54 protein-coding genes (2 of these 54 only partly in view) are annotated in these 56,385 nt (G+C 62.0%); 19 read left to right on the top strand and 35 right to left on the bottom strand.

Features of this window, described 5'->3' with window-relative positions:
- The 3 genes in view from R3C98_RS14570 to R3C98_RS14560 are tightly spaced (at most 46 nt apart) and all read right to left on the bottom strand, a layout consistent with a single transcriptional unit that may run on beyond the window.
- Positions 1-96, bottom strand: partial view of a VOC family protein gene (locus R3C98_RS14570; RefSeq protein ID WP_371314792.1) — the start only. Its footprint begins 270 nt before the window's first position; 96 of the gene's 366 nt are visible here — the first part of the coding sequence; the start codon lies at positions 94-96; the stop codon falls past the left edge of the window.
- Complete coding sequence (locus R3C98_RS14565; protein WP_371314790.1) at positions 93-458, bottom strand: hypothetical protein; 366 nt, start codon at positions 456-458, stop codon at positions 93-95. Before R3C98_RS14565 ends, R3C98_RS14570 begins: the two co-directional genes overlap by 4 nt.
- A 46-nt stretch (positions 459-504) precedes the next feature.
- Positions 505-1,059 (bottom strand): LemA family protein, encoded by a 555-nt coding sequence (locus R3C98_RS14560; protein ID WP_371314789.1) that lies wholly within the window; start codon positions 1,057-1,059, stop codon positions 505-507.
- Between the two features lie 156 nt (positions 1,060-1,215).
- Here R3C98_RS14560 and R3C98_RS14555 point away from each other — a divergent pair, with 156 nt between their 5' ends.
- The 4 genes from R3C98_RS14555 to R3C98_RS14540 are packed head-to-tail and all read left to right on the top strand — an operon-like array spanning position 1,216 to position 4,454.
- Positions 1,216-1,938 (top strand): VIT family protein, encoded by a 723-nt coding sequence (locus tag R3C98_RS14555; protein WP_371314788.1) that lies wholly within the window; start codon positions 1,216-1,218, stop codon positions 1,936-1,938.
- Positions 1,939-1,976: 38 nt separating this feature from the next.
- A complete protein-coding gene (locus R3C98_RS14550) occupies positions 1,977-3,182 on the top strand; it encodes a hypothetical protein (protein WP_371314787.1) in 1,206 nt (401 codons plus the stop codon).
- Between the two features lie 43 nt (positions 3,183-3,225).
- The gene (locus R3C98_RS14545; protein WP_371314786.1) at positions 3,226-3,672 is read left to right on the top strand and encodes an SRPBCC family protein; all 447 of its coding nucleotides are present in this window, start codon (positions 3,226-3,228) and stop codon (positions 3,670-3,672) included.
- Between the two features lie 32 nt (positions 3,673-3,704).
- The gene (locus R3C98_RS14540) at positions 3,705-4,454 is read left to right on the top strand and encodes an NAD-dependent deacetylase (RefSeq protein ID WP_371314785.1); all 750 of its coding nucleotides are present in this window, start codon (positions 3,705-3,707) and stop codon (positions 4,452-4,454) included.
- A gap of 42 nt (positions 4,455-4,496) precedes the next feature.
- Here the strand turns inward: R3C98_RS14540 and parC are convergent, their stop codons facing one another.
- Positions 4,497-6,731, bottom strand: coding sequence for a DNA topoisomerase IV subunit A (gene parC, locus R3C98_RS14535; RefSeq protein WP_371314784.1), 2,235 nt, complete (start codon positions 6,729-6,731; stop codon positions 4,497-4,499).
- A 130-nt stretch (positions 6,732-6,861) separates the two neighbouring features.
- On the opposite strand from parC, the gene R3C98_RS14530 reads away from it, so the two are divergent.
- On the top strand, positions 6,862-7,545 hold the full coding sequence (locus R3C98_RS14530; protein WP_371314783.1) for an extensin family protein: 684 nt from the start codon (positions 6,862-6,864) through the stop codon (positions 7,543-7,545).
- A gap of 3 nt (positions 7,546-7,548) precedes the next feature.
- On the opposite strand, the gene R3C98_RS14525 is transcribed toward R3C98_RS14530, so the two are convergent.
- Positions 7,549-7,737, bottom strand: a complete 189-nt coding sequence (locus R3C98_RS14525; RefSeq protein WP_371314782.1) for a hypothetical protein — start codon at positions 7,735-7,737, stop codon at positions 7,549-7,551.
- Between the two features lie 124 nt (positions 7,738-7,861).
- On the opposite strand from R3C98_RS14525, the gene R3C98_RS14520 reads away from it, so the two are divergent.
- A complete protein-coding gene (locus R3C98_RS14520) occupies positions 7,862-8,473 on the top strand; it encodes a glutathione S-transferase family protein (RefSeq protein ID WP_371314781.1) in 612 nt (203 codons plus the stop codon).
- A 3-nt stretch (positions 8,474-8,476) separates the two neighbouring features.
- On the opposite strand, the gene recO is transcribed toward R3C98_RS14520, so the two are convergent.
- From recO to rpoZ, 8 genes are read right to left on the bottom strand one after another with little or no spacing between them, the layout of a single operon-like run.
- Positions 8,477-9,202 (bottom strand): DNA repair protein RecO, encoded by a 726-nt coding sequence (gene recO / locus R3C98_RS14515; protein WP_371314780.1) that lies wholly within the window; start codon positions 9,200-9,202, stop codon positions 8,477-8,479.
- A 6-nt stretch (positions 9,203-9,208) separates the two neighbouring features.
- Positions 9,209-10,156 carry a GTPase Era gene (era, locus tag R3C98_RS14510; RefSeq protein WP_371314779.1) on the bottom strand — a complete coding sequence of 316 codons (948 nt, stop codon included), beginning with the start codon at positions 10,154-10,156 and terminating at the stop codon, positions 9,209-9,211.
- 2 nt (positions 10,157-10,158) lie between these two features.
- Positions 10,159-10,908 carry a ribonuclease III gene (gene rnc / locus R3C98_RS14505; RefSeq protein ID WP_371314778.1) on the bottom strand — a complete coding sequence of 250 codons (750 nt, stop codon included), beginning with the start codon at positions 10,906-10,908 and terminating at the stop codon, positions 10,159-10,161.
- The gene (gene acpS / locus R3C98_RS14500; protein ID WP_371314777.1) at positions 10,905-11,315 is read right to left on the bottom strand and encodes a holo-ACP synthase; all 411 of its coding nucleotides are present in this window, start codon (positions 11,313-11,315) and stop codon (positions 10,905-10,907) included. Before acpS ends, rnc begins: the two co-directional genes overlap by 4 nt.
- Positions 11,312-12,055: a pyridoxine 5'-phosphate synthase gene (locus R3C98_RS14495; RefSeq protein WP_371314776.1), complete on the bottom strand. Its 744-nt coding sequence runs from the start codon at positions 12,053-12,055 to the stop codon at positions 11,312-11,314. The genes acpS and R3C98_RS14495 overlap by 4 nt, the downstream gene beginning before the upstream one ends.
- Positions 12,055-12,636, bottom strand: a complete 582-nt coding sequence (gene pyrE, locus R3C98_RS14490; RefSeq protein ID WP_371314775.1) for an orotate phosphoribosyltransferase — start codon at positions 12,634-12,636, stop codon at positions 12,055-12,057. Before pyrE ends, R3C98_RS14495 begins: the two co-directional genes overlap by 1 nt.
- Positions 12,626-14,881, bottom strand: a complete 2,256-nt coding sequence (locus tag R3C98_RS14485; RefSeq protein ID WP_371314774.1) for a bifunctional (p)ppGpp synthetase/guanosine-3',5'-bis(diphosphate) 3'-pyrophosphohydrolase — start codon at positions 14,879-14,881, stop codon at positions 12,626-12,628. The genes pyrE and R3C98_RS14485 overlap by 11 nt, the downstream gene beginning before the upstream one ends.
- An 8-nt stretch (positions 14,882-14,889) precedes the next feature.
- Positions 14,890-15,240 (bottom strand): DNA-directed RNA polymerase subunit omega, encoded by a 351-nt coding sequence (gene rpoZ, locus R3C98_RS14480; RefSeq protein ID WP_034766242.1) that lies wholly within the window; start codon positions 15,238-15,240, stop codon positions 14,890-14,892.
- A gap of 158 nt (positions 15,241-15,398) precedes the next feature.
- Here rpoZ and R3C98_RS14475 point away from each other — a divergent pair, with 158 nt between their 5' ends.
- From R3C98_RS14475 to R3C98_RS14445, 7 genes are all read left to right on the top strand, one after another.
- A complete protein-coding gene (locus tag R3C98_RS14475) occupies positions 15,399-15,968 on the top strand; it encodes an NYN domain-containing protein (protein ID WP_371314773.1) in 570 nt (189 codons plus the stop codon).
- A gap of 251 nt (positions 15,969-16,219) precedes the next feature.
- Positions 16,220-17,518, top strand: coding sequence for an amidohydrolase (locus R3C98_RS14470; RefSeq protein WP_371314885.1), 1,299 nt, complete (start codon positions 16,220-16,222; stop codon positions 17,516-17,518).
- Between the two features lie 213 nt (positions 17,519-17,731).
- Positions 17,732-18,874: a quinolinate synthase NadA gene (gene nadA, locus R3C98_RS14465; protein ID WP_371314772.1), complete on the top strand. Its 1,143-nt coding sequence runs from the start codon at positions 17,732-17,734 to the stop codon at positions 18,872-18,874.
- Positions 18,875-18,945: 71 nt separating this feature from the next.
- Positions 18,946-19,410, top strand: a complete 465-nt coding sequence (locus R3C98_RS14460) for a hypothetical protein (RefSeq protein ID WP_371314771.1) — start codon at positions 18,946-18,948, stop codon at positions 19,408-19,410.
- 1 nt (position 19,411) lies between these two features.
- Positions 19,412-20,953 carry an L-aspartate oxidase gene (locus tag R3C98_RS14455; protein ID WP_371314770.1) on the top strand — a complete coding sequence of 514 codons (1,542 nt, stop codon included), beginning with the start codon at positions 19,412-19,414 and terminating at the stop codon, positions 20,951-20,953.
- On the top strand, positions 20,950-21,804 hold the full coding sequence (gene nadC, locus R3C98_RS14450; RefSeq protein WP_371314769.1) for a carboxylating nicotinate-nucleotide diphosphorylase: 855 nt from the start codon (positions 20,950-20,952) through the stop codon (positions 21,802-21,804). The genes R3C98_RS14455 and nadC overlap by 4 nt, the downstream gene beginning before the upstream one ends.
- Before the next feature lie 45 nt (positions 21,805-21,849).
- Positions 21,850-22,659: an SDR family oxidoreductase gene (locus tag R3C98_RS14445; protein WP_371314768.1), complete on the top strand. Its 810-nt coding sequence runs from the start codon at positions 21,850-21,852 to the stop codon at positions 22,657-22,659.
- Positions 22,660-22,737: 78 nt separating this feature from the next.
- Here the strand turns inward: R3C98_RS14445 and R3C98_RS14440 are convergent, their stop codons facing one another.
- From R3C98_RS14440 to R3C98_RS14390, 11 genes are all read right to left on the bottom strand, one after another.
- Positions 22,738-23,820 (bottom strand): cell wall hydrolase, encoded by a 1,083-nt coding sequence (locus tag R3C98_RS14440; RefSeq protein WP_371314767.1) that lies wholly within the window; start codon positions 23,818-23,820, stop codon positions 22,738-22,740.
- Positions 23,821-24,249: 429 nt separating this feature from the next.
- Complete coding sequence (gene ppdK / locus R3C98_RS14435) at positions 24,250-26,943, bottom strand: pyruvate, phosphate dikinase (RefSeq protein ID WP_371314766.1); 2,694 nt, start codon at positions 26,941-26,943, stop codon at positions 24,250-24,252.
- A 217-nt stretch (positions 26,944-27,160) separates the two neighbouring features.
- Positions 27,161-29,305, bottom strand: coding sequence for a glycine--tRNA ligase subunit beta (gene glyS / locus R3C98_RS14430; RefSeq protein WP_371314765.1), 2,145 nt, complete (start codon positions 29,303-29,305; stop codon positions 27,161-27,163).
- 94 nt (positions 29,306-29,399) lie between these two features.
- A complete protein-coding gene (locus tag R3C98_RS14425) occupies positions 29,400-31,298 on the bottom strand; it encodes a caspase family protein (protein ID WP_371314764.1) in 1,899 nt (632 codons plus the stop codon).
- A gap of 52 nt (positions 31,299-31,350) precedes the next feature.
- Positions 31,351-31,593, bottom strand: coding sequence for a CDGSH iron-sulfur domain-containing protein (locus R3C98_RS14420; RefSeq protein ID WP_371314763.1), 243 nt, complete (start codon positions 31,591-31,593; stop codon positions 31,351-31,353).
- Between the two features lie 33 nt (positions 31,594-31,626).
- The gene (locus R3C98_RS14415; protein ID WP_371314762.1) at positions 31,627-32,112 is read right to left on the bottom strand and encodes a DUF2314 domain-containing protein; all 486 of its coding nucleotides are present in this window, start codon (positions 32,110-32,112) and stop codon (positions 31,627-31,629) included.
- Positions 32,109-33,023, bottom strand: coding sequence for a glycine--tRNA ligase subunit alpha (locus R3C98_RS14410; RefSeq protein ID WP_371314761.1), 915 nt, complete (start codon positions 33,021-33,023; stop codon positions 32,109-32,111). Before R3C98_RS14410 ends, R3C98_RS14415 begins: the two co-directional genes overlap by 4 nt.
- Before the next feature lie 73 nt (positions 33,024-33,096).
- Complete coding sequence (locus R3C98_RS14405) at positions 33,097-33,234, bottom strand: hypothetical protein (RefSeq protein WP_371314760.1); 138 nt, start codon at positions 33,232-33,234, stop codon at positions 33,097-33,099.
- Positions 33,235-33,427: 193 nt separating this feature from the next.
- Positions 33,428-34,150 (bottom strand): tRNA1(Val) (adenine(37)-N6)-methyltransferase, encoded by a 723-nt coding sequence (locus tag R3C98_RS14400; RefSeq protein WP_371314759.1) that lies wholly within the window; start codon positions 34,148-34,150, stop codon positions 33,428-33,430.
- Complete coding sequence (locus tag R3C98_RS14395) at positions 34,147-34,353, bottom strand: DUF2007 domain-containing protein (RefSeq protein ID WP_371314758.1); 207 nt, start codon at positions 34,351-34,353, stop codon at positions 34,147-34,149. The genes R3C98_RS14400 and R3C98_RS14395 overlap by 4 nt, the downstream gene beginning before the upstream one ends.
- A complete protein-coding gene (locus R3C98_RS14390) occupies positions 34,353-34,847 on the bottom strand; it encodes a hypothetical protein (protein WP_371314757.1) in 495 nt (164 codons plus the stop codon). The genes R3C98_RS14395 and R3C98_RS14390 overlap by 1 nt, the downstream gene beginning before the upstream one ends.
- A 214-nt stretch (positions 34,848-35,061) precedes the next feature.
- Between R3C98_RS14390 and R3C98_RS14385 the strand changes: the two genes are divergently transcribed.
- On the top strand, positions 35,062-36,018 hold the full coding sequence (locus R3C98_RS14385) for a polyprenyl synthetase family protein (RefSeq protein ID WP_371314884.1): 957 nt from the start codon (positions 35,062-35,064) through the stop codon (positions 36,016-36,018).
- 8 nt (positions 36,019-36,026) lie between these two features.
- Here the strand turns inward: R3C98_RS14385 and R3C98_RS14380 are convergent, their stop codons facing one another.
- Together R3C98_RS14380 and R3C98_RS14375 are read right to left on the bottom strand one after the other, a co-directional pair.
- Complete coding sequence (locus tag R3C98_RS14380; RefSeq protein ID WP_371314756.1) at positions 36,027-36,869, bottom strand: phytanoyl-CoA dioxygenase family protein; 843 nt, start codon at positions 36,867-36,869, stop codon at positions 36,027-36,029.
- 218 nt (positions 36,870-37,087) lie between these two features.
- Entirely contained in the window at positions 37,088-39,010 is a 1,923-nt protein-coding gene (locus tag R3C98_RS14375) for a CocE/NonD family hydrolase (RefSeq protein ID WP_371314755.1), read from the bottom strand.
- 169 nt (positions 39,011-39,179) lie between these two features.
- Between R3C98_RS14375 and R3C98_RS14370 the strand changes: the two genes are divergently transcribed.
- A complete protein-coding gene (locus R3C98_RS14370; protein WP_371314754.1) occupies positions 39,180-39,947 on the top strand; it encodes a transglutaminase family protein in 768 nt (255 codons plus the stop codon).
- Between the two features lie 19 nt (positions 39,948-39,966).
- On the opposite strand, the gene R3C98_RS14365 is transcribed toward R3C98_RS14370, so the two are convergent.
- Positions 39,967-40,854: a LysR family transcriptional regulator gene (locus tag R3C98_RS14365; protein WP_371314753.1), complete on the bottom strand. Its 888-nt coding sequence runs from the start codon at positions 40,852-40,854 to the stop codon at positions 39,967-39,969.
- Between the two features lie 171 nt (positions 40,855-41,025).
- Here R3C98_RS14365 and R3C98_RS14360 point away from each other — a divergent pair, with 171 nt between their 5' ends.
- Positions 41,026-41,394: a group 1 truncated hemoglobin gene (locus tag R3C98_RS14360; protein WP_371314752.1), complete on the top strand. Its 369-nt coding sequence runs from the start codon at positions 41,026-41,028 to the stop codon at positions 41,392-41,394.
- Positions 41,395-41,439: 45 nt separating this feature from the next.
- On the top strand, positions 41,440-41,946 hold the full coding sequence (locus R3C98_RS14355) for a GFA family protein (protein WP_371314751.1): 507 nt from the start codon (positions 41,440-41,442) through the stop codon (positions 41,944-41,946).
- Between the two features lie 57 nt (positions 41,947-42,003).
- Here R3C98_RS14355 and R3C98_RS14350 read toward each other — a convergent pair whose 3' ends face one another.
- A complete protein-coding gene (locus R3C98_RS14350; RefSeq protein ID WP_371314750.1) occupies positions 42,004-43,251 on the bottom strand; it encodes an acyl-CoA dehydrogenase family protein in 1,248 nt (415 codons plus the stop codon).
- Positions 43,252-43,576: 325 nt separating this feature from the next.
- On the opposite strand from R3C98_RS14350, the gene R3C98_RS14345 reads away from it, so the two are divergent.
- Complete coding sequence (locus R3C98_RS14345; RefSeq protein WP_371314749.1) at positions 43,577-44,254, top strand: hypothetical protein; 678 nt, start codon at positions 43,577-43,579, stop codon at positions 44,252-44,254.
- Here the strand turns inward: R3C98_RS14345 and R3C98_RS14340 are convergent.
- From R3C98_RS14340 to R3C98_RS14320, 5 genes are all read right to left on the bottom strand, one after another.
- Positions 44,230-45,368 (bottom strand): IS3 family transposase gene (locus R3C98_RS14340; protein WP_371312552.1). Its coding sequence is split into 2 segments (ribosomal slippage): positions 44,230-45,110 and positions 45,110-45,368, totalling 1,140 coding nucleotides; the frame shifts between segments, so codons are not numbered across the junction. The two genes, R3C98_RS14345 and R3C98_RS14340, sit on opposite strands and share 25 nt — an antisense overlap.
- 196 nt (positions 45,369-45,564) lie before the next feature.
- Positions 45,565-46,599, bottom strand: coding sequence for a glycosyltransferase family 4 protein (locus tag R3C98_RS14335; RefSeq protein ID WP_371314748.1), 1,035 nt, complete (start codon positions 46,597-46,599; stop codon positions 45,565-45,567).
- Positions 46,596-47,489 (bottom strand): 4-(cytidine 5'-diphospho)-2-C-methyl-D-erythritol kinase, encoded by an 894-nt coding sequence (locus R3C98_RS14330; RefSeq protein ID WP_371314747.1) that lies wholly within the window; start codon positions 47,487-47,489, stop codon positions 46,596-46,598. Before R3C98_RS14330 ends, R3C98_RS14335 begins: the two co-directional genes overlap by 4 nt.
- Before the next feature lie 5 nt (positions 47,490-47,494).
- Positions 47,495-49,249, bottom strand: a complete 1,755-nt coding sequence (locus R3C98_RS14325; protein WP_371314746.1) for a tetratricopeptide repeat protein — start codon at positions 49,247-49,249, stop codon at positions 47,495-47,497.
- A 50-nt stretch (positions 49,250-49,299) separates the two neighbouring features.
- Positions 49,300-50,484 carry an N-acetylmuramoyl-L-alanine amidase gene (locus tag R3C98_RS14320; RefSeq protein ID WP_371314745.1) on the bottom strand — a complete coding sequence of 395 codons (1,185 nt, stop codon included), beginning with the start codon at positions 50,482-50,484 and terminating at the stop codon, positions 49,300-49,302.
- 431 nt (positions 50,485-50,915) lie between these two features.
- Between R3C98_RS14320 and R3C98_RS14315 the strand changes: the two genes are divergently transcribed.
- A complete protein-coding gene (locus tag R3C98_RS14315; RefSeq protein WP_371314744.1) occupies positions 50,916-53,675 on the top strand; it encodes a ribonuclease E/G in 2,760 nt (919 codons plus the stop codon).
- A gap of 78 nt (positions 53,676-53,753) precedes the next feature.
- Here the strand turns inward: R3C98_RS14315 and R3C98_RS14310 are convergent, their stop codons facing one another.
- Both R3C98_RS14310 and R3C98_RS14305 read right to left on the bottom strand, forming a co-directional pair.
- The gene (locus R3C98_RS14310; RefSeq protein ID WP_371314743.1) at positions 53,754-55,985 is read right to left on the bottom strand and encodes a 3-hydroxyacyl-CoA dehydrogenase NAD-binding domain-containing protein; all 2,232 of its coding nucleotides are present in this window, start codon (positions 55,983-55,985) and stop codon (positions 53,754-53,756) included.
- A 31-nt stretch (positions 55,986-56,016) separates the two neighbouring features.
- Positions 56,017-56,385 carry the final stretch of an acetyl-CoA C-acetyltransferase gene (locus tag R3C98_RS14305; protein WP_371314742.1) on the bottom strand. 837 nt of this gene lie beyond the right edge of the window, so only the last 369 of its 1,206 coding nucleotides appear in the window; its start codon lies beyond the right edge, outside the window — the gene reads right to left on this strand; its stop codon occupies positions 56,017-56,019.

Here is a 56,385-nt window from a genome sequence, read left to right as displayed (position 1 = left end):
GCTGGACTCACTCTCCGGAAACACGTCCGTATAGAGCGCAAGCGCGTCGGCCGCCTGACCTGTGAACATCAGGTAGGTTGAGACCTTGCGGATCATTCCGCCGCCTCGCCGCAATCATAGTCGGCCACCGCGCCGCCATCCGGCGTGCGTTCGATAGAGGCGAGCGTGCAGCCTTCCGGCGCGGCGGCCTCGGCAGCGGCTTCAAGATCGGCCTCGGCGGGTGGGCCGGCGCTGGCGATGTTGAAATTGCCGTCGGTCTTCACGGTGAATTTCAGCTTGAAGCCCTGGCCCTCGGCGGGCGCGGCGAAGAACTGGTAATTGCCGCCATAGACATTCTGCGGTGCAAGCCCGTTCCAACTCGACGCGCTCCAGCTGCCGCTGCTGGCACCGCCGGCTGTACAGCCGGATACAAAGGCGGCGGCAATCAGGATCGCCGCCGCTCCGATAGATCTCTTCATGGTCACCTCCCGTGTTCAGCAGGAGGCTAGCACATTCAGGCGCCGCCTAGAACTTGACTTCTGGCGGTGTGCTGAGCGCTTCGCGGCCTTCGACGCCGACATCGAAGAAGTCGCGGCCTTCGAAGTTGAACATGCCGGCAATGATGGAGCCCGGGAACTGTTCGCGGGATGTGTTGTAGTCCTGAACGGCCGAGTTGTAGAAGCGGCGCGCGGCGGCCAGCTTGTCCTCGATGGCGGAGAGTTCGTTCTGCAGCTGGATGAAGTTCTGGTTGGCCTTCAGGTCCGGATAGGCTTCGGCAAGGGCGAACAGCTTGCCGAGCGAGGCGGTCAGCATGCCTTCGGCCTGGCTCATTTCGGCGGGCGTGCCTGCGCTCTGCGCTGCGTTGCGGGCGGCGATCACCTGCTGGAAGGTTTCCTGCTCGTGCTTGGCATAGCCTTTCACCGTCTCCACGAGGTTCGGGATCAGGTTCTGGCGCTGCTTCAGTTGAACATCCACATCGGCAAAGGCCTGATTGACCCGCTGCCGCTTCATCACCAGCCCGTTATAGATCAGGATAATGAAGCCAATGACCGCAACGATAATGCCAAGCGCAATAAGCATGTGTGTCCCTCCGGAAATCCTAGCTTTCAACGCCTAAACGCCGCCGCCCGATCACGCAAGGAAAAGCGGGCCAGACATGCCCGCAGCGGGGCGATTTGCGCGCTTGACCATCGGCCCGGGCTTGGCCACGCATAATTTATTGCGCAGGATGGGCTCATGGCAGAATCTCCACCACATTCCGACGACACCTATATCCACGTCGAACACCACTATTTCCAGCGGGTCGGCTGGCTGCGCGCCTCGGTGCTCGGGGCGAATGACGGCATCCTGTCGACCGCAGGTCTCGTGATCGGTGTCGCCTCGGCAGAGGCTTCGACCGGCGCGATCCTGACCGCAGGGCTTGCCGGTCTTGTGGCAGGTGCGATGTCCATGGCAGCGGGCGAATATGTTTCCGTCTCGTCGCAGGCTGATCTTGAGAAGGCAGACCTGGAAGTCGAACGGGCAGCGCTTGAAAGCCATCCGGAGGCAGAACTCCAGGAGCTGACGGACATCTACATGCAACGAGGGCTGACCCCCGAAACGGCCCGCGAAGTCGCCCGTCAGCTGACCGAGCATGATGCGCTCGAAGCCCATGCGCGTGATGAACTCGGCATGAGCGACGCGGTCGCGGCCCGGCCGGTACAGGCAGCCTTCAGCTCTGCCGCCAGCTTCACCATCGGTGCTGCCCTGCCGATCGCCGCCGCCGTCGCAGCGCCAGCGGGCCAGATCACCCCGGTCGTGGCTGCGGTCTCGCTGGTCAGCCTCGGCATACTGGGCGCGCTTTCCGCCAGGGCTGGCGGGGCCAGCAAGCTGCGTGCCGCCACTCGCGTCGTCTTCTGGGGCGTTGCCGCGATGGTTGTCACCGGCGTGATCGGCCATCTCTTCGGCACTGTCGTGTAGGCGGCAGGCCGGAACAGCCCAAAAAGGAACCCGCCGGCTTGCTGCAGGAAATCCTCATCAGCCTCATCACGCTCGGCATTCTTGGCCTGCTGATGTGGCCGCGCGTGCGCGATCACCGGGCCTGGCGCGCGACGGTTACACCGCTCGCCTCGATCATCGGCAGCGGCTTCCTCGTGCTGGGGCCGATCCTGTCGCATTCCTACGGCGAGTTTGCGCCGATGGTGATGCTGGCATTGTGCCTGGCCGCTTATGCTTTCGGGGCCGCGATCCGGTTCAACATCGTGAACATCGCCCGGAACCCGAACCGCTCGGCTTCGGAACGGCGAACCGAGTATTTCGCCTCCTGGGCCCTGTCTTTCGCCTACTGCATTTCGGTGGCCTATTACCTGAACCTGTTCGGCGCCTTCGCCGTGAAGATGACGCCGTTCAATTCACCTGTGAATGCAAAACTGGTCACCAGTGCTGCGATGATCCTGATCCTCACGGTTGGCTGGCTGCGCGGCTTCTCCGCGATGGAGCGGATGGAACAGGCTGCTGTCAGCCTGAAACTGGCGATCATCGCGGGCCTGCTGACCGGTCTCTGCCTCTATTTCGCCAGCAAAGCCGGCCGGGGGGATCTGGTTGTCATGGCACCCGCCGTAACAGGCTGGACCGGTGTCGCCCTCGCTTTCGGCCTGATCATCACCGTGCAGGGCTTCGAGACGTCCCGCTATCTTGGCGCCGAATACAAGCCGGACATGCGGGTCCGCTCCATGCGTTATTCCCAGTGGCTCGCGACAGCCATCTACATGGCCTATGTCGTGCTGCTGACCTACGCCTTTGACGCCGAAACCGTGCCGCTGACGGAAACAGCCATTGTCGACATGATGAAGATCGTGTCGGCCGTCCTGCCTGCCATGCTGATCGTCGCGGCCTTGTCGGCGCAATTCAGCGCCGCCATCGCGGACACGAGCGGCGCCGGCGGACTGGTGGAGGAACTCTCCGGCAGCCGGGTCTCACCGAGGATGGCCTACCTCATGCTCGTCCTGATCGGTCTCGGTCTCACTTGGTTTTCGCACATCTTCCAGATCATCAGCTTCGCCTCGAAAGCCTTCGCCTATTATTACGCACTTCAATGCGGGATCGCGTCAGTCGGGGCATTCCGGGAAGCCAAAGCCCCCGTGCGGGGCACAGCCTTCGCCGCCTTCGGCATCCTGGCGCTCGCCGTCCTGTTCTTCGGTCAGCCCGTGGAAGGCGCAGGATGATCAGGTAGTATCCGCCGGAAGCATGATGCGAGGAGCTGGAAAGATGGATATCAAGCCGGAATTCGAAGTCAGTGGCCGCATTGGCCGTCCTGTTCCGGAAGTCTTTGAAGCGTTCGTGAACCCGGACATCCTGTCTCGCTATTTCACAACGGGTGGCGCCAAAGGGCGGATCGAGGCAGGCGCAACAGTTATGTGGGACTTCCACGACTTTCCCGGCGCCTTCCCGGTGAAAATCGTCGAAGTCGAAGAGAACCACCGCGTCGTCTTCAAATGGGATGATGGCAACGGCGGAGAGACCACCGTCACCTTCCGCTTCGAACCGACCGACGACGGACGCACCATCGTCTCGATTGCGGAAGAAGGCTGGCCCGCAACCGAACAGGGGTTCCGCCAGTCCTACAGCAACTGCATGGGCTGGTCGCAAATGCTGAGCGCGATGAAAGCCTGGGTCGAGCACGGCATCAACCTGCGCGACGGCATGTACAAGTAGCGTCCGCCGGAAAATCGTGTAGCATTAAGGCAATGACCGACGCACCCGAAGCTCTTGCCAGCCTGATCTCGCAATGCCGCCGCGCTGTGGTCTTTACCGGTGCCGGAATCTCGACGGAAAGCGGTATTCCCGATTTCCGCAGTCCCGGCGGCGTGTGGAGCAAGATGAAGCCGATCTACTATCAGGATTTCGTCAGCTCACGCGCGCAGCGCGACGAAGCCTGGAACCGGGTGTTCAACAATCCCGCCGGGTGGACAGGCGCAAAACCGAATGACGGCCATTTCGCCGTCGCGGACCTGGTAAAGATGGGCAAGGTTTCCAGCGTCATTACCCAGAATGTCGATAACCTCCATCAGGCCTCCGGCGTGGCGGATGACCGGGTGATCGAAGTGCACGGCAATGCCAGCTATGCCCGCTGCCTGCAGTGCGGCAAGCGCTATGAGCTGGAAGACCTGAAGCCCCGCTGGGAAGCCCGCGAGGACATTACCTGCGTTTTCTGTACCGGCCTGATCAAGACCGCCGTCATCTCCTTCGGCCAGGCCATGCCGGAAGACGAGATGAACCGGGCCATGGAAGAGGCTGCGCTCAGTGACCTGTTCATCGTGCTTGGCTCCTCCCTTGTGGTGTACCCGGCTGCGGAATTGCCCGTCATCGCCAAGCGCACCGGTTCGACCGTGGTGATCGTCAACCGTGAGGAAACCGACCACGACTCCTATGCCGATCTTGTTCTGCACACGGAGATCGGTCCACTGATGAAGCAGACCGTCGCGCGGGTTTACTGACCGGAATGAAAAACGCCCGGCTGGCTGGCCGGGCGCTCTCGATTATCCTGTAAACGTCCCACTCCGCGGGAAGCCTTTCGGGACGACCTTGCCAGCCTGGGCGCGTTGGCCTTTCCAGTCTTTCCATTCCGGGAAGGCCCGGTGGCGGTCACCGGTCATGACGATCAGGCCGTCGCGCTTGTCGAAAGTGATCAGGTCTTTCAACTCGGCCTTGCCGCTATAGGACTGCAGCTTGTTGCCTTTGCCGCGCGCCATTTCCGGCAGGTCGGACAGCGGGAAGATCAGCATCTTCTTGTTCGTGCCGACGACCGCGATCATGTCGCCTTCGACCACCGGGCAGCAGACGAGATGGCCGTTGCCGGTGTTCACCGCGGACTTGCCAGCCTTGCGGTTGGACTCCAGCTCTTTCTCGTCGACGATGAAGCCATAACCGGTGGAGGACGCCATCACGCGTTTGCGGTCGGGTTCGAACCGGAACATGGCGACGATATCGACGCTGTCTTCCAGATCGATCGTCAGGCGGATCGGTTCGCCATGGCCGCGCCCGCCCGGCAGCTTGTCGGCGGCCATCGTGAAGGAGCGCCCATCGGACGACATCAGGATGAGCTTGTCGGTGCTCATCACTTCCTCGACGAGATAAAGCTCGTCGCCATCCTTGAACTTGACCGAGCTCGTATCGAGTCCATGGCCCTTCATGCCGCGGATCCAGCCCTGTTGCGACAGGACAACCGTGATCGGCTCTTTCGGCTTGGAGGCTTCAAGGGCGGCAGCAAGGTCGACTTCCTTGACGTCAGAGAAGCTGGCGCGGCGGCGGCCAAGCTCCGAGTCCGGATCAAAGGCGTCGCGAGCGGCTTTCAGCTCCTTGGACACTTTCGTCCACTGGCGGCGGTCGGACCCAAGCAGCAGGACCAGCTGCTCGCGCTCTTCAGTCAGCTTCTGGTGCTCGCCGCGGATCTCCATTTCCTCCAGCTTGCGCAGGGCACGCAGGCGGAGATTGAGGATCGCTTCGGCCTGAACATCCGTGAGACTGAACGTTTCCATCAGGACAGGCTTCGGCTCGTCCTCGTTCCGGATGATGCGGATGACTTCATCGATATTGAGGAAGGCGGTCAGGTAACCGTCGAGCAGGTGGAGGCGCTTCTCGATCTTGTCGAGGCGGTGCTGCGCCCGGCGCACAACCACTTCACGGCGGTGATCGAGATATGCCTTCAACACGTCCTTCAGGCCCATGACCTGCGGCGCGCCCTTGTGCAGCACGTTCATGTTGAGGCTGAAGCGCGTTTCGAGATCGCAAACCTTGAACAGGCTTTCCATCAGCACGTCCGGCTCGATCGTCTTGGAGCGCGGCACCAGGACAAGGCGCACGTCTTCTGCAGACTCGTCGCGGACGTCGTCCAGCAGCGGTACTTTCTTGGCTTCGATCAGTTCACCCAGTTTCTCCAGCAAGCGGGATTTCTGAACCTGGTAGGGAATCTCGGTGACGACGATCTGGTAGGTGCCCCGGCCGGTGTCCTCCGTCTCCCAGCGCGCGCGCATGCGGAAGCTGCCGCGGCCGGTCTCGTAGGCGTCCAGCATGGACTCATACGGCTCGACGATGATACCGCCGGTGGGGAAGTCCGGCCCCTTCACGAAATCCATCAGTTCAGCGGTCGTCGCCTTCGGCTTCTCGATCAGCAGGCGCGCCGCGTCGATCACCTCGGCCGCATTGTGCGGCGGGATCGAGGTCGCCATGCCGACGGCGATGCCGCTTGCGCCATTGGCCAGCAGGTTCGGGAAACCGGCGGGAAGCACCACCGGCTCTTCATCGTTCTCGGCATAGTTGGCGCGGAAATCGACCGCGTCTTCATTCAGGCCGTCCAGCAGCAGCTCGGCCGCCACGGTCATCCGCGCTTCGGTGTAACGATAGGCAGCGGCGCTGTCGCCGTCGATATTGCCGAAATTGCCCTGTCCATCGACCAGCGGGTAGCGGACGGTGAAATCCTGCGCCAGACGCACCAGCGTGTCATAGATCGAGCTGTCGCCATGCGGGTGGAAGTTACCCATCACGTCGCCGACGATCTTGGCGCACTTGCGATAGCCGCCTTCCGGGTCCAGCCGCAGCACGCGCATGCCGTAGAGGATGCGGCGCTGCACGGGCTTCAGGCCGTCGCGGACATCCGGCAGGGCACGCGCCGTAATCGTCGAGAGTGCATAGGCGAGATAGCGCTTGGAGAGCGCCTCGCTCATGGGTTCGTTGATGATCCGGTCTTCCGGCTCGCCATCCTTGAGGTCGGACATTCTGGCCCCTTCTCGGTTCGTGCCACATTCTGGTGCAGGTCCGCGGGCAGAATCGCCTGCGAGTCGCGAACATTCGTAAGTTAACAGAAATAGCCCTTTGGTTAAGGAACCCTATAGGTACTGACTGCAGATGCCTCACTTACGCGCCTGGCTCATCCTGCTGACCGTGCCCGCGCTGTGCGTGGCGCTGTTCCTGATGTCGGCGCCGCCGCGGCACAATCCGTTTGCACCGGTGGACCTCAGCGACAGGATCGGCCTTGGCACCGGCCACCAGCTGGCTCGGGCGGCAATGCATCCACAGGTCTGTTTTCCGGCGTTGGACAAGGCGGGCGTGCTCTATACACCGTTGGAGGACGCCCCGAAGGGCGAAAAGTGCGGCCTTTACAATGGGCTGACACTGGACCGGTCATTGACGCCCTATTCTGCGACCCTGCGCATGACCTGCGGCGAGGCCGCCGCGCTCTATGTCTGGGAGCGCCATGTCGCCCGGCCCGCGGCTGTGGATATCCTCGGTTCCCCGATTGCCCGGATCGAGACCTATGGCAGCTTCGCCTGCCGTAATATTGCGGGCTCAGGCCGCCTGTCACAGCACGCACGCGGCAATGCGATCGATATTTCAGGCTTCCGGCTGGAAGACGGACGCCTGATCGATGTGAAAACATCCTGGGGAAAAGGCGGGAAGGAAGCCAAATTCCTGAAAAAGGTGCATTCCGGCGCCTGCGACCTGTTCTCGGTGACACTGGGGCCGGACTACAATGCGGCCCACCGGGACCATTTCCACATGGACATGGGTCCCGGCGGCGCCTGTCACTAAGTCCTACGGATTGGTCTGGCAGCGGTAACCGTCTTCAGTCACCTCTTTGACGTTCGCCTCGCCGCCGCAGACACGGATGGCGAGATCGGTGTTGGCCCGCACGGCATCCTCGTCATGCACACCGGTAACGGCGATACAGCCGGTCAGGCTCGCCGCGAGCAACACACCGGCGAGGATCATCGAATTTTTCATTGGCATCAGCCTCCTGGAAGCAAACGCCCATCTACCCCGACGTCACATATGACGGCGCTGCCTGAACCGACTATGAATGCTGAAGGCTCGCGAATGACGGGCGGAAGTTTCTGGGAGGAAGCATATGAAACTCATCAATTCGATCGGCCCGAACCCGCACACCGTGCGCATGTTCATGGCCGAACGCGGCATCGAGATTCCGCTGGAGGAGCTCGATATCCAGAAGGGCCTGAACCGTCAGGAGCCTTACCTGAAAACCAATCCTGCCGGCCAGACGCCTTGCCTGGTGCTGGACGACGGGTCGGTCGTCACCGAAATCACGGCAATCTGCGAATACCTGGACGAGAAGTTTCCCGGCAAGAAGCTCATGGGTGAAACACCGGAAGCACGCGCGCAAAACCGCCGCTGGACCCGCTGGGTGGACCTCAACATCGTCGAACCGATGGCATCCGGATTCCGCTATGCCGAGGGCCTGCCGATGTTCCAGGACCGCATGCGCTGCCTGCCCGAAGCCTCTGATGGCCTGAAAGCCTGCGCGCAGGACAAGATCAAATTCCTCGACGACCGCCTCGCCAGCCAGCCCTATGTCGCTGGCGACGAGTTCGGCCTCGCCGATATTCTGCTGTTCTGCTTCCAGGCGTTCGGCAACGCTGTAGGCCAGCCTGTGAACCCTGAGTTCAAGAACTACGCGACGTGGTTTTCGAAAGTGGGCGAGCGCGCAAGCGCCAAGGCCTGACCGTCAGCCCACCAATCGTCTGACCAGCCGCTCCCGTTCTGGCGGCATGGCCCGGTTCATTGCGTGGAAGACCCTGGATTCCAGGAAATGACCCGTCAGCTTCAGCCCGTCGGCGACATCCCGGTCGCCGACGGGCGCTGATGAGGAGACGAGGAAGGACGGCAGCCGCAGCAAGCGCGAGACATAGTCTTCAGCCTCCGACCCGCGCACAGCCCTTCCTGTACGCGGTGAGACGTGCGTCAGGCCATCATTCGCGCCGCTGATGGCGCATTCTTCCAGATCCAGACCAAACCCAAGCGCCGATAGCAGCCCGAGTTCCCAGCGCACATAGAGCGCCGGCCAGATCTCGCGCGCCTCGATCTGGTCGAGCAGGACTTCCGTCGCCTCGAACATGGCGGAGCCTGCCACGTCGCCCTCGTCGAGTGACATGCGCAGAATGGCCGTGATCGCCGACACCGCCGCGAGTGCCTTGGCGTCGTCCAGCACGTGCGAGGCGCGTTCCTTGCTGGCTTCGGCGACTTCGAACCGGCCCAGCTGGTCTTCCAGACGACCGGTCCATGAAAGGGAAACGGAATTACCCGCTTCGTATTGCGCCCGGCGGCGGCGCGAGTTTCCACCATAGACGAGGCCCGACCGGCGTCCACGGCTCCGGGTCAGGACATCCAGAATGAGGCCACCCTCACCGAAGCGGCGCCCACCGAGGATAATTCCGTCATCGGACCAGTTCATATCGCCTCAGACATCGAACTCCAGGCCAAGCCCCTGATAGCTTTCGCGCCGTTCCTGCCAACGCTCATCGACCTTCACGAACAGGAAGAGGTGCACCTTGCGGCCCAGCATCTCGGAAAGCTCCTCCCGCGCCATGCGGCCGATATCCTTGATCGTCTGGCCACCCTTGCCCAGTACCATGGATTTGTGGTTCTCACGGCCGACGACGATCACCTGCTGCACGCGGACGGAGCCGTCCTTGCGTTCTTCCCAGCTCTCGGTCTCGACCATCAGCTGATAGGGCAGTTCCTGGTGCAGGCGCAGCATCAGTTTTTCGCGCGTGACCTCCGCCGCCAGCAGGCGCATCGGCAGGTCCGCCACCTGATCCGGTGGATAGAGTGCGGGCCCTTCGGGCATTCGGGCGGCGATCGCCTCTTCCAGCTTCTCGACCCCGTCGCCGTTCTCGGCGGAGATCATGTGGACCTCTTCATACACGCCCGTCTCGTTCAGTTCCGCGATGATCGGAAGCAACTGATCGTGCGGGAACAAATCGATCTTGTTGAGCGCCAGAATGGCTTTCCGTCCGCTCGTCTTCAACTGCTCCACTACGCGGCGATCATCCTCGATGGAGTGCTTCTGCGCAGCGGTCTCCTTGCCAGCCCTGTCTGCCACCCATGAGGCGGCGTCAACGAGGTGCACGATGGCATCGGCATCTTCCGCGCCGCTCCACGCGGCCTTGACCATCGCCCGGTCCAGCCGGCGCTTTGCGGCGAAGATTCCGGGCGTATCGACGAGCACGATCTGTGTGTGGTCAGTCTGCGCCACGCCGCGCACGGGGAACCGCGTCGTCTGCACCTTGTGCGTGACGATGGCTACTTTCGCTCCGACCAGAAGATTGGTCAGCGTGGACTTGCCTGCGTTCGGTGCACCGATGATGGCGCAAAAACCGGCATGGGTAATGTCTGTATCGCTCATATTTATCCTGCCAGCGATTGGAGCAGCAGGGCAGCGGCGCTGCGCTCGGCTTCGCGTTTTGAAGGCCCGGTCGCCACGGCGCTGCCGCGCCCTTCGACCTTCGCTTCGATTTCGTAGATTGGTTCGTGATCCGGGCCTGATCGGCTCAGCACATCATAGTCCGGCAACGGAAGGCCGTGGCCCTGCGCCCATTCCTGTAAAAGGGTTTTCGGGTCCTTTGTTTCCGCCGGAGCCGACGCGAATTGCGGTGCCCAGGCCTTCTCGATGAACTTGCGTGCGGGCGACAGACCGCCATCCTTGAAGATCGCGCCTATGATTGCCTCGCAGGCATCGCCCAGCGTGGATTCGCGTGTACGCCCGCCTGCCGCTTCTTCGCCATCCGACAACAGGACAAATTCCTGCAGGTTCAGGTGCCGTACGGCGTCGGCGCAGGCGCCTTTCTTCACGAGGCGGTTAAGGCGCGGGGCGAGTTCGCCCTCACTCTCCATCTTCCGGCGCTCCATCAACCGCTCAGCGATAACGAGATTCAGGACCCGGTCGCCCAGGAACTCGAGCCGCTGATTGGACTCCCGCACGGCGTCGCCATTCCCCACTGCGCTCGGGTGCGTTAGCGCACGGACCAGCAACTGCGAGTCCTTGAACTTGTAGCCGACCGCCTCCTGCGCCGCCTTCAGGCGGTCGTCAGACAGCGCGGGCGCACCATTCTTTCCCTTGCCGCGCAGGCGCGTGCGTTTCGGACGGGCGGGCTTCATTTGCTGCTTACCGGGATCGCTTCGATGATCACCTGCGCCTCGGCCCAGGGGTGGTCATCAGTGATCGTCAGATGAATGATCGCCTTATGGCCTTCGGGCATAAGCGCCTCAAGACGCGTGGCAGCCCCGCCCGTCAGCGCGAGCGTTGGCTTGCCCGTCGGCAAATTCACAACACCAAGATGTTTCCAGTGCACACCACGGCGCGGCACACCTGTGCCGAGCGCCTTCGCACAGGCCTCCTTGGCAGCGAAACGCTTGGCATAGGTCTCTGCCGTACGGCGGCGGCGGCGCGCCAGGGCGATCTCCGTTTCCGTGAACACGCGGGTCTCGAACCGCTCCCCGAACCGCTCAAGCGTTTTCTCGATGCGTTCAATATTGCAGAGATCGTTCCCGATACCGATGATCATGCACGCGCCTCGTCCATAAGGCGGCGCATCTCTCTGATGGCGGCGTCAAGGCCGATGAAGATCGCCTCACCGATAAGGAAGTGCCCGATATTCAGTTCCGCCAGCTCCGGAATGGCGGCCACCGGACCGACATTCTCGAAGGTCAGCCCATGGCCGGCATGCGGCTCAATTCCGCGCTTGCGCGCTTCTTCCGCCGCCGCTTGAAGGCGGGCAAGTTCCGATGCAGCGGCTTCCGCACCACCTTCGATCCAGAGTTCTGCATAGCGCCCCGTGTGCAGTTCCACGACCGGCGCGCCGAGCACTTCGGCCACGGCGATCTGGACCGGATCCGGCTCGATGAATAGCGACACGCGTGCCCCTGCATCGCGCAGTTGCCGCACGATCGGGGAGATCTGGTTGTGCAGGCCCGCCACGTCGAGACCGCCTTCGGTGGTGCGCTCCTCACGCTTCTCGGGCACGATGCAAGCGGCATGCGGACGGTATCCGCAAGCGATCCGGGTCATCTCTTCAGTGGCCGCCATTTCCAGGTTGATCGGCAGGCTGGACGCGGCCCGGATAGCTTCCAGGTCGCCGTCGCGGATGTGGCGGCGGTCTTCACGGAGATGGATAGTAATGCCGTCCGCCCCGGCAGCGGCAGCAATTTCGGCGGCCCGCGCGGGATCGGGATGCGCACCGCCTCGGGCGTTCCTTATGGTCGCCACATGGTCGATATTCACCCCAAGGCGCAGCCGCCCACTCATCAGGCGAGCCCTCGCGAACCCGGCTTTATGGCTGGCATAAGCGCCAGTTCCGGCGGCAGGTTGTCGGCATCGTAGTCAGGGAAATTGACCGAAGCGAGCGAGACAAGTTCACAGCCGACATCGGCGCGGCCACCGGAGCGGTCGATGATGCAAGCGCCGCCAACCACTTCACCCGGAAGCACCTCAAGGGCCTCGACGGTTTCGCGGAACGACAAGCCCGTCGTCACAATGTCCTCAGCAATCAGCACGCGCTCACCTTCGGCAATGGAGAAGCCGCGGCGGAACTGGAGCTGGCCATCGACGCGCTCGGCAAAGATGGAACGGCAGCCAAGCTGACGCGCCAGTTCATAGCCCGGAATGATGCCCCCCACGGCCGGGCCGGCGACCACGTCGATCTTGCCAAACTTCTCGGTCAGCTTCTTAGCCAGCGCTGCGCAGAGCTTCTCGGATTTGTCCGGCTGGGAAAAGACCAGCGCCTTCTGAAGAAACACCGGGCTGCGGCGCCCGGACGAAAGGATGAAATGCCCTTCCAGCAACGCACCTGCCTCGCGGAACACCGCGAGCACTTCTTCATTGGTCATTTTCACCCTCCTGGTCACGCACTGCCCGGTCGACCACCGCGAGCGACCGGAGCGCGGCCAGTATCTGCGTCAGGCGTTTCAGGTCTTCAACCTCAATTTCCATGACCAGCTCAGTGAAATCCTTCTGGCGGTCCACAGTGGCAATCCTGACGATGTTTCCGCTCGATTGCGCCACAGCTGCACAGAGCTTGGCCAGCACACCCCGCGCGTTTGCCGCGTTGATTCGAATCCGCCCGACAGCCATGGCATCGGTGCGGGCCAGCTCAGTCCAGCGGAGGTCCACCCACAGGTCGGGTTTGTCGTCATATTCCGCGAGCTTCGGACAGCTCGCAACGTGAACGACGATGCCCTGGTCCGGCACCTGGACCCCCATGATGCGGTCACCCGGCAGAGGGCAGCAACACTGGCCAAGATGAAGCGTCACGCCTGGGGTCAGGTCGTGACCGGAGACGAGCAGCGGCGCATGTTGGGAATCGACTTTCGTCTTGGACGGATCCCCCATCGGCTCGGCCTTGTAGCCGGGGAAAGCCGCCTGAATGACATCGGCGGAACTGATCCGGCCGCGACCGACAGCTTCGGCCATTTCTTCGCGTGTTTCGAACCCGGCGAGATTGGCCGTATGGGTCATCTTCACATCGACCGGGTCGATCCCCGCCCGGCGCAGTGCCTGGTTGATCAGGCCTTCACCAAGACGCCGGAAGTCTGCGGTGTCCCGCTCTCGCACGAGTTTGCGCAGCGCAGAACGGGCGCGGCCCGTAATTGCCAGCCCCTCCCAGCCATGAAGCGCTGTCGGGGTTTTGCCACGAATGATATCAACAACGTCACCATTCTTCAGTGGACGGCGCAGTGCTTTCACTTCGCCGTTGATCTTCACACCGACACAGGTGTCGCCCACAGCCGAGTGAACTGCATAGGCAAAGTCCAGCGGCATCGCGCCCGCCGGCAGGATGATCAGCTTGCCCTTCGGCGTGAAGGTGAAGACATGCTCGCGATACATTTCGAGCTTGGCATGCTCGAGGAATTCCTTAGCGTCCGCACCGTCCTGCAGCAGGCTTGAAATGGTTTCGAGGCTCGCCGCCGGATCAAGCCCCGCCGCTTTTGCGGACTCAGCGTCGAAGCCGTATTGCTTGTTCTTGTACCCCCAATGCGCGGCCACGCCGAACTCGGCGGTCTGGTCCATTGCCTCCGTTCGGATCTGCAGCTCAACCCGGCGATTGCCGGAGGCGCGCACCGTCGTGTGCAGGCTCTGATACCCATTTGGCTTGGGCACGGAGATAAAGTCGCGGAACCGGTCAGGAATACAGGCCCAAAGCGTATGCACCTCGCCCAGCACCCGGTAACATTCTTCCGTAGACCGAACGATAATCCGGAAAGCGAACAGGTCCGCCACGTCGCGGAAGGAGATGGATTTGCGCTCCAGCTTCCGCCACAGCGAGTAAGGCGCTTTGCGGCGGCCTTTGATGCGACATTCAATGTCTGCCATTTCCATAAGCTGGGTCAGGTCGGCGCGAATACGTTCGAGATCGTCCGCATTTTCCAAGGCCAGTTCTTCCTGGCGATAGAGAATGGCGCGGCGCGCTTCTGCGTTGAGCTCCCGGAATGCCAGGTCTTCCATCTCGGCGGCCAGTTGGTAAAGGCCAACCCGGCGCGCCAGCGGCGCATAGATGTCCATCGTTTCACGCGCAGTCCGCTCCCGGCTCTCGGCCTTCTTTCGGAAATGCAGTGTACGCATGTTATGCAGCCGGTCGGCCAGCTTCACCAGAAGGACGCGGATGTCGCTGGTCGTCGCGAGAATGAATTTCTGGAAGTTCTCCGCCTGCGCGGCTTCCTTGGAGGAGAGCTCAAGCTTGTCGAGCTTTGTGACGCCGTCGACCAGCTCGGCCACATCAGCGCCGAAGCGTACTTCGATCTCGCCGATATCGATCTCGTCGACATCCTCAACGACATCGTGGAGCAACCCGGCGACGATCGTGATCTCGTCGAGATGCACATCGGCGAGCAGGCTCGCGACTTCCACAGGGTGGGAGTAATAGGCGTCGCCGGAATCGCGCTTCTGCTCACCGTGGTGGGTCTTCGCGAAATCGTATGCTGCGCCCAACAGCTCGGATTTCACGCGCGGATGGTACGCGCGGACCTTGGCGATAAGTTCTTCACGTGTGAGGACATGGTGTTCACCCACGGCCTCAGCGGCCGGTGGTGCTTCGCCAGCCCCTTTGTCCTTGGCGGAAAGGGTGCTGCCGTCCATCGAACCTCCTAGAGCCGGTCGTCGCGCCCGGATTCGAGCTCAGCCTGGTAAGCGCGCATGACGTCTTCTTCGGTCGCGGCCGGAGCAGCTTCGAGGGCCATACGGTCTGCTTCGCGCTCGTTCTCTTCGCCCGGACGGATATCCTGCAGGCCAGAGATGAGGGCTTCCTTCACCACTTTCAGGTCAACCGACTGATCAGCGATCTCACGCAGGGAGACGACCGGATCTTTGTCGTTGTCGCGGTCCACCGTGATCGGCGAGCCTTCGCGGATCATGCGGGAACGGTGCGCAGCAAGCAGCACAAGATCAAAACGGTTCGGCACCTGCTCGATGCAGTCTTCGACGGTCACTCGGGCCATGGATTCAGAGTCTCCTTTGAACCGCCCCTTATATGCAGCGCAACAAGGGCGCGCAACCCGTCCCTTGCGCCCGATAGCAGCGGAAACTAAGGTATTTCGCTTACTGCTTGGTACAATTTATAGCCACAGCCGCTCCGGCGGACATTTCGAGGCTTTTCATGGCGTTTTACAAGGACGAGCGCCTGGCGCTCTTCATCGATGGGGCAAACCTGTATTCTTCAGCTCGCGCGCTCGGGCTGGAAATCGATTTCCGCAAATTACTGAAGGAATTTCAGGGGCGCGGCCGTCTCCTGCGGGCGAGCTACTACACAGCTCTGGTGGAGAGCGACGAATACAGCCCGATCCGCCCGCTCGTCGACTGGCTGGCCTATAATGGGTTCAGCGTGGTGAAGAAGACCGCCCGGGAATACACAGACCGGGAAGGCCGCAAGCGTCACCGAGGTAATATGGACGTCGAACTGGCGGTCGACATGCTCGAAGCCGCGGCCCATGTGGAACACATCGTCCTGTTTAGCGGGAACGGGGATTTCCGGCGCCTCGTGGAGGCTGTCAAAGCCAAAGGCGTGCGGGTCTCGGTCGTCTCGACGAACACATCCAGCCCGCCCATGGTTGCCGATGACCTGCGCCGGGAGGCGGACGCCTTCATCGAACTGGAAGACATTGCCGAATTGATCGCCCGGCCGCGCCGTGACCAGGCTGATGCCCCCGCTCTCGAGGACGACGAGTAAACGCTTTTCCCGGGCGATCTGCCGCCACACTTGGCAGCAGGGTAAACCTTGATAGGGTCGAGCGATCTAATTCCCGGAGATCTGCCATGTTGCGCCCTGCTCTCGCTTCGACCGTTGCTCTCGGCCTCGTCATTACCGGATGCAGTAGAAGCGAGGCGCCAGTCGGGACGAGTGAGCCGGCCAAAATAGCCGCCACGGGCACTGAAACTGAGCCTGTTGTCGCGGACACGGTCGCCGTCCAGCCCGCGGCCATGTCGATGCGCGAAGTCGCCACGCCGGACCAGTCGATCCTGGACCTTTATCTCCAGCTGCACCAGGCGCCGGAATTGTCTTTCAAGGAGGCGAAGACCTCCGCCATCCTGGCAAGTGAACTGGAGTCGCTTGGCTTCGAAGTCACCACCGGGCTCGGACAGGACTGGGTCACAGATAAAGCCATGCGCGATATCGGCGAAGTAAAGCCAGGCGTCGGTGGCTATGGCGTGGTTGGCGTCCTGAAGAATGGCAACGGCCCGACCGTCCTGATCCGCACCGACATGGATGCCCTGCCGGTGCCGGAGCAGACCGGCGTTTCCTATGCCTCCACCGTCGAAGCGCAAACCTGGACCGGCGTTGAAAGCCCGGTGATGCATGCCTGTGGTCACGATGTGCATATGACAGCATGGCTTGGCACGGCCCGGACATTGGTCGCGCAGAAGTCCAAATGGAAGGGCACGCTGGTCATGATCGCCCAGCCGGCCGAAGAAATCGGCCTCGGCGCCGAAGCGATGCTGGCCGACGGCCTGTTCGAACGCTTCCCGAAGCCGGATTATAACCTCGCCCTGCACGTCTCGGCGGATTCCCCGTCCGGCACGGTCGTCTACTCGACCGGTTATGCCATGGCGAATGTGGACAGCGTCGATATCCATGTGAAAGGCGTTGGCGGGCATGGGGCCTATCCTCAGGCAACGCGCGATCCGATCCTGATCGGCGCGCACATTGTGACGGCCCTGCAGAGCCTCGTGTCGCGGAACGTTGATCCGCTGGATAGTGCCGTCGTCACGGTCGGTTCGTTCAAGGCGGGCGCCAAACACAATATCATCCCGGATGAAGCCACGCTCCTGCTCACGGTCCGCTCATACGATGATGAGACCCGCCAGATGTTGCTGGAAGGCATCCAGCGCATCGCGAAGGCACAAGCGGCGGCATTCGACGCGCCGGAGCCGGAAATCACGATCGAGTCCGACTACACGCCCTCCACTTACAATGACCCCGACACCACAGGACGGGCGATGAAGGCCGTCAGCAAGAAGCTGGGGTCGGAGTATGTGATGCAGGTCAATCCAGTCATGGGCGGGGAAGATTTCTCCCAATACGGCCGCACCGACGACAAGATCCCGAGCGTGCTGTTCTGGGTCGGTGCGGTAGAGCCCTCAAAGTATGCCAAAGCCAAGGCGGACGGCATGCCGCTGCCTTCCCTGCACTCATCCCTGTTCGCACCGGACTATGCCAGGACGATCCAGACCGGAACTGATGCCATGACCGCAGCGGCGCTGGAACTCTTCAAGGACTGACGCCGCGCCAATCCGGGCTTTCTGCGATTGCGTTTTCACATCGGCTGCGCTAGATACCCTTTTGCTCAGAGTGCGCAAAAGCTTTAACAGCCTGTCGCATGAGCGCCCTGATCCCGGACGTTTGAAGGTATTCCCCTTGAAACGCACCTTTTCGGGGCCATATTATACTCAAATCGAGCAAAAGAGCTCGATTGGTCAAAAGGAGGACGTGACATGGCTCGTCTGATCGATTCCGGTCCTGGCTGCCCCACCCCTACGCCGCTGCGCGGCCCGAATGCAGCGGAAGCCCGCGGACTCACCTATGATGACGCCGTGCGCGCCGAGACGGATCACCTCTACCCGCTGGTCAAAGATTTCGTGACGCCGATGGAGTGGCCGGCGATGGCCCCGCTCGTCGCAGCGATCAACCGCCTGAAAGTTCAGAAGAACGCCGTCATCCTGGCACACAATTACATGACGCCGGACATTTTCCGTCTCGTCGGCGACTTCCGGGGCGACAGCCTCCAGCTCGCCCGCGAAGCGTCGAAAGTGGACGCCGACATCATCGTCCAGGCTGGCGTGCACTTCATGGCCGAGACGTCCAAGATTCTCGCGCCTGAAAAGACAGTCCTGATCCCGGACACCCGCGCAGGCTGTTCGCTGGCCGCTTCGATCACCGGCGCCGATGTGCGCCTGATCAAGGAGAAGTTCCCGAACTACCCGGTCGTCACCTATGTGAACACGACGGCTGATGTGAAGGCCGAGTGCCACATCACCTGCACCAGTTCCAATGCTGCGCAGGTCGTCGAGGCGATCGCGAAGGAATGGAATACCGACACCGTCATCCTGGTGCCGGACCAGTATCTCGCCAAGAACGTCGCTGCCCAGACGGACATCCGTATCATGACCTGGCCGGGCGCCTGCGAAGTGCATGAGATGTTCAGCGCCGAAGACGTGCACCAGCTGCGCGAAGCCCATCCGGGCGTCGTCATCCTGGCGCACCCGGAATGCCCGCCGGACGTGCTGGAGGCAGCTGACTATGCCGGTTCCACGGCCGCGCTCGCCAACTATGTGGCCGAGAAGCACCCGCCGAAAGTTGTGCTGCTGACGGAATGCTCGATGAGCGACAATGTCGCCGCCGAGAACCCGGGTACGAACTTCATCCGTCCTTGCAATCTGTGCCCGCACATGAAGCGCATCACGCTAGAGAACATCTATGATTGCCTGGTGACGGGCGAGCATGAGGTGACCATCCCGGAAGATGTCCGCCTGCGGGCCAAGGACGCGCTGGATGCCATGATGGCCCTGCCGCGCATGGAAAAGCCGCTCGACTTCGTCACCGGCCTCGAGCCCCTCGAAATCGAGATGGTGGTATAAGCGGCTGAGGCGTTGGCGTTCGTCGCTGCCGGGTCTAGGTTATGCGTGTGAGGACAAATAGGAGTGGCAGCATGACCTCCCACCTGGCACGCATGGCCGCGCTCGCATTGGCTGGCGCATTGCTGGTAACGACACCGGCGCACGCTGGAACCGAGGATGATCCGACCGATGTGCTCGGCACGTGGAGTTTCCGCACCAAGCCCTATCGCGGCGGTGAATGCCTGATGACAGGTACGATGTATCTCACGCCTCATCCGGATGATGACCAGTACACCTGCGAACTGACCGCAGTGGAAGTCTGCAGCCTCTGGGGCCGCTCCGTCGTGCGCCAGTCCTGCAAGGCCCGCCGGTTCGGCGACCAGCTTTCCATCCGGTCCGAGATCGAGGAAATGCTGGAATCCAAAGTCGAAGGCCTCGTCTACGTGCCCGACAATTTCACCCTCACCATCGAGTCAGCCAACCGCATGTTCGGCGCGCTGGTTTCTGCGGTGACCGCTCCGGCGGAATTCCGGCGCGCATCGAACGGTATTTCCTGATTTGGCAGACGGGCAACACGTCCAGACCCTGACGGCAGACGCTCACGCCGGCAGTGATGTCCTCATCGTGGGAGCGGGCCTTGCCGGCCTGTTCCTCGCGCTGAAGCTCGCGCCGCGCCCTTGCATCGTGATTTCACCTGCGCCGCTCGGCCAGGCCGCCTCATCCGCCTGGGCTCAAGGTGGTCTCGCCGCGGCGCTACACCCGAACGACAGCCCGGAACAGCACGCCGCCGACACGATTGCCGCCGGCGCCGGTCTCGTGGATCCGATCATTGCGCGCCTCATCGCCGAGGAAGGCCCGGCCCGCGTCCGCGACCTGATCGCCCTCGGCGTCCCGTTCGACCGCACGCCAGACGGAGCGCTCGCCCTGTCGCTGGAAGCGGCCCACTCCCACCCGCGCGTCGCCCGCGTGGCCGGAGACCTGGCGGGCAAGGCCATCATGGACGCCCTCGTTGCGGCAGTTCACTCGGCGCCCAGCATCCGCATCGTGGAAGGCGTACGCGCTGTCGGCCTGCTGCAGGACGACCATCTCAACGTCACCGGCGTCATTCTGCGTGACTCGGCCGGGCGCCTTTCAACGCAAACCGCCCGCGAGACGGTACTCTGCACGGGTGGTTCCGGCGGTCTGTTCCAGGTGACGACCAATCCGCCCGCTGCACGCGGCGATGCCATCGCGATGGCCTGGGAGGCCGGTGCACTGGTCGCCGACCTTGAGTTTGTCCAGTTCCATCCGACCGCCATCGACATCGGTCGCGACCCCGCACCGCTCGCCACCGAAGCCCTGCGCGGCGAAGGGGCCATCCTTCGTAACCGTGACGGCACGCGCTTCATGGAAAGCTATCACGAGCTGGCCGAACTCGCGCCGCGCGATGAAGTGGCCCGCGCGGTGCACACCGAACGCACGTCCGGCCGGGGGGCTTTCCTCGACTGCCGCGAAGCGGTTGGCGATCATTTCCCGGAACACTTCCCGACCGTGTTTGCCGCCTGCAAATCGGCTGGCATCGATCCGCGTGTCGACATGATCCCTATCGCTCCGGCGGCGCATTATCACATGGGCGGTATCGTGCCGGACTTCTGGGGCAAGTCTTCGCTGGACGGTCTCTCCGTCTGCGGAGAATGCACCTCAACAGGCGTGCATGGCGCGAACCGGCTTGCGTCCAACTCCCTGCTGGAAGCTGTCGTCTTCTCTCACCGCATCGCCGAGCGCCTGCGGGACGCAAAGCTGCCCGACATCCGCGAAAGCCGCGGCCATGTGCCGGACGCACTGCCGCATGACGCGCTGCAGTCCCTTCGTGAAGCGATGTCCCGGAATTGCGGCGTCGTACGCGATGCAGCCGGCCTTGCCGAAGCGGCAGGCCTGATCGATCAGCTGCGCGAGCAGCACGGCCCGGCACGCGCCGTCACATCCGCCGGCCTGATCGTGAAAAGCGCGCAAGCCCGGCACGAAAGCCGCGGCGGCCACTATCGTTCCGATTTCCCAGAAACGGGGGAGCCGCACCGCCAGTTCCTCCAGCGCCCCTTCAAAGAGAGCGTTCCATCATGACTCCAGTCCCGCCACCCCTGCCCGATATCATCCTGGACCCGATCGTGCGCCTCGCGCTCGCGGAAGACCTGGGCCGCGCGGGCGACCTGACAACCGATGCCACCATCGCGCCGGACACACAGTTGAGCGTCGTCATCGCCGCCCGCCAGAATGGCGTCATTGCCGGACTCGATGCGGCGGCCTACGCGCTGAAACTGATCGATCCGTCGGTAAAGCTGACTATTGAAAAGCCAGACGGCTCCGTCTTGGCAAAGGGCGATGTGGTTGCCCGCCTCGAAGGCTCCGCGCGATCCATCCTGATCGCGGAACGCACCATGCTGAACTTCCTGGGCCGCCTTTCAGCTGTGGCGACCATGACCCGCACCTTTGCCGACAAGATTGCGCACACTAATGCCACCATTGTCTGCACACGGAAAACGACGCCAGGCCACCGCGCCCTCGAAAAGCGCGCCGTGCGCTGCGGCGGCGGCACAGCCCACCGTTATGGCCTCGATGATGCTGTGCTGATCAAGGACAACCATATCGCCGCCTGCGGCTCGGTCTCCACGGCGCTGGAACGCGCGAAGGCCTATGCCGGGCATTTGCGGATGATCGAAGTTGAAGTTGATTCGCTCGAACAGCTGAAAGAAGCGCTACCGCATGGCCCGCATGCGGTCCTGCTGGACAATATGAGCCCCGACACGCTGCGTGAGGCTGTCGCCATTGCGGGCAGCAAGGTCGTTCTGGAGGCATCCGGCGGCGTGAACCTCGATACGGTTGCGGCAATTGCCGAGACGGGCGTGGACTTTATCTCGGTCGGCGCCCTCACGCATTCTGCGCCAAACCTTGACCTCGGAATGGATGTGGTCTGACACTGCGCAAATAAGGGCAAAAGCCCGCGCAGGAGGATTTCAGACATGGCCAGCTCTAACGGCCGCAAAAGCATTTTTATCACGGGCGCCGCATCCGGCATCGGGGCAGAGACAGCGCGTTTCTTTTCCGAAAAGGGCTGGTTTTGCGGTCTCTACGACATCAACACTGCGGGCCTCGCAGACGTCGCGGGTGAACTCGGCACTGGCAATTCGGTGTACGCAAAACTGGATGTGCGCGACCGCAATGACTGGGCCCTTGCCGTGAAGGGCTTCTCCGAAGCCACCGGCGGCAAGATGCATGTCCTTTTCAACAATGCCGGCATCGGCCGTCATGGCTGGTTCGAGGAAGTCTCCGGCGAAGACAATGACCTCGTCGTCGATGTGAACGTGAAGGGCGTCATCAATGGTGTGCAGGCCTGCCTGCCGTTGCTGAAGGAGACCGAAGGCGCACGCATCGTCAACACGGCGTCCACCGCGGGCATGGTGGGGTCCCCTCGTCTTGCGGTTTACTCGGCGACAAAGTTTGCCGTCCGCGGACTGACGGAAGCACTCGATGCAGAGTTCCGCGACCTCGATATTCGCGTCACCAGCCTGATGCCATGGTTCATCGATACGCCCATCCTGGACATGGGCACGGCAGAAGGCGCCAATGTGAAAATGGCAGACGAGATCCGCGACAATGGACAGGAAGTCTACCCCGTCTCACTCGCCGCGCAGCGGGCATGGGATGCAGCGCATGGCGACGACATCCACTATATGGCCGGCAAAGCGGCACAGCGCGCGAAATTCATCACCCGCTGGGCACCGGGCCTGATCCGCAGCCAGGTGAAGAAATCCGTCCCGCCTCGCGACTGAGTTCGTCGCGCTTCCAAGAGGCACAAAAAAAGCCGCCGGAGACATGCCGGCGGCTTTTTTCATGAATTGCTTTTCAGATCAGCGCATGCCGCCCGACGCGGCCACGGCCTTGGCGGCCTGTGCGGCGGCGTAGGAATCGATCGCCGCGTCATTGGAGGCGACCTCGAACGAACCGTCGCTGGCCGTTGTGAGGCGCGGGGCGCCATTGGTGATCGTCCGCGTGGAGGTCGTCACGGTCGCAGGTGCCGCAGAGGCTTCGACCGTCGCGGGGACTTTCATCTCATCCGTCGTCGCTTCACGCAGAACAGACAATGAGGCCGCATTCAGGTCCTTGGTTGCAGCCGCCGCCACAACCGGCGCCGGGGCAGACCGCGACGCGCTCGCGCTGCGAACTTTCGCCCATTCAGAGCCGCGCGGGAAACGGTAGAAGACGTGCAGGCCGATCTTGTCGGTCTTGATCAGGCCAGCGCTCCACACCGGATCGACATAAGTCGCGTGGTAGTGGGTGGCACCGCCCGTGCGATCCTCGGCGAGGTTCATCAGCACGTGGGCTGCGATCTCCTGCGCCTGCTCCCATGCCGTGCCTTTTGGCTTGCGGCCAAGGGCACCGTCACATGTAAAGGTGAACTGGCAGCCGGTCGTCCGGGTCGCGCCCTGGAAAACCACGCCGCACGCGGTATCCGGATAGCGATGGTCGCGCATCCGGTTGGAAATCACTTCCGCCACAGCCAGCTGGCCAGCCAGCGGCTCGTTACGGGATTCATAATAGATCGCCTGAGCCATGCAGTGCGCTTCGGAGTCGAGCGCTTCAGCGCGCTTCAGGTGCTCCGGCTTGAACGAGACGAGCGAGGCAATCGCCGCACCATCCCGGTCGCGCTTGGCATAACGGCTCATCGAGGAGGCTGTGTCGCGCTCCAGTGTATATTCGACTGTGCGGATCCAAGGCGTGTCCAGAAGCGACGGCGCATGATCGGCCAGACGGACGCTGGCGCCGCCATCCTCTACCTGCGCAAACCGCTGGGCCTGCTCGCTAAAGTCTGCTTGAGCGCGAATATCGGACTGGACCGAGCCGATCACCGGCAGGGTCACAGTCGCCGCCACAGCGCAGACCGCTACGGTCGCACCGCGAATGACAATATCGCGCTGTTCTTCGTTCGTCATAGCCATCCACCAACGCTTGAGCTTCCCTTGGAGCCCACGCATTGACGACAGGGTCGCCGGACGTGGTTGAAGAATCCTTAACATCACCGCTCTCCCCAGGTCCCGGTGGGCGATATGATTCCGCCCTGTTGTGCAGTTCCGGGACTGCTTGGTTTGACTGTTTACGGCGGCTTTTACCGCCCTTTCACAGGCGAAATATGCTGCCGAACAGCTACCTAGCAAGAAGCTCGCCAGAGTTTGGAGTGACAATTCCGTCAGGTCGGATTCGCCCCATAGGCGAGTAAATTGGGGGTAATTTATACCCCGGGTTCCAACTTGTTGATTTTTCGTAAAATTTCTACGTTTTTGCCAACAGGCATGTTGCGGCGCAAAAAAACGGCTGTGGCAGGATTACCACAGCCGTCTGCAATCGATTCGGGTCCGGAACTGTTAGCTGTCCGATTCCGAGAGCGCCGCATGTGCCGCGGCGAGACGCGCAATCGGCACCCGGTAGGGCGAACAGGACACATAATCGAGGCCCGTGCGGTGGCAGAAAGCCACCGAGGCCGGGTCACCGCCGTGTTCGCCGCAAATACCCAGCTTGATGCCCGGACGGGTGTTGCGGCCCCGCTCGGCGGCCGTTTTCACCAATTCGCCCACGCCTTCCTGATCCAGCGTGACGAAGGGGTCCTTTTCGTAGATTCCCTTGTCCTCATAGGCTTTCAGGAAGCGGCCGGCATCATCCCGCGAGATGCCCAGCGTCGTCTGCGTCAGGTCGTTGGTGCCAAACGAGAAGAAGGCGGCCGACTGGGCAATATCGCCCGCCCGCAGCGCTGCGCGCGGCAGCTCGATCATCGTGCCGACCAGGTAATCCAGCGTGACGCCTGTTTCCGCGAACACGGCCTTGGCCTGCGCGTCCACGACATCCTTCAGGATTTGCAGCTCGCGGTGTGTCGCCACCAGCGGGATCATCACTTCCGGAACCGGCTTGCGGCCGGTTTCGTTGGCAATGTTCACAGCCGCCTCAAAGATAGCACGGGCCTGCATCTCGTAGATTTCCGGATACGTGATCCCAAGACGGCAACCGCGGTGGCCCAGCATCGGATTGCTCTCATGCAGGTCCGACGCACGGCGCTTCAGCTCTTCCACGCTGACGCCAGAGGCCTTGGCAACATCTGCCATGTCCTCATCGGTATGCGGAAGGAATTCATGCAGCGGTGGGTCGAGCAGGCGGATCGTCGCCGGGCGGTCTTCCAGAATACGGAAGATCTCCTCGAAGTCTCCGCGCTGCATCGGCAGCAACTTGGCCAGCGACGCCCGGCGGCCAGATTCATCGTTCGACAGGATCATCGCACGCACTTCAGGAATACGGTCTTCCTCGAAGAACATGTGTTCGGTGCGGCAAAGGCCGATACCTTCAGCGCCGAACTCCACTGCCGTGCGGGTGTCGAGCGGCGTTTCGGCATTGGCGCGCACTTTCAGGCGGCGGGCCGCATCAGCCCAAGCCATCAGCGTACCGAAGTCGCCGGAAAGATCCGGCTGGACCATATCCACGGCGCCCAGCATCACCTGGCCGGTTGCACCGTCCACCGTGATCACGTCGCCCTTTTTGACCTCGCGGCCCATGACGCGGAACACACCGGCTTTGCCATCGACCTGCAGGCCACCGGCACCGCAAACGCAGGGCCGGCCCATGCCACGTGCCACAACGGCGGCGTGGCTGGTCATGCCGCCACGTGCCGTCACGATGCCGCGGGCCGCGTGCATGCCCTTGATGTCTTCCGGGCTCGTCTCGATACGGACGAGAATGACGTCTTCGCCTTTCTCGGCCCACTGGAAGGCTTCATCGGAATCGAACACGACCTTGCCGACAGCAGCGCCCGGGCTGGCCGGCAGGCCCACCACGAGCACATCACGCTCGGCTTCTTCGGAAATGGTCGGGTGCAGCAGCTGATCCAGCTGCGACGGCAGCAGGCGCAGCACGGCTTCATTCTCCGAGATCAGGCCTTCGCGGGCCATGTCCACGGCGATCTTGAGCGCGGCTGCTGCGGTACGTTTTCCGTTCCGCGTCTGCAACATGTAGAGATGGCCGTCCTCGACGGTGAATTCGAGGTCCTGCATGTCCTTGTAGTGACGCTCCAGCGTGTTCGCGACATCGCGCAGCTGGGCGTAGACTTCCGGCATGGCCTCTTCCAGCGGGGCATCGTCGGAGCCCAGCGTGTCGGCCCGCTCACGCGAGATCGGGGCCGGGGTACGGATACCCGCCACAACGTCCTCGCCCTGCGCGTTGATCAGGTATTCGCCATAGAAGATCGGATCGCCGTTCGACGGGTCACGCGTAAAGGCGACGCCGGTCGCGGAGGTTTCACCGAGATTACCGAACACCATGGCCTGCACGTTCACCGCCGTGCCCCATTCGGCCGGAATGTCGTTCAGCTTGCGATAGGTGATCGCGCGGTCGTTCATCCATGAGCCAAACACGGCCGAGATGGCGCCCCACAGCTGTTCCTTCGGGTCTTCCGGGAACGGCTTGCCCAGTTCCTTCTGGACCGTTTCCTTGTAGAGCACGATGATCTTCTTCCAGTCATCGGCAGACATGTCGGTGTCGAGGTCGATGCCCTGACGGTCCTTGTACTCGTCGAGGACGTGCTCGAACTCGTCATGGCTGATGCCCAGCACGACGTTGGAATACATCTGGATGAAGCGGCGATAGCTGTCATAGGCGAAGCGCTCTCCGGCTTTCTTGGCGAGGCCAGCCGCAGCCGCTTCGTTGAGGCCGAGGTTCAGCACCGTGTCCATCATGCCCGGCATAGAGGCGCGGGCGCCCGAACGCACGGAGACCAGCAGCGGGTTTTCCGGATCGCCGAAGCCCTTGCCGGATTTCTCTTCGAGATCGGCCAGCGCCTGATCCACCTGCGGGGCGAGCGTGGAAGGATATTCCCGCTCAAGCTCATAATAAGCGGTGCAGACTGCGGTGGAGATCGTAAAGCCCGGCGGCACGGGCAGGCCCAGCTTGGCCATTTCGGCAAGGTTTGCGCCCTTGCCGCCCAGCAAATTCTTCATGGAGGCGTCGCCATCGGCGGTGCCGCCGCCGAATGCGTAAACCCAGGTCTCTTCCGCGTGCTTCAGTGCTGCTTCACCCATGGTGTCCTCTTCAATTATCTGCGCGCGTCTCTGCATGCCCGCTCGCGCGCGAGGGGATTGCAAACCCTATGCTGCATCGCAGCGCCAATGGCCAGCGGCTGAAAGGTCGCTTATGCCGTGACAACGTTGTTTTTTGTCACTTAGCTGTATCAAATCCTCACCATCGGTGTCCAATGGGGAAAATCTGTTCCGATGCGGGACGACAGTCCCGCCCGGCTCAGCCTTCGATCTGGGAGAAATCGGCCACGCGGTGCAGCGTGTCGCGGATGTCGGCCAGCAGCGCGAGGCGATTCGCCCGCACCTGCGGATTCTCGTCATTGACCATGACATGCTCGAAGAAGGCATCGACCGGCCCGCGCAGCTTGGCGAGTTCGGTCATCACGGCCTCGAAGTCCTCGTTCTTGAGGGGCTCCTCGATGTCGTGGCGCACCTGGCCCAGCGTCTGGTGCAGGTGGATCTCCTGATCCGCCCCGGCATCGATCAGCGCCCCGTCGACGACGAGATTGTCCGGCAGCGCGCCCTTCTTCTCCTCGGCCTTCAGGATGTTCGCGGCGCGCTTGTAGCCCGCCAGCAGGTTCGCCCCGTCTTCGGTGCCGAGGAAGTCGCCCAGCGCTTCGACGCGTTTCACAATACGTGTGTAAATAGCGCCGCCCTCTTGGCCTTTCTCGGTTTCCAAAGCTGCGGAGACCAAGTCATGCCGACCTCCGCTATCACGCAGCGCGACCACCAAGCGGTCCTCTAGGAAGATCTCGAGATTATCTGCGATCTCTGCGAATTCGAGATAATCCTTCTTGAACTGCTCACGGAACTGCCATTCCAAGAAGTAGCGCAAGTTCAATGGCAGCTTGTTCTCGATTAGAATCCGCACAACTCCCAAAGCCGCTCGGCGCAGCGCGAACGGGTCTTTGGAACCCGTCGGCTTCTCATCAATCGCCCAGAAGCCGATCAGCGTGTCGAGCTTATCGGCCAGTGCTACGGCGATGCCCACCGGGTCGGTCGGCACATTATCGCTCGGCCCCTGCGGCTTGTAGTGGTCGCGGATCGCGTCAGCGACCTTACTGCGTTGCTGCTCATCTAGCGTTGCAAGCAGGCTAGATGGGTCAGCCTCTTTCGGATTGGCGGCCAGAGCATAGTACCGTCCCATAATGCCCTGAAGTTCTGGAAATTCGCCGACCATTTCGGAAACAAGATCCGCCTTGGCAAGACGTGCCGCCCGCCAAGCCAGATGAGGTGCAGCCCCGACCGCGTCTGCCAGCTCGTCAGCCAGCGCCGCAACACGCTCAACCTTGTCGCCAAGGCTCCCCAGCTCCGCCTTGAAGGCGATGGTCGACAGTTTCTTCGCCATCTCTTCCAGCGGCTTCGCCTTGTCGAGATCCCAAAAGAAGCGGGCATCGTCGAGGCGGGCGGAGAGGACGCGGGAATTGCCCTCGGCCAGCTTCTTGCCGCCATCGGTGGCCTCGATGTTCGCCACCACGATGAAGTGCGGCGCGAGCTTGCCGGTCTTGGCGTCGTTCACGGCGAAGTATTTCTGGTGCGTCCGCATGGAGAGCTGGATTACTTCCGGCGGCAGGCTCAGGAAGTCAGGGTCCATGTCGCCCAGCACGACGACCGGCCATTCGGCGAGGCCCGTCACTTCTTCCAGCAGGCCCTGGTCCTCGATCCATTCGAGGCCAGCCTTCTTGCAGACGGCTTCAATCCCCTTGAGGATCACTTCGCGGCGGTCGGCCCGGGCCAGCTTCACATGGCCGGCGCCTTCCAGCTGTTTGGAATAATCCTCCCAGCCCGTGACGGTGTAGGGCCCGCGGCCATGCACGCGGTGGCCTTCGACTTCATTGCCGCTGGAGATGCCGTCCACGTCGAACGGCACAACTTCGCCATCCAGCACGCAGGTGATCCGCTGCAACGGGCGCACCCAGCGGAGGTCTCCGGTGCCCCAGCGCATAGATTTCGGCCAGTGGAAGCCGCGAATGATCGCGGGTACGGCCTCGGCGATGATGTCCTTCGCGTCGCGGCCCGGCGTCTCGATCACGGCGACGTAGAAATCGCCCTTCTTGGGATCGGAGCGGACCTCAGCCTCGCTGATGTCGCTGAGCCCGGCGCCGCGCAGGAAACCTTCGACGGCCTTGTCCGGCGCGCCAACCTTCGGGCCCTTGCGCTCTTCCTTCACATCGGCCGAACGCTCGCTAAGGCCCGTGATCGACACGGTCAGGCGGCGCGGGCCGGAACAGGCGGCCAGCAGCTTCCATTTGAGGCCGGCCTCTTTCAGGGCCTTCTCCATGGCATCGCGCAGGTCAGCCTCGGCCTTTGCCTGCATGCGCGCAGGGATTTCCTCGGAAAAGATTTCAAGAAGCAGCTCAGCCATAATGCCCTGCAGTGTTCGGGAAAGATAAGACCGCCACGGCTTACAGGCGCCCGCACACGGGTCAAGCGCTGATCCTGCAGTTCGGTTGCCGGGGTCAGGGGGCGGGTTCGGTGCTTTCCTCCGGCGCGAACTCCGTCTCGAAGGTCAGCTTCCACAATTGCAGGTGCGCGCCCCGCATCGCGGCGGCGACCATCTTGCCGTCCGGCGAGAAGACCGTCCAGTTCGCCCCGAAGGCGCCGAGGTCCTGGATTTTGGCCAGCATCGCGCCGTTCCGTGCGTCCCACAGCCGGGCAGACCGGTCGTCGGCGCTGGTGACCACCATTTCGCCGTCCGGGCTGAACGACGCATTCCACAAGGGGCCGTCATGCCCTTCGAGGATGATCGGATCGCCACTGTCGCGCCAAATGCGCGCCGTGCCGTCTGCCGATGCGACCAGCACCCGGTCCGCATTCGCATCCGACTCCGCATAGGTCGCCGGGCCAGGTTCGGACTCGATCGCGCGCACCAGCGATCCATCGCTGGAGCTGAAAAGGCGCACCGTGCCGTCGTTCGAGGCGGTCAGCAGGCGATTGCCGAGCGGGCTGAAGTGAACGGAACGTACAGCGGCAGAATGGGTGTCTATCCGGAAGGCCTCTTCGCCGGTCGCGACCTCCCACACCCGAACGGTGCCGTCATAGGACGCCGTCACCACGCGTGCGCCATCCGGGCTGAAATCGGCGAAGGAGACATCGCCCGTATGCCCGCGCAGCACCTGCACCGGCGGGCCGCCGATCGCGCGCCAGATACGGGCCGTATCGTCCTGCGAAGCAGTGACAACGTATTCCTCATCCGGGCTGAACTGCACGGACAGGACGGGCTCGGTGTGACCCTCCAGAACGGTCAACTCACCGAATTCGGACGGGGACATGCCCACCACCCAGATCCGCGCCGTATTGTCAGCCGAGGCGCTGGCCAGGAACCGGCCGCTCGGACTGTAGTCGAGGCCATAGATCTCGTCGGTATGGCCCTGCAGGTCGGCGTACCAGGCCGCTTCTTTCAGCTTCAGCCGCTCGATCGCGCAGGGCGGGTTGGAGAGATAGCGCTTCGCGACGGCGGCAAACTTGCCATCCGGATATTTCTTCAGGTGATTGCTGTATTTGGAACAGACATCCATCTGCACGTAGCCGGCACTGGAAAGGTAGATCCAGTCTTTCTCTTCCTGGTCCAGTATGTCGCCCAGCGAGCACTCGGCGGCGAAGCAGTAATTGAGCGACACGTCGGAATAGACCGCCGGGCGCTGCTGGTGCTGGATCGTCCCGGCAAGGCTCGTCACCTCGTCGCGGGTCTCGTCCACGCTGCGCAGCAGGGGGCTGGCCGGATCCTTCAGCCTTGGCAGCAGGGAACGGGTAAACACCGAATAGGGAGAAGCATCCTCCGGCCCCAGCCGGTCCAGCGCCTTCTGCCGCGCGCCTGCCGCATAGACGACCAGCGTGCCCGGCACGATCTCCTGGCGCACCATGCCGCGCGTGACAGACCGCGTGCCCGTATCGAACGGATTGTCCCGGCAGGCATCGATGATGGCCAACAGGAGCGCGGGCTTGCGCGCGCGGATTTCCGCCAGCACGCCTGTCGTCAGCGAAATCGTTTGGTGGCGCAGGGCGAACTCCGAGGATTCCAGCGGCGCATCGGTGAAAGCGAGGAAATTGTCCGCACCGTCCGACCAGCCATGGCCGGAATAGATGAAAGCGACCTCATCACCGGGCTCGATGGACTTCAGGAAGCCGTCCAGCGCTTCGAGGAATTCGATGGTCGTCGGGTCGATCAGGCGGGTGACTTCAAAATCGAGGTCGTCCTGAAATACGCCGGCATAGCCATTCGCGTCGCCGGTCGTCTTCTGCAGGTCCGGCAATTGATCGTAGTCACCGACACCGATGATGAAGGCGCGCTTCGTCCCGGCTGACGCCCCAAGCGCCAGACAGGCAGAGAAGAACAGCAGGCAGATCGTCCGGAACATCTGAATCCCTCCAAGGGAAAGCAGGTTACCCCGATGCCCGCGAGGGACCAAGTCAAAGTGAATTATGGCTGCCGTCGCAGAGGGGGCTCTTTCCGGTGCGTTTGCAGGCGCAGAAGAAGACCTTGCCGGTTTTCGGCGCTTCCCAGCCCTGCGGCGTGAATTCGGTGCCCTTGTGGCTGCCATCACAGAAAGGCTGGTTCTTCGACCGGCCGCAGGCACACCACCAGTACATCTTGCCTTCTTCCACCTCGACCGCGATGGGTTCGCGTCCGCCGATTTCAGGTTCTCCGGACATTTGCAGCCTCCGCCGTTTCAATCCCGCACGGGCTCACGGCACCGGCGAGTCGTGGAACATGGCGCGGATGTTATCGATTTTGGCGTCCGGCGCCAAATTCATCATGGCCCGCGTCGTGTAGGCGCCGCGGAACTTTCCGTCTTCCCGGAATCGCCAGTCGGCGATCTGTTCCGGCAGGAAGGCGATCATGTCGCCGGGCTTCAGCCCGTCCCTTATCTCATGATCTTCGGGAACGGCCCCGGCATAATGCGCGTCATTCACCTGACGGATATCGACAAGCCAGACATGTTCTTCCGTGTACCGGTCAGAGCTTGTCGTGACGTTCAGCGCGAAATCGGAATAGGCCGGGTCGCCGGACTCAAGTGCGTCCCAGAAAACGGGCAAGGTTTCCCGGGCATCCGTGACGGCCTCTTTCAATGCAGTGTATTTGTAGAGAGGCGGAGGGCCTTCCTCCGCAACACGTTCCCCGCCGCAGGCAGCGAGCAAGGCCAGTGCCGCGAAGAGGACCGGCGCCTTCATCCCCCGGCCCGTGCGTCTTCCTGCTCGGCCCATTGTTCGGCGGCGCCGCGGGCGAGGTTGCGGACGCGGCCGATATAGGCCTGCCGCTCGGTCGGGCTGATCGCGCCGCGCGCATCGATCAGGTTGAATGTGTGCGATGCTTTCAGCGCATAGTCGTAAGCCGGCAGCGGCTTGCCTGCCGCACGCAGGGCGTTCGACTGGTTCTCGCAATCGGCAAACCAGCGCTTCAGCATTTCGACATCGGAGAATTCAAAATTGAAAGCAGACTGCTGGCGCTCGTTCTCAAGGAACACGTCGCCATAGGTCAGCGGAACCTCCGAGTCCGGATCGTTGAACGGCAGGTCGTAGACATTGTCGACGCCGAACACATACATGGCGAGCCGTTCAAGACCGTAGGTCAGCTCACCCGACACCGGGCGAACATCGAGGCCGCCGACCTGCTGGAAATAGGTGTACTGGCTGACTTCCATCCCGTCGCACCAGACTTCCCAACCAAGGCCCCAGGCGCCGACGGTCGGGTTTTCCCAGTCATCCTCGACAAACCGGATGTCGTGAACGGTCGGGTCGATGCCGATCTTGTAGAGGCTGGTCAGGTAGAGGTCCTGAAGGTTGTCCGGATTCGGCTTCAGGATGACCTGGAACTGGTAGTAGTGGCCGAGCCGGTTCGGGTTCTCGCCATAGCGCGCATCCTTCGGGCGGCGCGACGGCTGGACATAGGCCGCCCGCCAGTTCTTGGGCCCCAGCGCGCGCAGCACAGTGGCCGGGTGCAGTGTCCCGGCACCGACTTCCATGTCGTAAGGCTGCAACACAGCACAGCCCTGCTCTGCCCAGTAATTCTGGAGCGTCAGGATCAGGTCCTGAAAGGATTTCGGTTTTGCTTCGGCCCGAGGGACGGACATGGGTGCGGACATGGGTCTGTTCCGTTGGAAAATTTCCCTGCCGGACTAGCCTTGCTGGCGCAGAGGCGCAAGCGCGGGCGTGCTTTCAGAAACTGCCCCGGGAGTCGGGATGGTCCATGGAGCCGCCGTCCCGGCCGGTGACGAGGCGGTAAAAACCGGAATGGCCCATCATGGCAACGAAAATACCGGTCAGCAGGAACAGCCAGAACAGGGCGGCGAACAAATCTTGTCTCCTCAGTTAGGCCCGTCGCGGTCGTCCCGGCGACGATACATGCTGCCAAAGCCGAGCGCCGCAACGATCAGGCCAATGACCAGGAAACTCCAGAACAAGACGCCAAACACTTAAGGGCTCCTTTTCCTGCCCCCTCCGAACTGAGATGGGGCCGCAATACGATAGCACAAGTCAGAACAGGGCCCTACCAGTCGATAGGTTCGCCCCGGCGGATGGCTTCCAGCGCCGGGCTGGCTGATCCATCCGGCAGATGGGTGACCAGCGGCGCCAGCAGGCGGACCGGCCCGCGTTTCAGCCCCTTTCGCCCGCGCACCAGCACCCGCCGCGCCTCCTCGCCCGGCTTCGACGCGATCGGCAGGACGGTGATCTCACCGGTCTGGCGGTCGAATGTGGTGAGGATCCGGGCCAGCTCAGCTGCGCGGTGGATCATGACCAGCGGGGCCCGGGGCTTGGCAGCAAACGCCATCGCCTTGATCCAGCCGGCAAGGTCCAGCGTCTCGATATAAGCGTCCGCCTTGCCCTCGCCCGGCGCGGAGATGCGGCCGGGTTCAAAGTAAGGCGGGTTGGCGAAAACGAGGTCGAACCGGTTCTCATGGGCGCGGACCCATTCGGAGGCTTCACCGGTCTCCACGGTCACCCGTCCGGCAAATCCGTTACGGTCGGCGCCAGTGCGGGCGAGGTCCGTTATAGTCATGTCGAGGTCCAGCCCGGTCATGCGTACGTCGTCCATACGATACGCTGCGGGCAACAGCGCCCCGCCGCATCCGCAGCCGATTTCCAGCGCTTCCCCGCCCGGTCGGCAGGACAGCGCGGCGGCCAGCAGCAGCGAATCCGTGCCCGCCCGGAAGCCCTGCTCCGGCTGAACCAGGTGCACTCTGCCCTGATAGACCGTGTCCTCGGTCGTCATCCCTTCTCGACCCCGGCCAGCGCCGCCAGCGCGTGTTCTTTCACCGCTTCCTGCACCATCACCCGGCGCGGAAAGGCGCCGATATTGCCCTCAACAGCGGAGATGTGCTGGTCGGCCACGAAATAGTCGATGCCCGCTTCCTGCAGCAAATGCTCCACATAGCTCAGCTTGATCAGGTCGTTGGTCCTGAAAACCTCTTCCATCAGGAAGTCGCAGAGCCCCGGAGGTTTATGTCCACGGACCGGGCGTCATAGACGTTGCCGCTTTCGGGCTTTTCGCCGGATCCGACCTTGATCTCCAGCACTTCCGTCACCTTGCCGCCACTGCTGGTGCCGCCCAGCGGAAAGCCGATCCCGACACCCACACCGACGCTGGAGCGTCCATAGGAACCGGTCGATCCGCCAATGCTGACCGAAGTGCGGCTGCCGCCATCCCGTGTCGATTCGTCGGACGAGTAGGAGCTGGTCACCTCGAACCATTCCTTGCCCTGCTCCAGCGTGATCTCTGCGGCGCGCAGCAGCGCCCGGTCACGGGCCTTCGCGGCGTCCGTGTCGGTGTAGGAGACCTGGAACCGGTCATTCTCGATCTGCAGGGATTCATAGCCCATCGCGCCGGATCTGGCGGCGGGCCCGTAGGCGGGCGTACTGGCGCAGGCTGCCACCAGCACGATCGCGGAACACATGAGGAGACGCTTCATGCCCACAATCTAACCTGCAAGCCTGCCGGTCCGCCAGCCTTTCCGTAATCACGGCAATTTGTGCAGGTGCTGCTGCGGCCCGGTGCCACGTCGTTCTTGCCTCCCCGCTCGCTTAAGCCTAATTGCACCTGTCTGCGACTATTCCGGAGTGCTCCGTTTGACCCTGTCCCCCAAACCGAAAGGCAAGGCTGCCTCCGGCTCGGTGGTGGACCGTATGCAGGCACTGGTGGCCGATGACCTGGCCGAGGTCGAGAAGATCCTCGCTGACCGCGCGGCCAGTCCCGTAGCCGTCATTCCGGATCTGTCGGGTTACATCGTCTCGGCAGGCGGCAAGCGCCTGCGCCCGATGCTGACCCTGATGGCCGCCCACGCCGTGGGCAAACCCAACAATGCCACGCATGTGCTGGCCGCCGCTGTGGAATTCATCCACACCGCGACGCTGCTGCACGATGACGTTGTGGACGAGAGCGACCTGCGCCGGGGCAAGCCCGCCGCCAAGGCGATCTGGGGCAACAGCGCCTCCATCCTGGTGGGCGACTTCCTGTTCGCCCGCGCCTTCAACCTGCTGGTCGAGACCCGCAGCCTGGATATCCTGGACAAGCTGGCCACGGCCTCCACAACGATTGCCGAAGGCGAAGTGCGTCAGCTGGCAGCGATGAACGCCCGCGACCTGCCGACCGAAGAATACCTCGCAATTGTCGAGGCCAAGACCGGCGCCCTGTTCGAAGCCGCCGCTGAAACCGGCGCCATGTCGGCTGGCGGTGACGAGCACGCCCACGCTTTCGCGACCTATGGCAAGAATCTCGGCCTCGCCTTCCAGATCATCGACGATGTCCTGGACTATGGCGGCACGACCTCTGTTATCGGCAAGTCCGTCGGCGACGATTTCCGCGAGTGCAAGATCACCCTGCCGGTGATCATCGCGAAGCGCCGTGGCTCTGACGAAGACCGCGCCTTCTGGGAACGGGCGATGAACCCGGACACCCAGGAAGATGCAGACCTTGCCCACGCCGTACACCTGATACGCGCCACCGGCGCCGCCGAGGCCACCGTTCAAGAAGCGGAGGCTTACGCAGCCATGGCCAAGGGGGCACTGCGCAAACTGCCGGATTCGCCCTATCGCGACGCCTTGATCGATCTCGCAGACTTCTGCGTCAGCCGGGCCTACTAGGCTGACCCTCAGGCTTCGTTAGCACCGCTCGCAAACTGGTCTTCCAGATAACGCATATCCGCCGCAAGGCTTGTGTTTGCCGTAATATCGAGGCCCAGCCAGTTGCGCATTTCCGGGCCGAGCGAGGCCTGCACCTTTTCCGAAAGGCACGCGTTCCAGTTGACCTGCGGGCGCAGGAACGGCGCGGAATAGTAGCCAAACAACAAGGCCCTGTCCTGATCCTGCGTCACGTTCGCGCCGGATGTATGCCACAGGCGCCCATCCATCACGACGACAGAGCCCGCTTTCGCCTCGAAGGGCTGCAGCATCTTGTCGGCATCCGGTGGCACGTCCTTCCGGCTGGTCCATTTGTGGCTGCCGGGAATGAACAGGGTCGCACCGTTCTCAGGTGTTACATCCGTCAGGCACCAGATGATATTGACCGACCATGGCTGCACCCAAGGTTCCGGCACAACGATGGACTGGTCGGAGTGAAGCGCCATGGATTTCGACCCCGGCTGCGCAATATTGGCCGTGAAGTTGGAAATCATGAAGTCCGGGCCCAGCACCGCCTCCACCATTTCCAGCGCATCGGAATTCCGGATCAGCTCACGGAATATTTCGTCGAGTTCCAGAAGGAAGAAAACGCGGACATTGCTCGCATTGGGGTCAAGCACCGGCATGAAGGTAGAGACGCCGCGCTTCTCGCTTGCGTCGGCGGCCGACCAAAGGCGTGCGAGCGCGTCTTCCGTCCGCGCGGCATCGATCACTTCCGGAACGACACACCATCCCTCACGGGCGAGATGGGCGCGGTGTGCATCCGTGAATATCCGGGCGTGCCGCTCACTGGCATCCGCCATGCTGGCCGACATGCTTATCCTCCCTATGCCTGCCTTGTCTGCGCAAGTTCGACCACAAGGTTGGAAGCCATGCCGAACGTGTCAATCTTAAAGTTCGATCCGCTCAGGCAAGCAGCCTCCTTCACCGGCTGTGCCGGGAGCGAACAGCGGGCGCGGGCGCAGCGACTAATTTCACCCCAAATGAAAAGGGGCGGCCATTCCGACCGCCCCTCCCAATAATTTTCCGTCGATTACTCCACGACCGGCAGCACCACTGCGCTCGCGGATTTGCCGCCATGCCAGATCGATTGCGTGGCCTTCTGGTAGTCTTCCGGCTTCGCATACATGATGTTGTCGACGAAGGTTTGCGGGTTGCGGTCATAAAGCGGGAACAGGCTCGACTGCACCTGCACCATGATCTTGTGCCCCGGCAGGAACACGTGGTCGACATTTGGAAGCGACCATTTGTAATGTTCGATTTCGCCCGGCTTCAGCGCAACGGGCTTACCCAGATCGTCGACATACCGCCCACGGAAGATCTCGATCCCGACAGGCAGTTCGAAGCCAGCCATGGAAGGCTTGCTGCCCTGAGGCGCTGGCTCCGGTGTATCGTTCGGATAGACGTCGATCAGTTTCACGACCCAGTCACTGTCGGTGCCGGTCGTCGAAGCGAACAGTTCCACTTCCGGCGCGCCCATGATGTGGACCGCCTCTTCAAGCGGCTTGGTCTCCCAGACGACAACGTCCGGACGGTCCGACACGAAGCGCTGGTCATGCACCAGCCACGGCGTCCACTGGGAAGAGTCACTCATGTCGATCGGGCGCGGAATGAACGGCACTGGATGCGCCGGATCGCTGACATAATCGTCATGCCCAGCCTTCTTCGGTTTGTCGAAGCTGGCTGTGCCGTCCGCCGCCAGGTACAGCGGCTTCGACGAGCCCATCGGCCAGCGCGGCGATTCCTGCCATTCGTTGATGCCGGTCGCATAGGTCAGGACGGGCGGCGTCTTCGGGTCCGGTCCGCCCTTCAGCCAGTGATCGAAATACGGCTTCACATAGCCCATGCGCCACTGCAAAGCGGTATCGCCATTGAACGTCAGCGCACCCAATTCATAGCCGTAGTGATTGGCACCCGAGTGACGCCATGGGCCGATCACCAGCGAGACCATGTCATTGTTCTTGTCCTTCGGCTCCAGCGCGTGATAGGCCGCCGGCCCGCCATAACTGTCTTCCTGGTCCCACTGGCCGAGTTCGATCATCGTCGGGACTGTCAGCGGCCGGGCGGCCAGCAATTTGTCGACCGCCTGCAGCGACCAGAAATCGGTGTAGGCAGGATTTTCGAGGAACTTCCGGACACCCGGCACATGCGAGATGCCGACCTTTTCCGCAAAGTCGGCGACAGAACCGGCCTCCAGATAGCGAGTGTACTGGTCGCCTCCACCGAGGGCGAGGCCGCCACCGCCGCTCTTGTTGAGGGCCATCCAGAGCGCGAAGTCGAGCGAACTGACACGGAAGGCGCCATTGTGGAACCAGTCGTCGCCGATCCAGCCATCAACCATCGGGCTCTCCGCGACCGCGGCTTTCAGGGCCGGATGCGGGTCGATCGTCGCCATCAGGGCCGTGAACCCGAGGTAGGACGAGCCGATGATACCAACCTTGCCGTTCGACTCCGGTATGTTCTTCGACAGCCATTCGATCGTGTCATAGGCGTCCGTCGCCTCGTCGATGCCGGTATCGTTCAGCGGGCCGGAAAGCGGCCGGTTCAGGACGAACTCGCCTTCGGATCGATTAAGTCCACGGATATCCTGGTAGACGCGGACATAACCATCTTCGGCAAACTCGATGTCCATCGCCGGAAGGATGTCGACGATCCGCTGGCTGGGAACACGGTGGACAGCGCGATAAGCGTTGTAGGGCGTGCGGGAGAGGAGAATTGGGCCGTCTTTGGTGCCCTTTTTCATCACGATCACGGTGTAGAGCTTCGTCCCGTCGCGCATCGGCACCATGACTTCCCGGCGGATGAAGTCTGCCGATGGCAGAACCGGGTCGTAGCTTTCAACGATGTCGGGCGTCATTGGCGTGACCGGCACCGCGCCCTGTGCGGAGGCCGTCAAGCCGCCAAGAAGCAGGCCTGCGGCCATGATCAGAGCCGAGGATGAACGAAGCAGTTTCATGAGCGGGAGTCCCTGTTTTGGGCCGTACGGGGCTCTCACCCGATCAGACCGGCCCAACCGTAAAGTTGAACGCACCAAATGGTACAGCGCGGCGCAGACGCCGCCCAAACCCTATAAGGCGGTGCGGTGGCCGCGGGCAAGCCAGCGACTGAGCGAGGCTGATGCCTGCATGGATGACGCGAGGGAAGAATTTACCCGGCTCGCGTCTGCGCTACCATCCAGCCTGGAAATATCCATGCCGGATCGGAGGGAAGAGATGTCAGACCAGGAAGACGCACTGAAGGCGACATTCTTTGTCGACAGCGATCATGAAGACATCATCGCCAAATCCCGCGCCATCGCCGATGGCAGCGAGGATGATGTGCAAACCGCAGAGCGCCTCTTCTACGCTGTCCGCGACGGTTTCCGGTATGACCCCTACAATCTCGCCACCGAGCGTGAGGCGTTCAAGGCAAGCAACATCCTCAATGACTCCGCAACCTGGTGCGTGCCGAAATCGATTGTCCTGACGGCGCTGGCCCGCGCCTCCGGCATTCCGGCCCGCCTTGGCTTTGCCGATGTGCGCAATCACCTGACCAGCGAGAAACTCACCGAGACGATGGGAACCGACCTCTTCGCCTGGCACGGATACAGCGAACTCTGGCTGAACGGCCGGTGGGTGAAACTGTCCACCGCGTTCAACAAGGAGCTTTGCGACCGGTTCGGCGTGAAGGCGCTGGAGTTCGATCCGGTGGAAGGCGCGCTCATGCACCCCTTCGACCAGTCCGGCCGGAGGCACATGGAATATGTCCGCGAGCGCGGGACCTATCTGGACCTTCCGCTGGCGGACATCTTCAAGACATTTGCCGAAGTCTATCCCGGCTGGATCATCGGCCCGGACGGCGAAGCGGCCCGCGCAGAGGTAAAACCAGCCTCGAAGGATGAGCGGTTCCATTGATGCGTATAGGCACGTCCCGCTAAGACAAAGTGGAATCTGGGGTCGAGCCTTCAAAAAGGGGCCTGATCTTCTCTATCCGGCTTTGCATGAACTGTCGGAAGAGAAGCACTCGCTTGGTGTTGCGCAAATCCCGGTGGTACAGGAGCCAAAGTCCCAGCTCATGTTCCTGTTGGGGTTCCCGAAACCGGGTGAGCGCTGGATCGGCATCCCCCATGAAGCACGGCAGGTAGCCAACGCCGAGCCCCTCTCGAAGGGCAGCAGCAGTCAATGACGTCTCATCGACACAGAAGGAATGATCAGCCTGCGGCCTGGCCTGCGCCGTCCAGGTTCTATGATAGTCGCAGCAATCCACACCGATCCACTTTTCCGAAACCTCACCTGCCTTGAGCGCCGCGCAATAGTCAGTCGAGCCATATACGGCAGAAGCGACGGTCGTCAGGCGAGTTCCGATCAGAGTCTCGCTGGGGACGTTGGTTTGCCGAAGGGCGACATCCGCATCCCGATCGGCGAGACGCACGGAATCATTGGTGACTTCTACCCGCAGGTCGATGTTCGGATAAGTCATACTGAAATCTGCAAAGAGTGGCATCAGCACTGTTGAGGCCATATTTGCGATCGCTGTAACCCGAAGCTCTCCCGACGGATCGTCATTTTGTCCGGAACTCGTCGATTCAAACGACATCAGCTCACGTTCAATCCGGAGGGCTGACTCTTTCAGGTCCTCACCCGCCCTGGTTAGAACATAGCCCGTTGCGCTGCGCTCGATCAGGGGTGTTGCAAGATCCTTCTCAAGTGCGTGGATACGACGGGATACGGTGGAATGTTGCACGCCCAGCCGCTTGGCTGCGGTACTGAAAGAACCTTCGCGAGCGAAGGCCAAAAACATTCGTGCATCGTCCCATTGCATCTGGCGCCTCCCTCGCCGGTGCATTTTTGCACAAGCGTTGTCGAATTTTTCCGAGTCCTCAAAATCGTCTGCGAATGAGACCCAGTTGGCAACCGGAAATCATGAAACACTCCAACATCAGAAAGCCGGGACTTCGTTCTGAATCTTGTTGGAAAGAAGGAGACCGAGAGAATGACCGTATCGCTATACGACCGCCTTGGCGGCTATGATGCCATCGCAATGTTCGCATCAAGGCTCGTCGATCAGGCAAAGTCCGACGACCAGTTGGGCCGCTTCTGGGCCAACCGGGGAGACGATCGGATCGCCCGTGAACTGCAATTGCTGATCGATTACCTGGTTCGGGAAACCGGTGGACAAATGTACTATACGGGACGTCAGATGTTGCAGGCACATGCCGGCATGGGAATTTCCGAGTCAGACTGGAAACGGTTCATCGAGATTGTCACTGGCGTTGCTGGTGAACTGGGCGTTGGCGCGCCGGAAGATGGTGAAGTGATGGCGTTTCTCGACGCGCTTAAAAGCGACATCGTCAACGTATAGTCGCAACCGGCCAGAGGATTTTTAGTGGGAACAGAAAGGCGACCGATGACCCAACATAACCAGGCAGCTGAAGGAGGCTGCACGTGTGGACATGTCAGATACCGGGTCTTGTCGGATCCCATGATTGTCCATTGTTGCCATTGTCGCTGGTGTCAGCGGCAGACGGGCACAGCGTTTGCCCTGAACGCCCTGATTGAGGCAGAACGGGTTGAGTTGCTTCAAGGAGATGTCGATGAGATCGTCGTCGCCTCTCCAAGCGGCAGGGGCCAGACCATCGCCCGCTGCCCGGAATGCGAGATCGCCGTCTGGAGCAACTACGAGATGTCTGGCCTCAGAGACCGTATCCGTTTCATCCGTGTCGGAACATTGGACAACCCGGACCAGATGCCGCCAGATGTACATATCTTTACGTGCTCAAAGCAACCCTGGGTCCGCCTCCCCGAAGGCGCAAGAGCCGTCGACATCTACTATAACTATGAAGAAACCTGGTCTCCGGAAAGCCTAGCGCGCAGGCAGGCACTGTTTGAGGCGGCAGGGATCCCGATCCCTTAGCGTCGAAGGCACTTCCGGCATTGGGACACCACGCCCCGATGCCGGAAATTGTTCCGCTTACCAGAGGCCGTGCTTCTGCACTTCGGCGCGGCCGACCACCATGTGGTGCACTTCGTCCGGGCCATCGGCATAACGCAGGTGGCGCATGTCGGCATACATACCGGCCAGCGGGAACCATTGCGACATGCCGGCTGCGCCGTGCATCTGCATGGCCTGGTCGATGATCACACAGACTTTCTCCGGTACCATCGCTTTCACCGCGCTGACATAGACGCGGGCTTCCTTGTTGCCGAGCACGTCCATGGCCTTGGCCGCCTGCAGCACGGCAAGTCGCATGGCATTGATCTCGATGCGGGCGCGCGAGATCACTTCGAGGTTCTTGCCCAGCTTGGCGATCGGCTTGCCGAAGGCCGTACGGGTGGCGGCCCGCTTGATCATCAGCTCCAGCGCGATCTCTGCCTTGCCGATGGAACGCATGCAGTGGTGGATCCGGCCGGGTCCGAGGCGGACCTGCGAAATCTCGAAGCCGCGCCCGACGCCGAGCAAGACGTTTTCTTTCGGTACACGAACATTGTTGAAGCGCATATGCATGTGGCCGCGCGGGGCGTGGTCTTCACCCATCACTTCCATCCCGCCCAGGATTTCCACGCCGGGCGTGTCCATCGGCACGAGGATCTGGGATTGCTGTTTGGAGGCTTCGGCGTTCGGGTCGGTCTTGACCATCACGATCATGATCTTGCACCGCGGGTCCCCGGCGCCGGAGATGTAGAATTTCTCGCCATTGATGACCCACTCATCGCCATCCAGAACGGCGGTGGTGGAAATGTTCTTGGCGTCCGACGAGGCCACATTCGGTTCGGTCATCACATAGGCCGAACGGATTTCGCCATTCAGGAGCGGCTTCAGCCATTTCTCCTTCTGTGCCGGCGTGCCGACCCGTTCCAGCACTTCCATATTGCCGGTGTCCGGTGCCGAGCAGTTCAGCGTTTCCGAGCCTTGCGGATACTTGCCCAGCTCCGCCGCGATATAGGCATAGTCGAGATTGCTGAGGCCCTCGCCTGTTTCGGCATCCGGCAGGAAGAAGTTCCACAGGCCCGCCTCGCGCGCTTTCGCCTTGGCTGCATCCAGCAGCTCCAGCTGGCGCGGGTGCCAGGTCCAGCGGTCTTCCTTTTCCTTGTTCAGCGCTTCGAATTCCTCCTGCCAAGGGGCGACATTTTCTTCGAGGTGCTTTTTCACCCGCTCGAAAAGCGGCTTCGCCTTCTCCGACATGGTCAGGTTGAAAAGCTCGGTATTCAGCTCGGTCATGGTCCGTTTCCTCTGTTGCCTTTGATCTCTGGAAGTACTCTGCGCGGCTTCCGGACCGCACGCAACGGAGCGCGAAGTCTCACCTCGCGGCATCCGGTCACATCAGTGCCAGGAAAGCGACCGCACCAACCGGCTGATGGCGCTACGCGGCGCAAATCGGACATATTCTCTTGGCTGTAAACAAGTCGCCCGGGTCACTCGTCAATCAGAGAACCGATGCTGACCTTTCAACCTTGACGAGTTTTCCCCGTAAAGGAACGAATGCGTTCCTACCATTGGATGAGGAGGAAGCGGGCCTGTCGCGCCCGCCAAAACAGGATTATCTATGTTCAAAGCATTCCAGGCACTTGTCGTTCTTGCGCTGTCATCCGCTGGTATCGCCAGCGCAGCACCCGACATCGTTCTCAATTACGGAACAATCGAGGACACATGGGCGGCGGAAATTTCACCTGACGGGTCCAGGCTCGCTTTGGGATGCAGCCCGACCGGTGTGAAGGCAATCTGTATCCACGATCTCTCATCGCCCGGCGATCCACAGATTATTCTGCCAACTGAGGGAACCAGGATCACCGATCTGTTCTGGGCGAGCGACAAGTACCTCATCTACAGGATCAATCTCTTCCCCCTTGTCAAACGCGGCCGGAACGCGAGTCAGGAGCGCGTCGACCGGCTCGTCTCCTACCGGGTCGAGGACGGCAATTTTGCGTTTCTCCTCAGCGACGTTCGGGGCTTGCTCGATGCCACAAGAATCGCCTCCCTCCTGCAGGACGATCCTGATCACATCCTCATGTCCCTCGTGTATTACGATAATGATGGACGAACGACCGGGTCTCATATCAACACCGCCGGTCAGCTGACCTACGCGCCCTATCGTGTGGATCTGAGCACAGGCAAGTCCAAAGAACTCTCGAACACTGCTCTGCCCCACAGGGGTGGTCCACCGGTTTTGTTAGTCCGGCGGTTTTCACGTAGCGGCGTTCATGCCGCTACCTCCTCACAGTAAGGCGGTATGAACGCCGCGGGCAAGATGGTTTGTGGAGCGGGTGGCCGGTAGCCCAGAGAAGAGTGCGGGCGCGCGGTGTTGTAGTGCCGCCGCCAGGTTTCGATCAGGATCTGGGCCTCCCTGAGATCGAAGAAGATTTCCCTCGCCAGCAACTCGTCCCGGAGCTTGGAGTTGAAACTTTCGCAGTATCCGTTTTCCCATGGGCTTCCCGGTTCGATATAGAGCGTCTTCACGCCGATACGTGCCAGCCAGTCACGGAGGGCTGTTGCAATGAACTCAGGGCCATTGTCAGAGCGTATGTGTTCCGGCGGCCCATGCCGAACGAACAGCTCACCCAGCGTGTCGAGGACATCCCGTGAGTTCAGCTTTCGCTCGACTCGGATGGCGAGGCACTCCCGTGTAAACTCGTCGACCACACACAGCATGCGGAACACACGTCCATCATGGGTGCGGTCCTGCACGAAGTCATAGGACCAGACATGGCCTTTGTGCGCCGGCCTCAGCCGCACACACGAGCCATCATTCAGCCAGAGACGACCGCGTTTTGGTTGTTTCATCGGCACTTTCAGCCCCTCCCGTCGCCAGATGCGGTAAACCCGCTTCTCGTTCACATGCCAGCCATCATTTCTGAGGAGCGCCGTGATCCGGCGATAGCCATACCGGCCGAACCGTTCGGCCAGGCGGATAATCGCCGATGTCAGGGCGTCCTCATCATCTCGCCGTATGGGCTGCTTGCGCTGGGTCGAACGGTGCTGGCCGATCACACGGCAAGCCCGGCGTTCGGAGACGCCAAGCTCTTCCACCACGTGATCGACTGCAGCACGACGACGCGAAGGGCTTAGAACTTTCCCCGCACGACTTCCTGAAGGATCTGGTTGTCCAGCGTGAGATCAGAGACTGCGCGCCGAAGCCGGGCGTTTTCCTTCTCCATATCTTTCATGCGCTTGGCTTGGTCGACCTGCAGGCCGCCATACTCTTTGCGCCAGCGGTAGTAGGTCTGTTCGGTCACACCGACGGCGCGCGCCGCCGAAGCTGCAGTTTCACCGCGAGCGAGGCGAACCTCCACCTCCCGCAGTTTCGCAATAATCTCTTCAGGCTTGGCTCTCTTGCCCATGTCTCAGCTCCATATCTGAAGCCGGAACTAACTCAAATAACGGACCACTTTTCGGGAGGCAGACCAACGCGCAACGAACATACTCGCGTCTGGATCGATGAGTATGGCCTGATCGTCCCGGTCATCGTCACGCTCATGGCCATCTACTACTGGCGCCGCGCGAAGGCGGAGGGGATGTAGCCCACCGGAACCGCGCCTACAGCCCCTCCGCCGCGAGCCGCCGGCCCATGGTCAGGCGCTGGAGGAACCAGAGGCCGCTCCCCACAATCGTCAGCCCGAAGAAGGCAAACATCGCGAGGCTGTCCGGCACGTTCATGGCGGCCAGCGCACAGGCCCAGCTGAAGACCCACCAGAGGACGGCGACGGGGATGTGTTTCCAGCCGCTGCGCAGGAAGAGCTGGTAGGCATGGTCGCGGTGGGCGGTCATGACCGACTGGCCGTTCCGGGCGCGCCAGACGACGGTCAGCACCACGTCGACGAGGAAAGGCAGGAACAGGATCGCGGCGGTCCAGATGGTCGAAACGACGCCAACAATGATGCCGACGCCACCAAAGAAAGCGCCGATGCCGAAGGCGCCGGAATCCCCGGCATAAAGCCGCCCCGGCAGGTTCCACGCAAGGAAGCCCAGAATGGCGAGCGCGGCTGTCACGCACAGAAAGGCAAGGTCCGGCGCCGGGCCCGGAAAGGCCTGGGCCGGGTCGACCCGCCACAGCACACCCGCCGCGCCGAGCAGCATGATGGCAGACGAGCCCATGGCGAGGCCGTTGGACCCGTCCATGAAGTTCACGCCGTTCATGGTGACCATCAGCCAGAAGGCGACGCCCGCCATGACCAGCGGCAATGGCAGGCTGGCGAGGCGCAGCCCCGGGTCCAGCACCGCGAAAGAGATCGCGAGCGTCGCCGTCAGCACCAGTTTCAGCCAGGCGTTCATGCCCCATTTGTCGTCGACGAACCCGATCATGCCGGCCGCCATGGTCATGGCCAGAATTGTCTGCGTGCCATTGCGCGTCCAGTCAGGCGAAAGCAAACCGGCTTCGCCCGCAAGCCAGACGGAGACAGCGAGCGTGAGGAGGATCGCCACACCGCCGGAACTTGGCACCGGTGCAGCCTGGACCTTGCGCCCCCCATCCGGCGCGTCATTGATCCGCACCAGGAATATCATCCCGCAAAACGCCGCCGACAGCAACACCGGCCCCATCAGGCGGAGGAAGGTGATCGCTTCCCAGCTCAAATCGCGTCTCCCAGCGAAGTTGCCCTGATCCACCAGTCCGGCCGGTCGGCGCTGAGTTGCGCTTCGGCCCGGCGGGCGGTCTCTTCGGTTTCGAACAGGGCAAAACAGGTCGCCCCCGATCCGCTCATGCGGGTGAGCAGGACATCTGGCAAGGCGTTCAGCGTCTCCAGCACGCCAGCGATCTGTGGCACGGCGGTGATGGCCGGGGCCTGAAGGTCGTTGCGCTGCTCGCCCAGCCAGCCGGCGAGATCCCGGATACGCTCGAAGGGGGGCACGGCGCCGAACTCGCGGAAGCCTGCGCCGCCGCCTGCCTCGTCATAGGCACGGAAGATGGGCCCCGTCGGGCAAGCCAGTTTCGGATTGACCAGCAGGGCCGGGACGCGCGGAAGGCCTGCGGCGCGGCGCACCCGTTCGCCCTCGCCCTGCATCAGGGCGGCGTGGCCCTCGAGCGCGACCGGGACATCGCCGCCAAGGCTCGGGGCGATCTTGCGGGCGGCGGCGGGGTCAGTGCTCCAGAGCCGGGTCAGCAGGCGCAGCGCGGCGGCGGCGTCGGCAGAGCCGCCCCCGATGCCGGCGGCGATGGGCAGGTGCTTTTCGAGTGTGAACGCGGCGCCTTGGCTGGTGCCCGTCTCGGCCTGCAGCGCCCTCGCCGCGCGAAGCACGAGATTGTCATCCACTGGTCCGATATGATCCGGATTGGTCATGCCTGGTCCGGTTATAGTCATGGACAAGTCATCGTTGATCATGACCGAGAGGCGGTCTGCCGCCTCCTCGCCCGCGAACATGACGAGCGAGTCGAGCGGGTGGCGGCCGTTCGGCTGGACCGGCCCGACATGCAGGAACAGGTTCACCTTGGCCGGGGCCAGCGCGCTATAATCGCCTGTTTTCATTGGTCTTAAGGCCGGTGCGGCAGGGGCTGTTCGGATTCGGCCCGCACCACGGCAGGCTCGTCCGGTCCCCTCAGCAGCTTCACTTCAATCCGCGCCCGCTCCTGCTCCGCCGGCTCCAGCTTCAGCGACCGCTCCCACTGGTATTTCGCCTCCAGCGTCCGCCCGCTGCGCCAGTATGCGTCACCCAGATGGTCATTCAGGGTTGGATCTCCAGGCTCCAATTCCACTGCCTTTTCAAGGAAGTAAGTTGCCAGTTCGTACCGGCCGAGACGGTAGTACGCCCAGCCGAGACTGTCCGTGATGAAGCCGGAATCCGGATCATAGGTCAGCGCCGTCCGGATCAGATTCAGCCCCTCCTCCAGATGGATTCCCTGATCCACATAGGCATAGCCCAGATAGTTCAGGACCAGCGGGCTGTGCGGCTCAATCTGCAGCGCCTGCTTCAGGTCCGCCTCAGCGCCAGCCCAATCGTCGAGCGCATGTCGAGCGGCGCCGCGCGAGAAGAGAAGCCGCCAGTCCTCCCGCCCCTTCAGGTCGTCGTCCCTGATAATCTCGGTCAGCAGGCGATCTGCCTCCCGGTACCGCGATTCCGCTCTGTAGATCTCGGCCAGCTGGACCCGAAGGCCCCGGTCCGGCGATGTCTCCAGCGCCTGCCGCGCAACCTGTACAGCCTCATCCTCCCGGCCGAGCCGGAGCAGCGCCCAGGCGATCTGCCCGCGCGCCGCGGAGTAGTAGGGTGAGGTTTCCGGAACGTCTGCCAGAACGCTGATCGCCTCGATTTCCCGTCCGGCTTTCTCCAGAGATTGCGCCCAGAGGGTCCGCGCTTCATGGAGGTCAGGATCGAGTGCCAAAGCGAGCACGAAATAGACTGAAGCCACGTCGTCATCGGTGCGCGTTATCAGTGCGGCTGCCGGAATATACACCGCCAGCGCCGCCCCCTGACGGGGTGTCAGACGCGTCACCTGAATGTCCCGTCCTGACTGAATATCCTTGCGCAGGTTTTCGAGGGCGGAGTTTTCGCCAATCTCCTCCTGAAAGGTTTTCAGCAAACTCAACGCCCTGGCCCGATCGCCGTTCGCAGCGAGCAAACGGGCGTGCGCATCCAGGCCGATCGACAGTCTCGCACCGGAATCCCAGAGCGTTTCGAAGGTTGCCAGCGCATCCTCATCGCTGTGCGCCGACAACTGGATCAGTCCCATCATGTAGAGCGTCGCGCTGTCGAGGCGCGGGTCTCCCGTCAACGTATCCTGCAGATAGGTCTCGGCAGCGGCGGGCCCGACTGATCCTAGAATCCGCCAGGCCGATATGCCTCGCGCGACGGTCCGGTTGAACGGCCCGAAGCCATCCTCCGTCAGATAGGCAGCAGAGACAGAGTCCTTGCCCTCGGAAAACGCCTCGATGCCGAGTGTCAGCCGCACCAGCGTGCCGAAATTTCCTGCGCTGTGGGCCTTGTTCGCCAGGCGCACAGCCTGCGGGTAATTCCCTGTCAGAAGAGCCGAGAATACGGCGCGTTGTGCAATACCGGCGGACTCCGGCGCAGTCTCAATTGATGCCGCATACCGGTTGGCCGCTTCTCTTGGATCATCAGTCATCGCGGCATATCGGGCGACAAGAAAGTCTCCGAACGCCGCTGCATCCGCGGGCGGTGCGTAACGAGAGTCCTGGGAAAACCCATGCGAGCCGAACCCCGGATACGCCGCGCAAGCTGCGCAGCTCAGCGACAGCAGGAATGCGGAAACGGCCCCGGTTCGTCTCATCATGAAAGTGTCTCAGTTCGTTTCCGGCCCGGCAAGCGAATTTCCCCGTTGTATCAGCCGGAACGGTCCGCCAGCAGCTTTTCCTGCTGAATGAAGAAGCGGTCGATACCGCGCTTCACCGCATTCATCGATTTCTGGCGGCCGGACCGCGACTGCAGCCGGTTGGCGTCATCGCGGTTGGTCAAGAAGCCGAGCTCCAGCAGGACCGCGGGCACATCCGGCGCCAGCAGCACGTAAAAACCGGCGTTCTTGTGGGTATCCCGCAGCACGGGCCCTGCCTGCTGCAGTTCCGGCAGCAGCAATTCGGCAAATTCGGCGGAGTGGGTCTTCGTTTCCCGTTTCACCAAATCCTTGAGGATGCCGGTGATGGACTGCGCCGTGCCGTCTTCGAGCGGGATTTCCCAGTCATTCTTGCTGGCTTCCTTGTCGATCCGGGATTCGCCGCGTGCCGAAATTGTGTAGACAGACGCCCCGGACACAGAGTCCCTGCCTGCAGCATCCGCATGCAGCGAAATAAAGAGGTTCGCCCCCCAGTTCCGGGCCAGCGTCACCCGGTCTTCCAACTCTATGAAGGTGTCGGTTTCGCGTGTCAGGCGGACTTCGTATCGCGCATCTGCCTCCAGCAGCTCCTTAAGCTGCAGCGCGGCGGCGAGTGTAATATCTTTTTCCTTCTTGCCAGTAACGGCCAGCGCACCTGGGTCTTTCCCGCCATGACCCGCATCCACCACAATGACATATTTCTTCTGGCCCATTCCGGGCCGCAGCGCAGCCACTTCGCGACGCTGTCCGGCCTCGTTCCGGGCGGTCAGGGCCTTCGCCAACTGGCGCATGTCGCGCCGGGCCACGCTGGCAAAGCGGGCTTCGGAAACGGTGTCGAGGTCGATGATCACGCGGTGCTGGGTCGCCGTACCGGTCGGCGGAAGGGTCAGGACCCGCGTCACCATCAAAGGCCGGTCGAGGCTGAAACGCAGTTCCGCCCCCGAAATTTTCCAGTTCGGCACTCCGCCCATGCCGGTTCCCGATTGATCAGACGCCCCGCCCAGCAAGGGTAGGACAACTGCCCGACCGGTGGCACCTTCGACCATGTAGGCTCTCGGATCCTGTGCCGTATCTGTCCAGATCGTGATTCGGGTTGGCGCGCCGTTGCCTACGACGCGCACATCGCGCACCTCAGCCCGGGCCTGAACAGCTCCGAGGCAGATGGCTATCGCCAGGAAAATCACCCGAAAATTCAACATTCAGTTGATATTTTTACCACCAGAAGACAACGAAAACATGGATCGAACTGCCTCCTTAGCAAACCGAACATTAACCCACGATTGACCGAAGCTAATCAGGAACAGCAGCCAATTCACGATTTGACTCTTTTCTTGGGCGAGAAAACCGGGCACTATCCGGGCCGTAGCCGGATTGCCGCGCTACAACGCAAGTTTCCTTATGACGCGCCAGCGATCCCGGCTCACCCTACACAGGTCAGCGGGCGCCGCGCTCCGGAAAGCAGAGCAAATGTACACGGGTGCCGCCCTTAATTACGCTTTTCCAATGCCGCCGAGCCGGCATGAAGGCGGTCGTGCCTGCACCCATTCCCTCAATATTCAGACCGGCCAGCTAGACTGCCTGAGGCGAAAACCGCCCGTTACAGCAGCGCCGGATCAAAAGGTTCCTCTACATGAGCAAACTCATGCTGATCGACGCCGCCCACCCGGAAGAGACCCGTGTGGCGATCGTCAACAATGGGCAGGTCGACGACTTCGACTTCGAAACAACCGGTAACGAACAACTCCGCGGCAATATCTACCTGGCAAAGGTAACGCGGGTTGAGCCGTCGCTGCAGGCGGCCTTTGTGGAGTATGGCGGCAATCGCCATGGCTTCCTCGCCTTCAGCGAGATCCACCCGGATTATTACCAGCTTCCGGCCGAAGACCGGGAAGCCCTTCTGCGCGAAGCCGCAGAAGAAGCCGCCGCCGCCATCGAAGAGGATGACGAGGACGACGAGGCCTCTGCAGACGCCGAAAACGGCGACGATTCCGACGACTCCAACGGTGACGACGAAGAAGCCAGCGCATCCGACGACTCCGATGCAGACGATGAAGCCGACGAGGCCTCCGCTGACAGCGAAGACGATGAAAACGGCGACAATGGTGAAGATGGCGGCAAGAAAGCCAAATCGGCGAAAGCATCGGGCCGCCGCCCGGCCCGAAAGTCCAGCCGCACTTCGATCTCCAAGCGCTACAAGATCCAGGAAGTCATCCGCCGCCGTCAGGTGATGCTGGTCCAGGTGGTCAAGGAAGAGCGTGGCTCCAAAGGCGCAGCCCTGACAACCTACCTCTCACTTGCCGGCCGCTACTCGGTCCTCATGCCGAACACGCCCCGTGGCGGCGGCATCTCCCGGAAGATCGTCAACAGTTCCGACCGCAAGCGCCTGAAGTCCATCGTGTCCGAACTGGACGTGCCGGAGGGCATGGGCCTGATCGTGCGGACTGCCGGTGCCAAGCGCACGAAGGCCGAGATCAAGCGCGATTACGAATACCTTTCAAAGCTTTGGGAGACGATCGTCGAAAAGACGCTGAGTTCCGAAGCACCGATGTTGATCAATGCCGAAGGCGGGCTGGTTCACCGCGCCATGCGGGACATGTTCGACAAGGAGATCGAAGAAGTCCTTGTTCAGGGCGAGGACGCCTATCGCGAGGCGAAGGATCTCGCCAAGCTGATCATGCCGAGCCAGTCCAAGAAGGTTCAGCATTGGAAGGAAGAGGATCCACTCTTCGTTTCCGAAGCGGTCGAGGAGCAGCTCGATTCGATCTATTCCCCGGTCGTTCAGCTGAAATCCGGCGGCTATCTCGTCATCAACCAGACCGAAGCGCTGGTCGCGATCGACGTGAACTCCGGCAAAGCGACGCGCGAACGAAACATCGAACAGACCGCCACCCGCACCAATCTTGAAGCCGCCGAAGAAGCCTGCCGCCAGATGCGGCTGCGCGACCTCGCCGGTCTCATCGTGATCGACTTCATCGACATGGATGAGAACAAGAACAACCGCGCGGTCGAAAAGAAGCTGAAAGAATGCCTCAAGGTCGACCGGGCCCGGGTCCAGCACGGCCGGATCTCGCAGTTCGGCCTGATGGAGATCTCCCGCCAGCGTCGCCGTCAGGGTGTGCTGCAGGCGACCTCCGATCCCTGCCCGTCCTGTAACGGCACCGGGCGCCGCCGCTCTATTCCGTCGGCTGCATTGCAGCTGATCCGGGCAATCGAGGCCCGCGCGGCGACTGGCGGCCTGAAATCGATTTCGGTGAAAGCGCCGACCGATGTGGCGCTCTACATCCTGAACAACAAGCGCGAAGCTCTCATCGAGATCGAGCGGATGGCCGGATTTGCGGTCTCCATCCACTCCTCCGAAGAGATGCTGCCAGGCGACTTCACGATCGATGCCGAGCGTGACCAGAACGCCAAACCGAAGAAACGCAAACAGCCTCGCTCATTGCAGAAGCCTTCCAAGCCAGCCCCGTCTGACGAGGATGATGAAAGCCTCGAGGACGAAGATTCCGCCGATGCCGATGCCGGCGACGAATCCGAAGCCGATGGCGATGAAGACGGCGACGAGAAGAAATCCTCCCGCCGCAAGCGCCGCCGCCGTGGTGGACGCCGCCGCAACAAGGGCGATCGCGAAACCGGCATGGAAGTCGTCGATGGCGAAGCCCCGATCGTCGCCCTGGAGGATAATGCCACTGACGGCACCGATGACGATTCCGACGAAGACGACGACGAAGGCACAGAAGCCTCCGGTGACGAAGGTGAAGGTGACGACGCCCCACGCAAACGCCGCCGCCGCGGACGCCGGGGTGGCCGCCGTCGCCGCCGGAACAATTCCGACCGCGCCGAAGGCGAAAGCGAGAATGCCCCAGCCGATGGCGGTGCCTATCTCGACGGCCTGGCCGCAAGCGCGCCGGACATGCTGGATGAAGAGCCGCCAGCACAGCCAGAAGCATCAGAACCTGAAAGCGCTCCGGAACCGATCACGGAAAACGTGAAGGCGGAAGCCGAGGCTGAGGCTGACGCTGAAACCGAAGAAAAGCCGAAGCCGAAGCGCGCCCGCCGCTCCCGCGCCCGCAAGACTGAACCAAAGGAAGAAGCACCGGCGGAAGAAACGGTCGCCGAAGCAGCGCCAGCTGAAACGGCAAGCGAACCGGCCGTTGAGACTCAAGAATCCAAACCGGCTGAACAGCCCGCATCGGACGTCATGCCGACTGAGGCCGACGCCGTGGAAGCCATCGAAGCGCAAGTCGAAGCTGAAGCTGTTGTCGCTCACATGGAAGAAAGCGCTGCGGGACTGGAAGCTGAAGCTGAGATCAAGCAAGCGTCCGAACCGGCCGAAGCCGAAAAGTCGGCCGCACCCCGCCGCACCGGCTGGTGGTCCCGCGCCCGCAAGTAACGCCTCAGATCATATTACTGACAGACAAAAAAAGGCCGGAGCATTGCTCCGGCCTTTTCTTTTTGGTTCAGGCGGCTGTTAAGCAGCGGCCTTTGCCTTGGTTCCGGCAGGCGGGAAACGGTCGTAGAAACCTTCACCTTTCGCGGCCATGTCGCGCAAGACGGCCGGCGGTTCGAACCGTTCGCCATACTTGGCGGCCAGACGGTCAGCCTCGGCGACGAACTCCTTGATACCCCAGATCAGGTCGACATAGGAGCAGCAACCACCCGTAAACGGCGCAAAGCCCCAAGCGAGGATAGAGCCGATGTCAGCATCGCGTGCATCGGTGATGACGCCTTCGTCGAAGCAGCGAGCCACTTCGATCGCCTGACGGACGAGGAAGCGGTTCGTCAGTTCCTTCTTCATGTCGGGCGGGCACTCATCCACCTTCACTTCGATCATCTTGTTGATGTCTGGCCACAGGCGTTCCGGCTTACCCTTCTCGTTGTAGTCGTAGAAGCCCTTGCCAGCCTTGCGGCCGACGCGGCCCTGGTCTTCGACCAGCCAGGCGAGGAACTGAGTGCGCTCGTCGCCCTGAATATCCACACCCGCGGCTTCCGCCGTGGCGCGTGTCACTTTCAGAGCCGTGTCGAGACCAACAGAGTCGGACACTTCCAGCGCGCCCATCGGCATGCCGCACTGGCGGCCGACATTCTCGATGATCGCCGGCTTGATACCTTCGGCGAGCATTTCCATGCCTTCGCGCGTGTAGGTGCCGAAGCAGCGCGAGGTGTAGAAGCCGCGGCTGTCGTTGACCGCGATCGGCGTTTTGCGGATGGCCAGCACATAGTCGACTGCCTTGGCAAGCGTGGCTTCGCTGGTTTCCTTGCCGGAGATGATCTCAACGAGGCCCATGCGTTCCACCGGCGAGAAGAAGTGAATGCCGATGAAGTTCTCCGGACGCTTCGACGCCTTGGCGAGGCCCGTGATCGGCAGCGTCGAGGTGTTGGAGCCGAAGACTGCGTCATCATCCAGAACAGCTTCAGCCATCTCGGTGATCTTCGCTTTCAGCTCGACGTTTTCAAACACGGCTTCGATGACCAGATCCGCCCCTTTGACATCATCATAGGAGTCCGTCGTGGTGATCAGATCGAGCAGGGCATCGCCCTTCTCTTTCGTGGACTTGCCGCGGGAAACATCCTTGTCGACGAGACGGCGGGAGTAGTCCTTGCCCTTCTCGGCGTTCTCTTTCGAGACATCGACCAGCACAGTCGGGATGCCGGCTTTTGCCTGGACGTAGGCAATGCCTGCGCCCATCAGGCCGGCGCCGATCACGGCAATCTTCTTGAACTCCGTCTTCGGATGACCAGCCGGACGGTTTGCACCTTTCGACAGTTCCTGCATCGACAGGAACAGCGACCGGATCATGGCCTTCGCTTCCGGGCGCTGCTGCGTGTTGATGAAGTAGCGCGTTTCGATACGCAGACCTGCATCGATCGGCACCTGAATGCCTTCATAGATGCAGGACAGGATGTTTTTCTGAGCCGGATAGTTACCGTAGGTTTTCGATGACAACATCATGTTCGACATCGTGGCAACCTGGCCAGCGCCCGGGGATTTGTGCGGCACGCCGCCCGGAACCTTGTAGCCTTTTTCGTCCCAAGGCGCTTTGGCCGTCGGGTTGGCTTTCACCCATGCCTTGGCTTTGTCGACCGTTTCGGAAGACGAAGCGAGCTCCTGGACAACGCCCATCGCAAGGGCTTTTTCGGCATTGAAGCTTTGCCCCTGCAGGATCAGCGGTAGCGCCGCCTGAACGCCGACGAGGCGTGGCAGACGCTGCGTGCCGCCGGCACCCGGCAGAAGACCGATCTTGGCTTCCGGCAGACCGAACTGGAGTTTCGGATTGTCGTTTGCGGCAACGCGGTAATGGCAAGCGAGCGCCACTTCGAGGCCGCCGCCGAGGGCGAGGCCGTTGAGCGCTACAGCCACCGGCTTGCCGCAGGTTTCCAGCTTGCGCAGGGTACCGTTGAGGGCAAAACCTTGGTCGAACTGCTGTTTCTTCAGTTCGGCTTCGGAGAGGTCTTTCTTCTCACCGCCGCCAGCGCGGTCGCCCATTTCGCCAAGGTCCGCCCCGGCGCAGAAGCCGCTTGGCTTGCCGGAGGAGATGACCAGGCCCTTGATGGCGTCGTTGGAAGCAACTTCGTTTGCAATGGCGATGATGTCGGCGACTGCCTTGCCCGTCAGCGTGTTCATGCTGCGGCCCGGCACATCGAACACGGCGTGTGCGATGCCGTCCGCGTCGATATCCCAACCAAATGTTTCGAGTTTCATGATACTAAATTCCGATTATTCTGTGTAAGGATTAGACGCGTTCGATGATCGTGGCCGTGCCCATACCGGCACCGACGCAGAGCGTAATCAGGGCGGTCTCCTTGTCGGCCCGCTCCAGCTCGTCCACCATCGTACCGAGGATCATGCCGCCGGTGGCACCCAGCGGGTGGCCCATGGCGATGGCACCGCCGTTCACGTTCATCTTGTCGTGTGGAATGTTGAGATTCTGCATCATCAACAGGACAACCGACGCGAAGGCTTCGTTCAACTCGTACAAGTCGATGTCCTCCGGATTCATGCCGGCTTTCTTCAGAACCTTCTCCGACACGTAGGTCGGGCCTGTCAGCATGATGCCGGGTTCGGAACCGATTGACGCCATCGCCTTCACGCGGGCACGCGG

The organism is Hyphomonas sp., assembly GCF_041398465.1.
Lineage (GTDB): Bacteria > Pseudomonadota > Alphaproteobacteria > Caulobacterales > Hyphomonadaceae > Hyphomonas.
This window is presented reverse-complemented; position numbering and strand designations above follow the sequence as displayed.

Bases quoted from the DNA above. Each gene is read 5' to 3' on its own strand.
- R3C98_RS14565 (WP_371314790.1), bottom strand. From the start codon at position 458: ATGAAGAGATCTATCGGAGCGGCGGCGATCCTGATTGCCGCCGCCTTT.
- R3C98_RS14560 (WP_371314789.1), bottom strand. From the start codon at position 1,059: ATGCTTATTGCGCTTGGCATTATCGTTGCGGTCATTGGCTTCATTATC.
- R3C98_RS14555 (WP_371314788.1), top strand. From the start codon at position 1,216: ATGGCAGAATCTCCACCACATTCCGACGACACCTATATCCACGTCGAA.
- R3C98_RS14545 (WP_371314786.1), top strand. From the start codon at position 3,226: ATGGATATCAAGCCGGAATTCGAAGTCAGTGGCCGCATTGGCCGTCCT.
- R3C98_RS14540 (WP_371314785.1), top strand. From the start codon at position 3,705: ATGACCGACGCACCCGAAGCTCTTGCCAGCCTGATCTCGCAATGCCGC.
- parC (WP_371314784.1), bottom strand. From the start codon at position 6,731: ATGTCCGACCTCAAGGATGGCGAGCCGGAAGACCGGATCATCAACGAA.
- R3C98_RS14530 (WP_371314783.1), top strand. From the start codon at position 6,862: ATGCCTCACTTACGCGCCTGGCTCATCCTGCTGACCGTGCCCGCGCTG.
- R3C98_RS14525 (WP_371314782.1), bottom strand. From the start codon at position 7,737: ATGAAAAATTCGATGATCCTCGCCGGTGTGTTGCTCGCGGCGAGCCTG.
- R3C98_RS14520 (WP_371314781.1), top strand. From the start codon at position 7,862: ATGAAACTCATCAATTCGATCGGCCCGAACCCGCACACCGTGCGCATG.
- recO (WP_371314780.1), bottom strand. From the start codon at position 9,202: ATGAACTGGTCCGATGACGGAATTATCCTCGGTGGGCGCCGCTTCGGT.
- era (WP_371314779.1), bottom strand. From the start codon at position 10,156: ATGAGCGATACAGACATTACCCATGCCGGTTTTTGCGCCATCATCGGT.
- rnc (WP_371314778.1), bottom strand. From the start codon at position 10,908: ATGAAGCCCGCCCGTCCGAAACGCACGCGCCTGCGCGGCAAGGGAAAG.
- acpS (WP_371314777.1), bottom strand. From the start codon at position 11,315: ATGATCATCGGTATCGGGAACGATCTCTGCAATATTGAACGCATCGAG.
- R3C98_RS14495 (WP_371314776.1), bottom strand. From the start codon at position 12,055: ATGAGTGGGCGGCTGCGCCTTGGGGTGAATATCGACCATGTGGCGACC.
- pyrE (WP_371314775.1), bottom strand. From the start codon at position 12,636: ATGACCAATGAAGAAGTGCTCGCGGTGTTCCGCGAGGCAGGTGCGTTG.
- R3C98_RS14485 (WP_371314774.1), bottom strand. From the start codon at position 14,881: ATGGACGGCAGCACCCTTTCCGCCAAGGACAAAGGGGCTGGCGAAGCA.
- rpoZ (WP_034766242.1), bottom strand. From the start codon at position 15,240: ATGGCCCGAGTGACCGTCGAAGACTGCATCGAGCAGGTGCCGAACCGT.
- R3C98_RS14475 (WP_371314773.1), top strand. From the start codon at position 15,399: ATGGCGTTTTACAAGGACGAGCGCCTGGCGCTCTTCATCGATGGGGCA.
- R3C98_RS14470 (WP_371314885.1), top strand. From the start codon at position 16,220: ATGTCGATGCGCGAAGTCGCCACGCCGGACCAGTCGATCCTGGACCTT.
- nadA (WP_371314772.1), top strand. From the start codon at position 17,732: ATGGCTCGTCTGATCGATTCCGGTCCTGGCTGCCCCACCCCTACGCCG.
- R3C98_RS14460 (WP_371314771.1), top strand. From the start codon at position 18,946: ATGACCTCCCACCTGGCACGCATGGCCGCGCTCGCATTGGCTGGCGCA.
- nadC (WP_371314769.1), top strand. From the start codon at position 20,950: ATGACTCCAGTCCCGCCACCCCTGCCCGATATCATCCTGGACCCGATC.
- R3C98_RS14445 (WP_371314768.1), top strand. From the start codon at position 21,850: ATGGCCAGCTCTAACGGCCGCAAAAGCATTTTTATCACGGGCGCCGCA.
- R3C98_RS14440 (WP_371314767.1), bottom strand. From the start codon at position 23,820: ATGACGAACGAAGAACAGCGCGATATTGTCATTCGCGGTGCGACCGTA.
- ppdK (WP_371314766.1), bottom strand. From the start codon at position 26,943: ATGGGTGAAGCAGCACTGAAGCACGCGGAAGAGACCTGGGTTTACGCA.
- glyS (WP_371314765.1), bottom strand. From the start codon at position 29,305: ATGGCTGAGCTGCTTCTTGAAATCTTTTCCGAGGAAATCCCTGCGCGC.
- R3C98_RS14425 (WP_371314764.1), bottom strand. From the start codon at position 31,298: ATGTTCCGGACGATCTGCCTGCTGTTCTTCTCTGCCTGTCTGGCGCTT.
- R3C98_RS14420 (WP_371314763.1), bottom strand. From the start codon at position 31,593: ATGTCCGGAGAACCTGAAATCGGCGGACGCGAACCCATCGCGGTCGAG.
- R3C98_RS14415 (WP_371314762.1), bottom strand. From the start codon at position 32,112: ATGAAGGCGCCGGTCCTCTTCGCGGCACTGGCCTTGCTCGCTGCCTGC.
- R3C98_RS14410 (WP_371314761.1), bottom strand. From the start codon at position 33,023: ATGTCCGCACCCATGTCCGTCCCTCGGGCCGAAGCAAAACCGAAATCC.
- R3C98_RS14400 (WP_371314759.1), bottom strand. From the start codon at position 34,150: ATGACGACCGAGGACACGGTCTATCAGGGCAGAGTGCACCTGGTTCAG.
- R3C98_RS14395 (WP_371314758.1), bottom strand. From the start codon at position 34,353: ATGGAAGAGGTTTTCAGGACCAACGACCTGATCAAGCTGAGCTATGTG.
- R3C98_RS14390 (WP_371314757.1), bottom strand. From the start codon at position 34,847: ATGAAGCGTCTCCTCATGTGTTCCGCGATCGTGCTGGTGGCAGCCTGC.
- R3C98_RS14385 (WP_371314884.1), top strand. From the start codon at position 35,062: ATGCAGGCACTGGTGGCCGATGACCTGGCCGAGGTCGAGAAGATCCTC.
- R3C98_RS14380 (WP_371314756.1), bottom strand. From the start codon at position 36,869: ATGTCGGCCAGCATGGCGGATGCCAGTGAGCGGCACGCCCGGATATTC.
- R3C98_RS14375 (WP_371314755.1), bottom strand. From the start codon at position 39,010: ATGAAACTGCTTCGTTCATCCTCGGCTCTGATCATGGCCGCAGGCCTG.
- R3C98_RS14370 (WP_371314754.1), top strand. From the start codon at position 39,180: ATGGATGACGCGAGGGAAGAATTTACCCGGCTCGCGTCTGCGCTACCA.
- R3C98_RS14365 (WP_371314753.1), bottom strand. From the start codon at position 40,854: ATGCAATGGGACGATGCACGAATGTTTTTGGCCTTCGCTCGCGAAGGT.
- R3C98_RS14360 (WP_371314752.1), top strand. From the start codon at position 41,026: ATGACCGTATCGCTATACGACCGCCTTGGCGGCTATGATGCCATCGCA.
- R3C98_RS14355 (WP_371314751.1), top strand. From the start codon at position 41,440: ATGACCCAACATAACCAGGCAGCTGAAGGAGGCTGCACGTGTGGACAT.
- R3C98_RS14350 (WP_371314750.1), bottom strand. From the start codon at position 43,251: ATGACCGAGCTGAATACCGAGCTTTTCAACCTGACCATGTCGGAGAAG.
- R3C98_RS14345 (WP_371314749.1), top strand. From the start codon at position 43,577: ATGTTCAAAGCATTCCAGGCACTTGTCGTTCTTGCGCTGTCATCCGCT.
- R3C98_RS14330 (WP_371314747.1), bottom strand. From the start codon at position 47,489: ATGAAAACAGGCGATTATAGCGCGCTGGCCCCGGCCAAGGTGAACCTG.
- R3C98_RS14325 (WP_371314746.1), bottom strand. From the start codon at position 49,249: ATGATGAGACGAACCGGGGCCGTTTCCGCATTCCTGCTGTCGCTGAGC.
- R3C98_RS14320 (WP_371314745.1), bottom strand. From the start codon at position 50,484: ATGTTGAATTTTCGGGTGATTTTCCTGGCGATAGCCATCTGCCTCGGA.
- R3C98_RS14315 (WP_371314744.1), top strand. From the start codon at position 50,916: ATGAGCAAACTCATGCTGATCGACGCCGCCCACCCGGAAGAGACCCGT.
- R3C98_RS14310 (WP_371314743.1), bottom strand. From the start codon at position 55,985: ATGAAACTCGAAACATTTGGTTGGGATATCGACGCGGACGGCATCGCA.